Source organism: Paenibacillus sp. NMA1017 (assembly GCF_058895805.1).
This window is the reverse complement of sequence record NZ_JBZXYR010000005.1, coordinates 288,358-346,028: the sequence shown is the minus strand read 5'-3', so window position 1 is coordinate 346,028 and position 57,671 is coordinate 288,358. Positions and strand designations below refer to the sequence as shown.

Annotated in this window: 45 protein-coding genes, 1 tRNA gene and 2 riboswitches (1 of these 48 running past the window's edge); of the genes, 10 read left to right on the top strand and 36 right to left on the bottom strand. The window is 46.9% G+C overall.

Translation table 11 applies throughout. The annotated features are described in order from the left end of the window. The 20 genes from AC5ELV_RS15805 to AC5ELV_RS15710 form a co-directional block, all read right to left on the bottom strand. Positions 1-2,112: the 5' portion of a valine--tRNA ligase gene (locus AC5ELV_RS15805; RefSeq protein WP_342426933.1), read on the bottom strand. Its footprint begins 555 nt before the window's first position; 2,112 of the gene's 2,667 nt are visible here — the first part of the coding sequence; it begins with the start codon at positions 2,110-2,112; the stop codon falls past the left edge of the window. A 409-nt stretch (positions 2,113-2,521) separates the two neighbouring features. Then, entirely contained in the window at positions 2,522-3,853 is a 1,332-nt protein-coding gene (locus AC5ELV_RS15800; protein WP_493430928.1) for a LysM peptidoglycan-binding domain-containing protein, read from the bottom strand. Positions 3,854-3,979: 126 nt separating this feature from the next. Then, positions 3,980-4,894, bottom strand: a complete 915-nt coding sequence (locus tag AC5ELV_RS15795) for an RluA family pseudouridine synthase (protein ID WP_493430927.1) — start codon at positions 4,892-4,894, stop codon at positions 3,980-3,982. Further along, a complete protein-coding gene (gene hemL, locus AC5ELV_RS15790) occupies positions 4,891-6,195 on the bottom strand; it encodes a glutamate-1-semialdehyde 2,1-aminomutase (protein ID WP_028541575.1) in 1,305 nt (434 codons plus the stop codon). The genes AC5ELV_RS15795 and hemL overlap by 4 nt, the downstream gene beginning before the upstream one ends. A 30-nt stretch (positions 6,196-6,225) precedes the next feature. Then, positions 6,226-7,224 (bottom strand): porphobilinogen synthase, encoded by a 999-nt coding sequence (gene hemB / locus AC5ELV_RS15785; RefSeq protein ID WP_028541574.1) that lies wholly within the window; start codon positions 7,222-7,224, stop codon positions 6,226-6,228. A gap of 47 nt (positions 7,225-7,271) precedes the next feature. Next, positions 7,272-8,828, bottom strand: a complete 1,557-nt coding sequence (cobA, locus tag AC5ELV_RS15780) for a uroporphyrinogen-III C-methyltransferase (RefSeq protein ID WP_493430926.1) — start codon at positions 8,826-8,828, stop codon at positions 7,272-7,274. Positions 8,829-8,832: 4 nt separating this feature from the next. Beyond that, on the bottom strand, positions 8,833-9,759 hold the full coding sequence (gene hemC, locus AC5ELV_RS15775) for a hydroxymethylbilane synthase (RefSeq protein ID WP_250240107.1): 927 nt from the start codon (positions 9,757-9,759) through the stop codon (positions 8,833-8,835). Between the two features lies 1 nt (position 9,760). Next, entirely contained in the window at positions 9,761-10,408 is a 648-nt protein-coding gene (locus tag AC5ELV_RS15770; RefSeq protein ID WP_493430925.1) for a precorrin-2 dehydrogenase/sirohydrochlorin ferrochelatase family protein, read from the bottom strand. Positions 10,409-10,416: 8 nt separating this feature from the next. After that, the gene (gene ccsA, locus AC5ELV_RS15765) at positions 10,417-11,244 is read right to left on the bottom strand and encodes a cytochrome c biogenesis protein CcsA (RefSeq protein WP_061828817.1); all 828 of its coding nucleotides are present in this window, start codon (positions 11,242-11,244) and stop codon (positions 10,417-10,419) included. Between the two features lie 16 nt (positions 11,245-11,260). Continuing rightward, positions 11,261-12,655, bottom strand: a complete 1,395-nt coding sequence (gene hemA / locus AC5ELV_RS15760) for a glutamyl-tRNA reductase (RefSeq protein WP_493430924.1) — start codon at positions 12,653-12,655, stop codon at positions 11,261-11,263. A gap of 248 nt (positions 12,656-12,903) precedes the next feature. Further along, a complete protein-coding gene (gene speD, locus AC5ELV_RS15755) occupies positions 12,904-13,302 on the bottom strand; it encodes an adenosylmethionine decarboxylase (protein ID WP_025365654.1) in 399 nt (132 codons plus the stop codon). Positions 13,303-13,569: 267 nt separating this feature from the next. Further along, positions 13,570-14,157, bottom strand: a complete 588-nt coding sequence (locus tag AC5ELV_RS15750; RefSeq protein WP_307353445.1) for a non-ribosomal peptide synthetase module — start codon at positions 14,155-14,157, stop codon at positions 13,570-13,572. A 196-nt stretch (positions 14,158-14,353) separates the two neighbouring features. Beyond that, positions 14,354-14,965, bottom strand: coding sequence for a ribosome biogenesis GTP-binding protein YihA/YsxC (yihA, locus tag AC5ELV_RS15745; RefSeq protein WP_061828820.1), 612 nt, complete (start codon positions 14,963-14,965; stop codon positions 14,354-14,356). Between the two features lie 18 nt (positions 14,966-14,983). Further along, positions 14,984-17,320, bottom strand: a complete 2,337-nt coding sequence (lon, locus tag AC5ELV_RS15740) for an endopeptidase La (RefSeq protein ID WP_023989969.1) — start codon at positions 17,318-17,320, stop codon at positions 14,984-14,986. A 110-nt stretch (positions 17,321-17,430) separates the two neighbouring features. Next, complete coding sequence (lonB, locus tag AC5ELV_RS15735; RefSeq protein WP_493430923.1) at positions 17,431-19,158, bottom strand: ATP-dependent protease LonB; 1,728 nt, start codon at positions 19,156-19,158, stop codon at positions 17,431-17,433. A gap of 217 nt (positions 19,159-19,375) precedes the next feature. Continuing rightward, complete coding sequence (gene ispG / locus AC5ELV_RS15730; RefSeq protein WP_250240112.1) at positions 19,376-20,494, bottom strand: flavodoxin-dependent (E)-4-hydroxy-3-methylbut-2-enyl-diphosphate synthase; 1,119 nt, start codon at positions 20,492-20,494, stop codon at positions 19,376-19,378. Between the two features lie 110 nt (positions 20,495-20,604). Continuing rightward, positions 20,605-21,861 carry an ATP-dependent protease ATP-binding subunit ClpX gene (clpX, locus tag AC5ELV_RS15725; protein WP_013311623.1) on the bottom strand — a complete coding sequence of 419 codons (1,257 nt, stop codon included), beginning with the start codon at positions 21,859-21,861 and terminating at the stop codon, positions 20,605-20,607. 12 nt (positions 21,862-21,873) lie between these two features. Then, positions 21,874-22,464 carry an ATP-dependent Clp endopeptidase proteolytic subunit ClpP gene (gene clpP, locus AC5ELV_RS15720; protein ID WP_016324659.1) on the bottom strand — a complete coding sequence of 197 codons (591 nt, stop codon included), beginning with the start codon at positions 22,462-22,464 and terminating at the stop codon, positions 21,874-21,876. Between the two features lie 411 nt (positions 22,465-22,875). Further along, positions 22,876-24,189 (bottom strand): trigger factor, encoded by a 1,314-nt coding sequence (tig, locus tag AC5ELV_RS15715; protein ID WP_028541569.1) that lies wholly within the window; start codon positions 24,187-24,189, stop codon positions 22,876-22,878. A 143-nt stretch (positions 24,190-24,332) separates the two neighbouring features. Beyond that, positions 24,333-25,241 carry a hypothetical protein gene (locus tag AC5ELV_RS15710; protein ID WP_013311626.1) on the bottom strand — a complete coding sequence of 303 codons (909 nt, stop codon included), beginning with the start codon at positions 25,239-25,241 and terminating at the stop codon, positions 24,333-24,335. A 257-nt stretch (positions 25,242-25,498) separates the two neighbouring features. Here AC5ELV_RS15710 and AC5ELV_RS15705 point away from each other — a divergent pair. From AC5ELV_RS15705 to AC5ELV_RS15695, 3 genes are all read left to right on the top strand, one after another. After that, positions 25,499-25,572 (top strand) — tRNA-Arg (locus AC5ELV_RS15705). 322 nt (positions 25,573-25,894) lie between these two features. After that, positions 25,895-26,974 carry a hypothetical protein gene (locus AC5ELV_RS15700; RefSeq protein ID WP_493430922.1) on the top strand — a complete coding sequence of 360 codons (1,080 nt, stop codon included), beginning with the start codon at positions 25,895-25,897 and terminating at the stop codon, positions 26,972-26,974. Between the two features lie 16 nt (positions 26,975-26,990). Then, entirely contained in the window at positions 26,991-27,755 is a 765-nt protein-coding gene (locus AC5ELV_RS15695) for an exodeoxyribonuclease III (protein WP_493430921.1), read from the top strand. A gap of 85 nt (positions 27,756-27,840) precedes the next feature. Here the strand turns inward: AC5ELV_RS15695 and AC5ELV_RS15690 are convergent, their stop codons facing one another. From AC5ELV_RS15690 to AC5ELV_RS15670, 5 genes are all read right to left on the bottom strand, one after another. After that, entirely contained in the window at positions 27,841-31,074 is a 3,234-nt protein-coding gene (locus AC5ELV_RS15690) for a cellobiose phosphorylase (protein ID WP_493430920.1), read from the bottom strand. An 18-nt stretch (positions 31,075-31,092) separates the two neighbouring features. After that, positions 31,093-32,439: a GH1 family beta-glucosidase gene (locus tag AC5ELV_RS15685; protein WP_493430919.1), complete on the bottom strand. Its 1,347-nt coding sequence runs from the start codon at positions 32,437-32,439 to the stop codon at positions 31,093-31,095. A 23-nt stretch (positions 32,440-32,462) separates the two neighbouring features. After that, positions 32,463-33,281, bottom strand: coding sequence for a carbohydrate ABC transporter permease (locus AC5ELV_RS15680; RefSeq protein ID WP_493430918.1), 819 nt, complete (start codon positions 33,279-33,281; stop codon positions 32,463-32,465). After that, a complete protein-coding gene (locus AC5ELV_RS15675; protein WP_342426944.1) occupies positions 33,281-34,174 on the bottom strand; it encodes a carbohydrate ABC transporter permease in 894 nt (297 codons plus the stop codon). The genes AC5ELV_RS15680 and AC5ELV_RS15675 overlap by 1 nt, the downstream gene beginning before the upstream one ends. Before the next feature lie 73 nt (positions 34,175-34,247). Further along, on the bottom strand, positions 34,248-35,576 hold the full coding sequence (locus AC5ELV_RS15670; protein WP_493430917.1) for an ABC transporter substrate-binding protein: 1,329 nt from the start codon (positions 35,574-35,576) through the stop codon (positions 34,248-34,250). A 284-nt stretch (positions 35,577-35,860) separates the two neighbouring features. On the opposite strand from AC5ELV_RS15670, the gene AC5ELV_RS15665 reads away from it, so the two are divergent. Continuing rightward, positions 35,861-36,901, top strand: a complete 1,041-nt coding sequence (locus AC5ELV_RS15665) for a LacI family DNA-binding transcriptional regulator (protein WP_493430916.1) — start codon at positions 35,861-35,863, stop codon at positions 36,899-36,901. 85 nt (positions 36,902-36,986) lie between these two features. Here the strand turns inward: AC5ELV_RS15665 and glpK are convergent, their stop codons facing one another. Both glpK and AC5ELV_RS15655 read right to left on the bottom strand, forming a co-directional pair. Then, the gene (gene glpK, locus AC5ELV_RS15660) at positions 36,987-38,480 is read right to left on the bottom strand and encodes a glycerol kinase GlpK (protein ID WP_307353436.1); all 1,494 of its coding nucleotides are present in this window, start codon (positions 38,478-38,480) and stop codon (positions 36,987-36,989) included. A gap of 32 nt (positions 38,481-38,512) precedes the next feature. After that, a complete protein-coding gene (locus AC5ELV_RS15655) occupies positions 38,513-39,337 on the bottom strand; it encodes an MIP/aquaporin family protein (protein ID WP_493430915.1) in 825 nt (274 codons plus the stop codon). Between the two features lie 317 nt (positions 39,338-39,654). Here AC5ELV_RS15655 and AC5ELV_RS15650 point away from each other — a divergent pair, with 317 nt between their 5' ends. Next, positions 39,655-41,133 carry a PTS transporter subunit EIIC gene (locus tag AC5ELV_RS15650; RefSeq protein WP_493430914.1) on the top strand — a complete coding sequence of 493 codons (1,479 nt, stop codon included), beginning with the start codon at positions 39,655-39,657 and terminating at the stop codon, positions 41,131-41,133. Positions 41,134-41,275: 142 nt separating this feature from the next. On the opposite strand, the gene AC5ELV_RS15645 is transcribed toward AC5ELV_RS15650, so the two are convergent. The 7 genes from AC5ELV_RS15645 to AC5ELV_RS15615 form a co-directional block, all read right to left on the bottom strand. Continuing rightward, on the bottom strand, positions 41,276-42,406 hold the full coding sequence (locus AC5ELV_RS15645; RefSeq protein WP_493430913.1) for an acyltransferase family protein: 1,131 nt from the start codon (positions 42,404-42,406) through the stop codon (positions 41,276-41,278). A gap of 79 nt (positions 42,407-42,485) precedes the next feature. Continuing rightward, a complete protein-coding gene (locus tag AC5ELV_RS15640; RefSeq protein WP_493430912.1) occupies positions 42,486-43,106 on the bottom strand; it encodes a malonate decarboxylase holo-ACP synthase in 621 nt (206 codons plus the stop codon). Continuing rightward, positions 43,100-44,773, bottom strand: coding sequence for a biotin-independent malonate decarboxylase subunit beta (gene mdcD, locus AC5ELV_RS15635; protein WP_493430911.1), 1,674 nt, complete (start codon positions 44,771-44,773; stop codon positions 43,100-43,102). Before mdcD ends, AC5ELV_RS15640 begins: the two co-directional genes overlap by 7 nt. Next, a complete protein-coding gene (locus AC5ELV_RS15630; protein ID WP_342426952.1) occupies positions 44,763-45,062 on the bottom strand; it encodes a malonate decarboxylase subunit delta in 300 nt (99 codons plus the stop codon). Before AC5ELV_RS15630 ends, mdcD begins: the two co-directional genes overlap by 11 nt. A 28-nt stretch (positions 45,063-45,090) precedes the next feature. Further along, on the bottom strand, positions 45,091-45,915 hold the full coding sequence (locus AC5ELV_RS15625; RefSeq protein ID WP_493430950.1) for a triphosphoribosyl-dephospho-CoA synthase: 825 nt from the start codon (positions 45,913-45,915) through the stop codon (positions 45,091-45,093). Positions 45,916-45,919: 4 nt separating this feature from the next. Continuing rightward, positions 45,920-47,566 (bottom strand): malonate decarboxylase subunit alpha, encoded by a 1,647-nt coding sequence (mdcA, locus tag AC5ELV_RS15620; protein ID WP_493430910.1) that lies wholly within the window; start codon positions 47,564-47,566, stop codon positions 45,920-45,922. Continuing rightward, positions 47,563-48,402, bottom strand: a complete 840-nt coding sequence (locus tag AC5ELV_RS15615) for an ACP S-malonyltransferase (RefSeq protein ID WP_493430909.1) — start codon at positions 48,400-48,402, stop codon at positions 47,563-47,565. Before AC5ELV_RS15615 ends, mdcA begins: the two co-directional genes overlap by 4 nt. Before the next feature lie 198 nt (positions 48,403-48,600). Here AC5ELV_RS15615 and AC5ELV_RS15610 point away from each other — a divergent pair, with 198 nt between their 5' ends. From AC5ELV_RS15610 to AC5ELV_RS15590, 5 genes are all read left to right on the top strand, one after another. Then, a complete protein-coding gene (locus tag AC5ELV_RS15610) occupies positions 48,601-49,473 on the top strand; it encodes a LysR family transcriptional regulator (RefSeq protein WP_493430908.1) in 873 nt (290 codons plus the stop codon). Positions 49,474-49,702: 229 nt separating this feature from the next. Continuing rightward, complete coding sequence (locus AC5ELV_RS15605; protein ID WP_493430907.1) at positions 49,703-50,986, top strand: ABC transporter substrate-binding protein; 1,284 nt, start codon at positions 49,703-49,705, stop codon at positions 50,984-50,986. Between the two features lie 32 nt (positions 50,987-51,018). Next, the gene (locus AC5ELV_RS15600; RefSeq protein WP_029518392.1) at positions 51,019-51,894 is read left to right on the top strand and encodes a carbohydrate ABC transporter permease; all 876 of its coding nucleotides are present in this window, start codon (positions 51,019-51,021) and stop codon (positions 51,892-51,894) included. Between the two features lie 21 nt (positions 51,895-51,915). Further along, entirely contained in the window at positions 51,916-52,743 is an 828-nt protein-coding gene (locus tag AC5ELV_RS15595) for a carbohydrate ABC transporter permease (protein ID WP_493430906.1), read from the top strand. A gap of 148 nt (positions 52,744-52,891) precedes the next feature. Beyond that, positions 52,892-54,064 carry an iron-containing alcohol dehydrogenase gene (locus AC5ELV_RS15590; protein ID WP_493430905.1) on the top strand — a complete coding sequence of 391 codons (1,173 nt, stop codon included), beginning with the start codon at positions 52,892-52,894 and terminating at the stop codon, positions 54,062-54,064. 57 nt (positions 54,065-54,121) lie between these two features. Here AC5ELV_RS15590 and AC5ELV_RS15585 read toward each other — a convergent pair whose 3' ends face one another. Further along, entirely contained in the window at positions 54,122-55,540 is a 1,419-nt protein-coding gene (locus AC5ELV_RS15585) for an alanine/glycine:cation symporter family protein (RefSeq protein WP_493430904.1), read from the bottom strand. Positions 55,541-55,699: 159 nt separating this feature from the next. Beyond that, positions 55,700-55,794, bottom strand: a riboswitch (glycine riboswitch). An 18-nt stretch (positions 55,795-55,812) separates the two neighbouring features. Beyond that, positions 55,813-55,889, bottom strand: a riboswitch (glycine riboswitch). A 164-nt stretch (positions 55,890-56,053) separates the two neighbouring features. After that, positions 56,054-57,511 (bottom strand): glycoside hydrolase family 1 protein, encoded by a 1,458-nt coding sequence (locus AC5ELV_RS15580; RefSeq protein WP_493430903.1) that lies wholly within the window; start codon positions 57,509-57,511, stop codon positions 56,054-56,056. Positions 57,512-57,671: the final 160 nt, after the last annotated feature.

Genomic DNA, 57,671 nt, shown 5'->3' with positions numbered 1-57,671 from the left:
CCATATTTCCTCAGAGATAAATGGCATGAACGGATGAATCATGCGCAGCGTCCGATCCAATACATATGCAAGTACGGACTGCGTTTTCTTTTTCGCATCTGCGTTGTCGCCATATAGGGAAAGCTTCGCAAACTCAATGTACCAGTCGCACAAATCATCCCAAATAAAGTTATACAGAAGGCGGCCTGTCTCGCCAAATTCATAAGCATCTATTAGACGCGTGATGTCGCGTGAAGTTTCGTTTAGACGATGCAGGATCCAACGATCAGCGGTGCTCAAGTCACCAGTAATGTCTATATCTGCCGAAGTGACACCTTCCAGATTCATCAGCGCAAAGCGTGACGCATTCCAGATTTTATTGGCAAAGTTACGGGCCTGCTCCACCCGCTCCCAGCGGAAACGAAGGTCTTGCCCAGGCGTGCTACTGGTGGAAATCATATAACGCATAGCATCGGTCCCATATTGGTCAATCACGTCGAGCGGATCAACACCGTTGCCGAGGGATTTGGACATTTTTCTACCGTCCGCATCACGAACCAACCCGTGCATAAGTACGTCCTTGAACGGAATCTCTTCCGTAAACTCTAGCGCTGTAAAAATCATACGCGATACCCAGAAATAAATAATGTCATAGCCTGTAACCAAGACATTAGTCGGATAGTAGCGTTTGAGGTCCTCTGTCTGCTCAGGCCAGCCCAGTGTCGAAAACGGCCACAAAGCCGAACTGAACCAAGTATCCAGCACATCCTCATCCTGTTTTAGCTTTCTGCCAGCATACTCAGGCAAAGTTGTAGGGTCCTCCGCCGATACAATAACTTCTCCGGTTTCCTCATCGTACCAAGCCGGAATACGGTGTCCCCACCATAATTGACGGGAAATACACCAGTCACGCACATTTTCAATCCAATGCAGATAAGTACGCTCAAAGCGATCCGGCACAAAGTTTACCCCGTTGCCAGCCTTCTGCACTTCAATGGCTTTAGCTGCCAGAGGCTTCATTTCCACAAACCATTGTGTAGACAGATAAGGTTCTACAACTACACCAGTACGCTCACTGTGGCCTACTTGGTGTACATGCTCTTCAATACGAATCAGTACGCCCTGCTCTTTCAGATCAGCGACGATCTGCTTACGGCAATCGCTACGATCCAGGCCCTGATATTTGCCTGCTTCGGCATTCATCGTTCCCGTTTCGTCCATCACCGTAATTTGTGGTAGCTGGTGACGTTGTCCCATTTCAAAGTCATTCGGGTCGTGAGCCGGTGTAATTTTAACCGCGCCGCTACCGAAATCTTTATCAACGTAGTCATCCGCAATGACCGGAATTTCCCGTCCGATGATTGGAAGCACAAGCATTTTGCCGATCATTTGCTTGTAGCGTTCATCTTCCGGGTGTACAGCTACAGCTGTATCGCCCAGCATCGTTTCAGGACGTGTAGTGGCCACCGTAATAAATCCGCTACCATCTTTCAGTGGATATTGCAGGTGATACAGATTTCCGTTCACCTCTTTGTATTCCACCTCAATGTCCGACAATGCAGTACGTGCAGCAGGGTCCCAGTTAATGATGCGTTTACCGCGATAGATCAGACCCTTTTTGTACAGTTTAACGAATACCTCGCGTACCGCTTGGGACAGTCCCTCATCCAGCGTAAAACGCTCACGAGAATAGTCGAGAGAGAAACCCATCTTTTCCCATTGGTTATGGATATTATCTAGATAAAGATCCTTCCACTCCCATACTTTCTCTAAAAACTTCTCGCGGCCCAAATCATAACGTGTTAGACCTTCTTCACGCAGCTTCTGTTCTACCTTTGTTTGAGTAGCAATACCTGCATGGTCTGCCCCTGGCAGCCACAACGCATCATAACCCTGCATCCGCTTGGCGCGAATAATAATATCCTGCAAAGTAAAGTCAAGAGCATGTCCAATATGCAACATACCCGTAACATTCGGTGGTGGAATAACGATTGTAAAAGGCTCTGCCTCTGGATGTTGCCCCGCGCGGAAATAGCCCTTCTCCATCCACGTTTTGTACCATTTTTGTTCTGCTGATTTTGGATCGTACGTTGTTGGCATTTCCAAGGTTGTCTTGTTGTCTTGTTCTGACATATCAGGATACCTCCATGATTTTTCAATTGGCAAATAAAAAAAGCCCTTCATCCTCAAAGGACGAAAGGCTGTTCTCTCGCGGTACCACCTTTGTTTCACCCCTAGTGTATGTATCCACTGATCCATTACACATGGTGTGACACTTTATGCAGATAACGGTTGCGGACCGGCCTTATTCTACCGTGAACCTCTTATCTTCCGTAGGAATTAAATGAGGAACCGTTCAAACAGGCGACTCCCGGGTGACTTCGGCCAGTAGCTTCCTGCGGAACCTCACAGCGCTGCAATTCCACTCTCTGAAGGGCTTGCTGCCTACTCTTCCCGATCTCAGTCTTTCAATAACTATACCACATCATACATTTCCCATTGACTATAGTCAACACCCGCTGTGCATTTTTCAGCAACTGGATCAAGGGATGTACAATACCTGTCCTTCTTCCACATGATGCTCCGCCAATCTGTTATACAGTTGAAGCTCACGTGTGCTGAGCTGATAACGGTCAGCTATGGTTTCCAGTGTATCCTCGCGCTGTACAATGCATAACCTCACCTTGCGAAAAGGTGTTTCATCTTGTGTATGAAAAAAAAGGTTCTTCCACTTGGCATTCTCCCGCTCTTCTTCGGCTTTCTGATCCTGATCCTGCGGCTCCTGCTCCAACTGCTGCTGGTATTCCGCTTCTTTCACCGAACGGCTGGATTGGAGCAAAGATGAGTAGACAACCGGGTCTGGCTCGTCTGCCCCTTCATCCTTTTTACTGTTAAGCGCCACACGCATCTCTGGCTTATCCTCAGTAAAGGTGTCATGGGCCTCTTGGTTCACCTGTTCTGACGCTTCAGGCCTGAAGTCAAAGTTATCTACTTGACTCGCTTCCAGCTGTGGCTCCAGATAGACCTCGGCCTCCGTGACAGGATGTGGTTCATTCAACAAAGGATCATTCACTACATTAGGAGAGGCGGAAGATACTTTGGGCTCATTTCCCCCTGCCCATGCTTCCTCTTGCTGAAATCCCCACACTTCCGGAGCCCCATGCTCATGTTTGACCTCGGGAGAGTTGTCTTCAACTGCTTTGCCCGTCCAAGGCTCATAGAATCGGTTAGGATCTACTGCCGGCTCATAAGCTTGTTGTTCCGACGATGACTGCTGTTCCGCATGGTCCTCAGACAGCTGTTCCCAGGAAACGGACTCCTGTTGTGCTGGCACACTGTAAGAAGTCTCAGGGTCTGTAACGTAATCGAAGGTCGAGTCATTGGTAGAATAGGTCTCTGCATGACGATGCTCTCCATCGGCGGAAAAGGATTGAACCGGATGCTCAGGTGCATGCACTACGGTAAATTCCTCATCCAGCCAAACCGCCGTCTCCTCCGCGTGCGAGCTTTCCACGCCATGCAAAGAAAGAACGCCTGTAATGTTTAGACTACGTAAAGAGAGCAGGTCCACATCAAAGTTTTCAATCTCGACAGAGATATCTTCCAATCTCCCTACGCGGTTTAGCGGAATGGTAATTTCCACAGGGATCAAATGATGAAGCTCGCTCGTGATCTGTTCAGGTGTGCGGTACACGCCCTCCAGCAGCAAATGCCCTCGCAAAGCGGCATGGTCGCCGTGGGTTACAACCTGAATGCGTGGCAGAAGCTCAATTTCCTCCAACTCAGCAATCCCGGCAGCTTCCTCCGTCAAATGAATGCGTTCATAAATATCAAAACGCAAGCCTTGCGGCTGATCATTCTGTTGTTTGTTCAAGGATGGCATCCTCCTTTGGGCAGTCTCCGCACATCCTCTGACTTCTGGTCAGGCGCACGGAAACTCCATATTGCAAACCGTTTCTAGGTTCAAGTATATGCGCCAAAATAGAAGGCATGCCATCTTTTATAGCTGTTTGTGCAGCTTTTGAAAATCATCCGGCCAAGCATCCTCCACGGTAATCGTTTCGCCACTCAGCGGATGACAGAAGGTAAGACGCTCTCCGTGCAGCGCCTGCCTGCCAAAATCAGTAGCCCGCCCCCCGTATAATACATCCCCAAGCAACGGGTAGCCAGCATGACTAAGATGTACGCGAATCTGGTGCGTCCGTCCTGTCTCCAGCGTCAGATATACGAGACTCACTGCACTTGAACCACTTCCCCATACTTCCCCGAGTTCAATATGGGTAACTGCCTTCTGCCCAGTCGGAGATACACGACGTCGCTGCTTATGATGCCTGTCCTTGCCAATCGGCCAATCCAACGTTCGCAGCGATGAAGGTACTTTCCCTCGTACCAAAGCCACATACCGGCGACCGATATCCTTAGCTCTCATTTGCTCGTCCAGCTTGAGCAACGCAAATTCATTTTTGGCATATAGCACTGGGCCCGTCGTATCCACATCCAGACGATGTACATGCCGTACCGCCGCATGAATACCATTCATCTCATAGTAGGATGCGACAGCATGATCCAACGTCAGCGGACCATCCTGCACAGCGCCGTCCGGATGTACTGCCATACCTGCTGGTTTATGCACTACCAGGCAAAAATCATCTTCGTACAGTACCTTCAAATCATACCAACGAGGGGTGATGCCAAGGTTCATTACAGGAAAAAGGGCCAGCCGCAGCCGGTCCCCTGTAAGTTCAATCTCTTTTTCATGGCGCAGTCTGCGCCACAGCTTTTCCGGTAATTCCAAACGATTCAGCAACCACTGATCTACAGCATCAGCGCTGTTTTTTTCCCCGTCTGTGATTTCCCGTCCTGGCGTGACTTCCAGCCACGGCCCTCTTCTTTTCCAGCCACCTTGCCAGCTCATAGACGTTTGAGCGCGCGATAGTTCGCCTCAATGGTGGCATCAATATCCTCTACCGTATGCACGCCCGATACAAACATCCCCTCAAATTGAGAGGGTGCTACACTGACTCCCTCATTCACCATTTCAGTAAAGTAACGGCGGAAGTGGTCCTGATTACTCGTTTTAGCCGTATCAAAATTGACAACCTTTTCTTCTGTAAAAAATGGACAAACCATGGAACCCACGCGATTGATCGTGACAGGGATACCCAGCTCGCTCGCATTACGTTCGAATCCGGCTTGAAGCCGTGCTGCCCGCTCTTCCAGGCGATCGTACACTTCTGGCGTCAGCAATTTAAGTGTCGAATAACCTGCTGCCATAGCAAGCGGATTTCCGCTAAGCGTACCCGCTTGATAAATTGGCCCCGATGGAGCAATCTGCTCCAGAATATCGCGACGTCCGCCGTAAGCACCTACAGGGAGTCCACCACCAATCACTTTACCCAGACAGGTAAGATCCGGCGTCACACCAAAGCGACCTTGAGCTGAATGAAGTCCAACCCGGAATCCGGTCATCACTTCATCAAAAATCAGCAGACTTCCGTACTGCTGGGTTACCTCACGCAAACCTTCCAAAAATCCAGGTTGTGGCGGTACAACTCCCATATTGCCTGCTACTGGCTCGACAATAATTGCGGCAATCTCTTCGCCAAATTTCTCAAAAGCTAGCTTCACCGAAGCTAAATCATTATAAGGGACGGTGATTGTATGGGTGGCTACAACTTCAGGTACACCCGGACTATCGGGCAAGCCTAATGTGGCAACACCAGAGCCTGCTTTAATCAGCAAGCTGTCCGCATGACCGTGATATGATCCCTCAAATTTAAGGATTTTACTACGGCTCGTAAATCCGCGTGCGAGTCGAATCGCACTCATAGTCGCCTCAGTTCCAGAGTTAACCATACGTACAATATCCATGGAAGGAACACGTTCACAGACGAGCTTGGCCATTTCGGTTTCTGCCAACGTTGGTGCGCCGAAGCTGGTCCCTTTTACAACAGCAGCCTGTAAAGCTTTAACCACTTCTGGATGTGCATGGCCCATAATAAGCGGTCCCCATGAACATACATAGTCTAAATAGGATTGACCATCAATATCATATACGCGCGATCCTTCGCCATGGTCGATATACACAGGTGTAATCCCAACAGATTTAAAAGCCCGTACCGGGCTGTTTACGCCACCCGGAATGTATTGTTTTGCCTCATCAAAGGCTACTTTGGAGTTCGTATCCTTGCGCACTGTTCGTTGTTCGTCGATCATTCTGACCACTCCTATCTTCTGAAAATAGACTTATTGCTTCAACCATCTTGCCGCATCCTTGGCCGAATAGGTAATAATCATATCTGCACCCGCACGCTTCATACTTGTCAAAATCTCTAGCACCATTGCTTTTTCATCAATCCAGCCTTGAAGAGCTGCTGCCTTGACCATGGCATATTCACCACTAACGTTGTAAGCCACCATAGGCAGATCAAATTGATCCTTAATCGTGCGCATCACGTCCAGATAAGAGAGAGAAGGCTTCACCATCAGCATATCGGCCCCCTCCAGCACATCAGATTCCGCTTCTCGCAACGCTTCACGTGCATTGGCAGGATCCATCTGATAGGATTTGCGGTCACCAAACTGCGGCGCAGAATCTGCGGCCTCTCGGAAAGGACCGTAAAAAGCAGACGCATATTTGACGGAATACGACATAATCGGAATATGTGAAAATCCCTCCAGATCCAGCCCCTGCCGAATCGCCTGTACAAAACCGTCCATCATATTAGATGGCGCGATAATATCCGCACCAGCTCTGGCCTGAGATACGGCTGTACGTACCAGCACCTCCAGAGATTCATCATTCAATACTTCACCGCATACCTCACCATCATGCTCATGCATGTGCACCATACCGCAGTGTCCATGGTCCGTAAACTCACACAAACAAGTGTCAGCCACAACCAGCAGTTCGGGATAACGCGACTTGATCAAACGAGTAGCTTCCTGAACAATACCATCGTCCACAAAAGCCGAAGTCCCTACACTGTCTTTTGTTTCCGGTATGCCAAACAGGAGCACGGCGGGAATGCCAAGCTCACTAATCTCTTTCAGTTCTTCCTCCAGCCGATCCAGAGAAAAACGGTATACACCTGGCATAGAGCTAATTTCCTGTTTCACCCCAGTGCCAAATGTTACGTAGATCGGTTGGATAAAATCAGCGGGATTCAATACCGTTTCACGCACCATGCTGCGGATTGCAGCCGACTGGCGCAAACGACGATGTCTAGTAAAAGGAACACTCATGAATACAAACCTCCATTGTTTATACATTCATTTGTAAAATTTAAAATTTATAATGTCATAACAGTATTTGATTGTTTCCACTCACATAACGATTGGATTAGACTTTCAATGGTCGCCTTCTCTGACATCAAGCTGACAGTCAAGCCGGCTTGGGTTGCTGTCTCACCAGTCAAGGGGCCGATCACAGCGATCGTAACTCCCTCCAGCAGCGACACTGGATCAAGGATCCCCATTTGTCTGAGGGCTTCTAAGAAAAAGGTTACAGTTGAGGAACTGGTAAACGTAATCGCATGAATGGCACGTTCCTCAAGCAGCTTGAGGAGCTCGTCATCCTGCGTGTTGGCTGCCAGCACAGTTTGATACAAATCAGCCTCGGTCACATGAAGCCCCATCTCCCTCAGCTTTTCTGGCAGCCACGGCCGAGCTAGATCACCTCTTGGGAGAAATACATTCTGCCCTGCCTGCAAATCCTGCTCAAATCCTTCGAGCAAGCCTTCTGCCTGAAAAGGGCCTTCGATCTGTTCTGCCACAATTCCGTGCGTCCGAAGCGCGGCTGCTGTAGCCGGTCCGACTGCGGCAATACGCGCTTTGAACAACATGCGTACGTCCTTGCCCTGTTCTTTTAAGTGCGTGAAAAAGTATTCCACTCCATTAACGCTGGTAAAAAACACCCAATCATATTCAGGCAGTCGCTCAAATGCCTCTTTAATTTCCTGTTTGGTCGACTCGTCCGAAGGAGCGACAGTCTGGATAACTGGAAATTCATAAGGCTCACCGCCAAGCTCCTCAATCCGGTGAACCAGACTGCTGGCCTGCGCACGCGCGCGAGTAACCAAAATTCGCTTGCCAAACAAAGGCATGTCCTCAGCCCATTTCAACTGTTCACGTTGATTGACCACTTCTCCGACAACGATGACGGCGGGAGGCTGAAAATTCGCAGCCTTCACCTTAGCTTCAATATCCGCCAGCGTACCCACCAGCGTATCCTGTTCGGCGCGGGTTCCCCAGCGGATCAAAGCAACAGGAGTATTTGACGGCTTGCCGTGCTTCATCAGCTGTTCACTGATATAGCCAATCTTTGCTACACCCATCATAAAGATCAGTGTGCCCGTTGCGTTCGTCACTTTATCCCAATGAATACTTTTGTCGAGTTTATCCGCACTTTCATGACCTGTAATGATAGACAGCGACGAGGCCATATCCCGGTGTGTGACTGGAATGCCCGCATAAGCGGGCACACTGATGGCTGATGTGATACCGGGTATAATTTCATAGGAAATACCATGTTTACGCAGTAGCCCGGCTTCCTCGCCGACTCGTCCAAATATAGTGGGGTCTCCCCCTTTAAGACGAACAACTGTCTTTCCTTCCAAGGCCAAATCCACCAGCAGCTGATTAATTTCCTCTTGCTTCATGGTGTGACGATCTGGCAACTTGCCGACATAGATTTTTTGGGCACCTGGCTTCATCAATCCCAACAGGCGCGGGCTTGCCAGTCTGTCGTACACAATGACATCGCCCAATTGAATGCATTCCCAACCCTTGACCGTAATTAATCTTGCGTCTCCGGGTCCTGCACCTACCAAATATACTTTTCCTGCCATGCTATCATCCCCTCACCTGCGCCAGAATCTGTTCCGCTCCTTTGGCTATCAAACTGGCCGCCACCGCTTCTCCTAGCTTTTGCGGATCATTTCCTTGGAGCGTTTCCTTTAAAATAACCTCGCCATCTGGCGAACCTACCATGCCCGTGAGGCTGATTTCTTGACCAGCCCAGACCGCATGAGCCCCGATCGGCACTTGGCATCCCCCATTTAACACGCCCAGAAAGGTTCGTTCTGCTGCAACGGTAGCCGAGGTATTCCGGTCGTTGTAAAGACGCAGCAAGGCCAATAGCTCTTCATCGCTCGCACGACATTCAATACCTAGCGCTCCCTGCCCAACTGCCGGCAAACAGTCTTCCTCCGGTATATAGGACGTAATTCGCTCTTTCCAGCCCATCCGGTGCAAGCCTGCTGCCGCCAAAATGATAGCGTCAAAACCTTCCGTCTCCAGCTTTTTCAGACGGGAATCAATATTACCACGCACAGGCTCCAATTGTAGATCAGGTCGCATGGACTTGATTTGACTGGCTCTGCGCAGGCTGCTCGTGCCCACCTTTGCCCCTTGAGGCAAATCCTCCAGGCTCTTGGCGCCCAATGTGATCAGGCAATCACGTGGGTCCTCACGGCGCGGCACAGCGCCGTTGACAAGCCCTTCCGGCAATTCGGAAGGCATATCCTTCATACTATGTACTGCCATATCAATCTCACCAGCCAGCATAGCCTGTTCAATTTCTTTGACAAAAAGCCCTTTGCCACCCACTTTGGACAAGGTTACATCCAATATTCGATCACCCTTGGTCAGGATTTTCTTCACGACAAATTGCAAATCCATTCCATGCTTCGCGCACAGCGCGTTCAAATCTTCAATGACATGCCCGGTCTGAGTTAACGCCAGCGCACTCTGTCTGCTGCCTACCACAATTGTTCGCATGTTATTCCTCCTGATTTTGCGCAATCCATAGGTCTATTTCTTTTTCGGTCCAAGCCATAAATTCATGACGGCGTATTTGATTCAAAATTCCGCTACTCGCCAAGCGCCTCAGTAGTTTGGTCCTTTGCTGTGGGGAACTTATCTTACGTTTGATGATCTGTCGCATATCGTGCATGAAATCCAGATATGGCTCGTATTCGCTACCAAACAACGTATCCAAAGCTGATGTAATATCAGCGGTCACAGCAGGGCCAGCCCCTTCTGTGGAAATACTGATCGTCAGTCTTCCTCGTCGGATGATACCCGGCGTTATAAAGTCTCCCTCTTCCGATCGATCCGCCACATTTACCAGTATACCCCTTTGTCTGGCCTCATGCGCAACCTCATAATTCACTTCTCTCTGGTTCGTCGCCGCATATACAAGAAAGGCTCCCTGGAGGTCACCCTCGCGATATACGCGATTTACCCAGTGGAGCTGCTTGTGATCCGCCAGAACCTGTAAATCCGGCGTTATATTCGGGCTAATGACGGTAATGAATGCCCCACTTTCCATCATCCCCTTTACCTTTCGTTCTGCAATCCTACCGCCACCTACAACACAACAGATCTTATTCTTACAATTCAACGAAATCGGGACAAAATGCTGCAAAAGGCTTTTCACTCTCCCGTCCACTGATGAAATACAGACCAGGAATTCAGCAAAAAATTAAGAATCAATAGCGTGTAGCCCACCAATGCCCACTTTGCCATTACAAGCCCTGAACGCTGATTCAATCTTTTGCTCACTAAAAATATAATATACACGCACAAGGCAATCGCTGTCATCAGCACCTTGGTATCTAGCAAGAGACGCCAGCGTTCCTCGGCAATAATAGAAATAACGGCAACTACAATAGAGACCCCCAGCAAAGGAGTACCAATCAACAGCGCCATATGCGTATACCGGTCCATCATTTCCAGACTCGGCAGGCGTCTGATCGTGTCATTCCATTTCTTTACTTTCAATTTACGATGCAAAAACAGATATAACCCCGAAAATACAGCTGCTACCGTCATCGCTACAAAACCAAGATTAGCCAGCGCAATATGAATCAGGAGCAGCCCATGCACGGTATGCCAATTTCCAAGCGGGTTGTCGAGAGGCTCCATCCATATATTGTTGAGCACTAGCACTGCAAAACTAATAATATTAAGCAACAATACCGCAAATTCGGATCGCTGATAACGTGTCAGAATCAAAGAAATCAGTACCAAAATAACTGAGAACAGAAATAGAAAATCGTAGGTCACGAAAATAGGAAGATGCCCTTCATTCCAGGTTCTTATCCCCATATAAGCAAGCTGGAGCACCAGAACGACAACAAGAAGCCCTGTACCTGTCCGTTTAGCATTCGCATTGCGACGAATCCCATCCGAGAATACAAACAGAAGGCTCAGGGCAAAAACATAAATCATTGAATCATATATAAGCATGCCTGAAGCCACGTCTGTTCACCCACCTTTACAGGCTGGCCGGCGCAAACGACGCTGGCAAAGCCTGAGCCTGAACGGTTTTTTCATGAACGCCGGCTTCCGGTTTCATTAACGCAGATGCATCGCTTTTATCTACTTTCTGAGCGGCGTCATCCAAACGATCCTCCAGAGCAAAAATGTGGCTAAACATGTCTAGGGCCTCATTTCCCTGCTTTTGGACAGCCAGTTCCTTTACCCGATTGATCGGATCATGCATCATCTGATTCAGCATACTCTTCGTCAAGCGGCTAATCACTTTGCGTTGCCGTTCATCCAGCTCGGGAAGCTTATTGAACAAGCTTTCCAACGTATCCTGATGTACAGACTCCGCTTTTTCCTGTAATGCACGAATCACCGGACGCACTCCCATCGTTTTCAACCATTGATAAAACTCACTAAGCTCATCTTCGATCATATGCTCGATTTTTGTAGCTTCGGTACGGCGCATTTCCAAATTGCTCTCCACGATCCCTTCCAGATCATCAATATCGTACAGGAAAACATTCTGTAATTCACCAATAGCCGGGTCGAGATCACGCGGAACCGCAATATCAATCATAAACAAAGGACGGGACTGTCGACGTTTCATACTTGCTTCAACCCGAGTCCGATCCATAATATAACCCTGGGCACCTGTCGAGCTAATAACAATATCCACATCCGCCAACCGATTCATGCCTTCCTCCATCGTAACCGGCGTGCCATGGAACTTGGAGGCAAGGTCTTCCGCACGGGACAAGGTTCGGTTTGCTACAATAACCTCGGCTGCTCCACCGCTGTACAAATGCTTAACCGTAAGCTCGCTCATTTTACCAGCACCGAGAATCAATACCTTTTTATCGGTAAACATCCCGAAAATCCGTTTGCCCAGCTCAACTGCTGCATAGCTGACAGATACGGCACTTTCTCCAATAGACGTCTCCGAATGGGCACGCTTGCCCAATGTGACGGCCTGCTTAAACAACATATTAAACCACGTTGCCGTAATTTTCTGGGATTGAGCCTGAAGAAAAGCGTTCTTTACCTGTCCCAAAATTTGTGTTTCTCCGATTACCATAGAATCAAGACCACAAGTCACACGGAACAAATGCCGAATCGCCTGCTCGTCCTCATATATATATAAATGTTGTGTAAATTGATCACGCGGAATGCCAAACCATTGCTCCATAAAACTGCGTATAAAATAACCGCACATGTGAAGGCGGTCCACCACAACATATATTTCAGTCCGATTGCAGGTTGCGACAACTACGCCCTCCAACACACTTTTGGTAAGTTTGAGTTGCTCCAGCGCTTTTGGCAAATCTTGTTCTGCAAATGTAAAACGCTCTCTGACTTCCACAGGCGCCGTACGATAATTCAACCCAACAACGACGATGTGCATTGCAAATTCACCTGCCTAAACTGTAATAAGAATAACCACTGTTATCATAAACTATGTTAATTATATCACAGAAGTCCGAATCTCCTCCGGCTGTTTTATGAATTGTTTATGAAAATTGGATGGCTTTCATGAACATCTAGCACGTTCTGTATGATTTGATTTAGTGTAAACCACTTTTAAAACAAATAACCATGGAAATGTTCCATGGTTATAATATAGGACGCACAAATGGCTCCATTAAGAACGATTTACACTAACTCGGCCAGCTTGCACTCCGGTGATTCCACCTGAAGTTCTCCCAAGCCGCGAATCAGCTTTTTCGCATATGTTTTTTTCGGTTTTAGAACGGATACCAGGTAATCAATAGCCAGCTGCGGATCGACAGTCTCACCGCAAGTATAACAATCAATAGCGGCAAATCCTCTCTCAGGATACGTATGAATAGAGAGATGACTCTCCGACAACAGTACAAGCACGGTAGCTCCCTGTGGTTCGAATTGCTTGGATTGAACGGACATCACCGTTGCTCCGCAAGCTTCAGCTGCTTCAACTAATTGAGCCTCCAAAAACTGCGCATCATTCAGTAATTCAAACTCAACACCCCAAGTATCTACGGCAACGTGTCTTCCGAAAGTTGAGTACTCCAATTCCATCTTTCGGTTCCCCCTTCCTAGGAATAAAATGTTTGAAAAAATTTCATCCGCTAGGACCTACGTCATTCACTTCCCGAGGGAATAACCTCTCGCAACATTCAATGTCCTGAGTGAATCCTGGTTCCTATATTCATTTTCAACGAGATTAAAAATAACATCTATGTGCAGCAAATGCAATCATTTTTTCGGAATAAAAAAGCCTATTTCGATAAAGAAAGGGACTACACGGCATAACGATTCATTCCATATATTCATGCCTTATTAAGCTTCCAGTGCAAATAATTTTGAGCAACTCATTCGAAGCTTGTGGTCAATCTGTTCCAACTCCGAGAAAGTACGCGCCAAATTCCGCTGGTCAAGCAACGAATTAATGAGATGATATACGTCAGATATTTCATTTTCGACGTTCTGATGCTGAAAAAGCTGGTGCAGTTCCTGCACCGTATTTTTATATTCGAATACCAGCCTGGAGCCTACGGCATTCTTCTCCATAATTTTACGAACCGTACCTTCATTATAAAAATACACCATAGTGAATCCTTGATACATTCGGTAAACGATGCCTTCGCCCTTAAAACGAACAAAAAGTTTGCGTATAAACAGGGTGAGTTGCGGATGAATTAAGCGACAAGTCAATTCACACACAAACGCTCCCTCTTTGGCTTCAAAAAACAAATGAACTTCCTCACCCGCACTATGCTCCAGAACGATTTCCTGTCTTCCGTTATCTAGAACTTTAATATAGTAATGCACCTGGGGATCATCCACTGCCCGCAAAAATTCGTCCATTTGGGTTTCCGACAAGGTCAAAGTGGTTTTAACATACTCTGTGGCTAACCGCTGAGCCATACCCATCTCCTCAATTCTTTCCTGAACCTATAAGTTTAAGCTTTATGATTTATTATACATCAGACCTACACGCTTTTCTGCTTAAATTCCATGAGTTCCTCTAGTTATTATATATTATTCCCACCATTTTAGTGAGTTTAATATTTTTTGAAGCCCGAATCATGAAAAAAGGACGCCCTCAAGGACGCCCCTAACCTTACAATTCCGTCTGCTCTTCGTCGTCATTCTCTATATAGCTGGAGATGACAGACCACAGCTCTTCCTTGCCCATACCTTCTTCGGATGAAAAGGGGATAAACAATCCCCCGGGAAGTATTCCGAGTTCTTGCTTGATTACCTTATAATGCTTTTCTCGCCGCGTTTTAGGGATTTTATCTGCCTTCGTGCCTACAACGCATACAGGTAACCCGTGATGTCGCAGCCAGTCATGCATCATGATATCGTCCTTGGACGGCGGATGACGCAAATCTACCATTTGAAGCACCAGTTTGAGTGGCTCACGCTCCAGCAAATAAGACTCAATCATCTGCCCCCAAGCCTTGCGGGACGTTTTAGATACTTTGGCATAACCGTAACCGGGAAAATCGACAAAATAAAGATCATCATTAATCCGGTAATAATTGAGTTGCTGGGTTTTACCTGGCGTAGAACTGGTACGTGCCAAATTTTTACGGTTAATCAACCGATTAATCAGTGAAGACTTTCCTACATTGGAGCGCCCCGCCAGAGCAATCTCTGGCAAAGCGTCCACAGGAAATTGATCGGGGCCAACCGCACTTATTATAAATTCTGCTTTTGTTACTTTCATTGTGTCCTTAATTCCTCTCTAATGTACCCTTGCCTGCTCAACCAAAGCATGCTTTAGCACCTGATCCATATGGGCAACGGGAACAAATTCAACATCCTGCCGGATACTATCGGGAATATCCTTCAAATCCCGTTCATTATCTTTGGGAAGCAGAATTTTTTTGTAGCCTGCCCGGTGGGCAGCCAGCGACTTCTCTTTTAAACCACCAATCGGCAATACACGGCCGCGCAGAGTAATTTCGCCCGTCATAGCCACATCCTTGGATACATGACGGTTAGTCAAAGCTGAAATTAACGCGGTAGCAATAGTAATTCCCGCAGATGGGCCATCCTTCGGAATCGCACCCTCAGGAATATGAATGTGGATATCATTTTTCTCATAGAAGTCCAGTTCAATGCCCAGATCAACTGCTTTGGAACGGGTGTAGCTGAATGCCGCCTGTGCAGATTCCTTCATAACGTCTCCCAGTTTACCCGTAAGAATCAGTTTACCACTACCAGGTACGACCGTTACTTCAATCATCAGTGTTTCACCACCAACCTCTGTCCATGCCAAGCCTGTAACCGTACCGATCTGATCCTCCAGTTCTGCAACACCGTAACGGAATTTAGCGATACCCAGATAATCCTTCAGATTATCCGGTGTGATTTGAATCGGCCCTTCGCCACCGGATACAACTGACTTCGCCGCCTTGCGGCACAGAGAAGCCATTTGCTGCTCAAGATTCCGTACACCGGATTCACGGGTATATTCGCGAATGACACGCAGTAGCGTATCCTCCCCAATGACCAACTGTTCCTCGTCCAAGCCATGCTCTCTCTTCTGCTTGGGCAATAGGTACCGATTGGCAATTTCCAGCTTCTCCAGTTCGGTGTAGCCAGGAATATAGAGTGTCTCCATGCGGTCCATTAGCGGACGCGGGATGTTGTGTGCAGCATTGGCTGTCGTTACAAACATCACATTGGACAGGTCAAACGGCAGCTCGACAAAATGGTCACTGAACGTATTGTTCTGTTCAGGATCAAGCACTTCGAGCAATGCCGCCGATGGATCTCCTCGAAAATCAGAAGCCATTTTATCAATCTCATCCAGCAAAAATACCGGATTAGACGTTCCTGCGGTCTTCATCCCCTGAATGATCCGCCCCGGCATCGCACCAACATAAGTCCGGCGGTGACCACGGATTTCCGCTTCATCCCGCACACCTCCGAGAGAGATGCGGACAAATTCCCGACCCATGGATTTGGCAATCGAACGGGCCAACGAGGTCTTGCCGACCCCTGGCGGACCTACGAGACACAGAATCGGTCCCTTAATGGTCTTCACCAGCTTGCGTACAGCCAAATACTCCAATACACGCTCCTTGGGTTTATCCAATCCGTAGTGGTCGTTATTGAGTACCTCTTCAGCTTTGACGATATCCAGATCATCATCGGTAAACTTATTCCATGGTAAGCTTAACAACCAATCCACATAATTACGGATGACGCCACCCTCGGCAGAGCTTGCTGGCATTTTTTCCAGACGGTCGATTTCCTTTTCGACCTTCTCCTTCACCGGAACAGGCAACTCCAGTTCACTTAGCTGGTTGCGCAGTTCTTCAACTTCTCCCGCGCGACCTTCCTTCTCGCCAAGTTCCTTCTGAATTGCCTTCATTTGTTCACGCAGATAATACTCCTTCTGCGTCTTTTCCATCTGCTTCTTCACACGCTGGTTAATTTTACGTTCCAGCTCCAGTACTTCACGCTCATTGTTCAAAATATCCAGAAGCTTCTCCAGACGCTGAGTAACGTCGATCGTCTCCAGTATATCCTGCTTTTCCTTAATTTTGAGCGTCAGGTGACTTGTGATCACGTCTGCAAGCCTTCCCGGCTCCTCAATATCGGATACCGCAGCGAGAGTCTCCGGTGTTACCTTTTTGGACAAGTTGATATAATGCTCGAACTGAGTTAATACAGTGCGCATAAGCGCATCCGTCTCAGGCTGTACGTTTTCTGCCTCGTGCAGCTCCTTCGCCATTACCTCGTAATATTCTTCATTGTCCGTATATTGAATAATCTCGGCGCGTTCCAGCCCTTCCACCAATACTCGAATGGTTCCATTAGGAAGTTTGAGCATCTGGCGTACCTTGGCTACCGTGCCGACTCGAAAGATGTCCTCTTGTGTAGGTTCTTCAATATTTACTTCTGATTGAGAACACAGGAGAATCAAATTGTCTTCAACCATCGCTTTTTCCAAAGCCTTGACCGATTTTTCCCGGCCCACATCGAGATGCAGAACCATGCTCGGGTAGACCAGAAGCCCTCTTAAAGGCAGCAAAGGAAAACGACGACCTTTTGTCTTGGTGGGTCCCATCGCTTTCGCACCTCCAGTGATTCTCAGGTTCCGGATTTTACAATCCTCACGTTGCTATCTTTCATATTTTATCAAATGTTTTATGAAAAAACCAATGAAAGGGTGGTTTATCAGCAAGATCCTGTATCTGATATCGTCCCGTTATGCGTTCCATCAGCCTGTAACAAGGAAGATTGGGATGGGCGAAAATTCTCAATTGGCGCATGTACAGGCGAATCCGACGTTATCTCTTCCCCGAACACATGTCGGAACACTTCGGTAACCGACTGTACGGGAATGACTTTTAAACCCTCAATGCTGTCAAAAAGAGCTTGCCAGTTGTCCTGCGGAATAATCACCTTTTTGGCTCCAGCCTGAAAAGCGGCCTCAACCTTGGCTAATACACCCCCAATCGGTTTGACACGACCATGGATGCTAACTTCGCCAGTCATAGCAATTTCATGATCCACCGGAACTCCCCGCATCGCGGAAGCAATAGCTGTTGCCATCGCAATTCCTGCGGACGGGCCATCTACCGGCGTACCCCCGGGAAAATTGATATGCAGATCGTAATTCGACGGAGACAATCCGAGCGTACGCAAAACGGTCAGAACATTTTCCACAGAACCTTTAGCCATGCTCTTACGGCGTAGTGTACGGGACCCACCTCCGATTTCTTCCTCATCCACGACCCCCGTAATATTATAAATTCCCTTTCCCTCAGGAACCGGAACTGCTGTAACTTCAATTTCCAGCAGCATCCCCATGTTTGGGCCATATACAGCTAATCCGTTAACGAATCCGATTTGCGGCAAGCCTGGTATTTTTCGGTCAGGACGCGGTTGAATTTGACTGCTGCCCGCTACCCATTCCACGTCGGAAGCATTGAGACGCTCCCTTTTCTCGGTAAGTGCCAAACCAGCAGCCAGCTGGATCATATTGACCGCTTCCCGACCGTTCGTTGCGTAACGCTGTACAACTTCTACCGCCTCAGGACAAGGGCCAAAGCCTAGCTTGTGGACAGCATCCTCTGCAATACGAGCAATCTCCTGTGGCTGCAAGGCACGGAAATAAATCTCCATGCACCGGGAGCGAATCGCAGGTGGCAGTTCATGCGGCGAACGGGTCGTCGCACCTACCAAACGAAAATCGGCTGGCAAACCGTTTTGGAAAATATCGTGGATATAAGCAGGAGTGTTCGAATCTTCCGAGTTGTAATACGCACTCTCCAAAAATACCTTGCGATCCTCCAGTACTTTCAACAGTTTATTCATCTGCGTTGGATGGAGCTCACCAATCTCATCAATGAACAGCATACCCCCATGCGCCTTCGTCACAGCTCCGGGCTTAGGCTGCGGGATACCCGCCACCCCCATCGCTCCTGCCCCTTGATAGATTGGATCATGCACTGAACCTATCAGCGGGTCCGCAATACCGCGCTCGTCAAAGCGGGCCGTCGTAGCATCAATCTCCGTGAATTTGGCATCTCCCTTGAACGGGGAGGACAGATTCTTCTTAGCCTCTTCCAGCACCACGCGTGCAGCAGCCGTCTTCCCTACACCCGGCGGGCCATAAATAATGACATGCTGCGGATTCGCACTACATAACGCGGCCTTGAGCGCGCGCAATCCGTCCTTCTGACCCACGATATCCTGTAATGTGGCAGGACGTGTGCGTTCAGCCAACGGCTTGGTAAGTGAAATAGAGCGCAATTTGCGCAGCTTATCCAATTCCTTGCGGGATTCCCGATCCACCGCACTACGGTTCGTTTTCTGGCTCCGCAAGAGGTTCCAGAAATACAGACCAATAACAATCCCGAAAAACATTTGCACCAATAACAAAATCATAGTCAAGTCCATCGTATTTCCTCCGTTTCTCATCTCAGCAATTTGAAAAATGCCGCTCTATGAAAAACAGTATTTCCTTTTCCGCGATAGCTAAACGGCGGTCTTTCAAAAGATCAGAGAGAAATACAAAAACACCGCGAAGAACAGTTCTGTAGCAGAGCTGCTCTCCACGGCGTTTAAATGATGACAATAGATTATGACTATGCCTCTTTATAATAACTGCTTTTGCCTACACCTTCTCGGCGGTATGACGTTCTTCACGTCCAGGAATTTTCCCTGTTTCCTCATAAGCCTTGACGATGATATCAATTTCTTTTTTCAATTCGTCGACCATATCTGCCTCGGGTACTTTGCGAATCATTTTTCCATAACGGAACAAAAGGCCTTCACCGCGCGCTCCGGCAATTCCGATATCAGCTTCCTTCGCTTCACCCGGGCCATTTACTGCACAACCCAGTACTGATACTTTAATCGGTACCTTGAGTTTTGCAATGTAGTCTTCTACCTCGTTGGCAATAGAGAACAGATCAATATCCAGACGCCCGCAAGTCGGACAAGAAATCAGTGTAGCTGCGTTTGTGATCAATCCAAACGTCTTGAGCAACTCACGTGCTACCTTTACTTCTTCCACCGGATCGGCACTGAGCGAAATACGCATTGTAGAGCCGATTCCTGATGCCAGCAGAGCGCCCATACCTGCCGCGCTTTTAACCGTACCAGTAAAGAGCGTACCCGCTTCGGTAATACCCAGATGGAGCGGATACTTAATAATTTCAGCGGCCTTCGTATAAGCAGCAATCGCCATAGGAACATCAGACGCTTTCAGTGACACGATAATGTCATGGAAATCAAGTTCTTCCAGTATCCCGATATGATACAGTGCGCTTTCTACCATCGCTTCTGGCGTAGGGTAGCCATACTTATCAAGTAAATGCTGTTCCAATGATCCGGCGTTCACACCAATCCGAATCGGAATCCCTTTTTCCTTACATGCCTTAACGACAGCTTCCACTTTTTCACGTCGTCCAATGTTACCTGGATTAATGCGAACCTTATCAATTCCATTTTCAATTGCCAGTAGAGCCAGCTTGTGATTAAAGTGAATATCTGCAACCAGCGGAATATGAATCCGTTTTTTTATTTCCTTAATGGCTGCGGCAGCTTCCTCATTGTTGACGGTAACCCGCACCACTTGACATCCAGCTTCTTCCAAGCGAAGAATCTCGGCTACAGTTGCTTCCACATCTGCTGTTTTGGTTGTACACATGCTTTGGATGATGACTTCATTGCTGCCGCCAATCGTCAGATTCCCGACTTTAACGGGACGTGTGTCTTGTCTTAAGAACATGTACTTTTCTCTCCCATTAACGCCAAACCTCCACCCCTTAAAACCTCATACAGGTTTAGTGAAGTGGAGATCCGGCTTCTCATGTTTTAGAGATCGCGAAGTATCAATCCTTAGGCGCTCTCTTCTTGTTTTTTATCCTTATCTGTACCACCGAGTTCCGGTGCGATTTTGTCTTTTACAACCTGCTCATTGATGACGCAAGTAGTCACATCCTCACGGGAAGGAACCTCATACATGACGTCCAGCATAATACCTTCGATGATCGCGCGAAGACCACGGGCACCCGTGTTACGCTTGATCGCTTCACGAGCAATGGCTTCCAGAGCATCTTGCTTAAACTCCAGTTGTACATTATCCAGCTCAAGCAGCTTCTGGTATTGCTTGGTTAACGCATTTTTCGGTTCGGACAGAATACGAACCAATGTGTTCTCATCAAGCGGCTCCAACGTAGAAATTACCGGCAAACGTCCTACAAATTCTGGAATCAGACCGAATTTCAAAAGATCCTCAGGCAATACCATTGAAGTATACTCGCCCGGTTTCAAATCTTTTTGTTCGCTAGTAGCGTTAAAGCCGATGACCTTTTTACCAATACGGCGTTTGATCATTTGTTCCAGACCATCAAAGGCACCACCGCAAATAAACAGGATATTCGTGGTGTCAATTTGGATAAACTCTTGATGCGGATGCTTGCGACCGCCTTGCGGAGGTACAGAAGCAACCGTGCCTTCCAAAATTTTAAGCAACGCCTGCTGTACACCTTCACCCGATACGTCACGCGTAATGGACGGGTTTTCAGATTTGCGAGCTACTTTATCAATTTCGTCAATGTAGATAATGCCACGTTCGGCTTTTTCCACATCATAATCGGCCGCTTGAATCAGTTTCAGCAAAATATTTTCAACGTCTTCACCCACATAGCCTGCTTCCGTGAGGGAAGTGGCGTCTGCGATAGCAAAAGGTACGTTCAAAATTTTAGCCATGGTTTGCGCAAGCAACGTTTTACCCGAACCTGTAGGTCCAAGCATCAAAATGTTACTTTTTTGCAGTTCCACATCATCAATTTTGTTTTGAGTATTAATACGTTTGTAGTGATTATATACCGCTACAGACAACGATTTTTTCGCTTGATCCTGACCAATGACATATTGGTCCAGAATGTCACGGATTTGCATTGGTTTCGGAATGTCTTTCAGATCTACTTCTTCTTCATGACCCAATTCCTCTTCTACAATCTCCGTGCACAACTCAATACATTCGTCACATATATATACGCCCGGTCCAGCAACAAGCTTGCGAACCTGATCCTGAGATTTTCCGCAGAAAGAACATTTCAATTGTCCTTTTTCATCATTAAATTTAAACATAGAGCCACCCCTTTACAGATTAATCGGTTTAGACAGCACCTGGTCAATGATACCGTATGCTTTTGCCTCTTCCGCTTCCATGAAGAAATCCCGGTCAGTATCACGTTCGATTTTTTCGAGGGGCTGACCCGTACGCTCTACATAGATTTGATTCAGCTTAGCACGTGTTTTGATAATCCAGTCCGCATGAATCAGCATATCGGAAGCTTGCCCCTGTATGCCACCGAGCGGCTGATGGATCATGACTTCACTATTCGTAAGCGCGTATCTCTTGCCTGGGGCACCCGCTGTTAGCAGCAATGAACCCATACTTGCAGCCATGCCTACACAGATCGTCGATACGTCCGGCTTAATGAATTGCATTGTATCATATATACCCATGCCCGCAGTTACAGAACCGCCTGGCGAGTTAATGTACAAATTAATATCCTTCTCTGGATCTTCCGCAGAAAGGAACAATAACTGTGCAATGACGAGATTGGCGACATCGTCATCAATCGGGCCACTTAGGAAAATAATACGATCCTTAAGCAACCGCGAGTAAATATCGTAAGATCGTTCTCCTCGATTCGTTTGTTCCACAACCATAGGGACGAGACTCATCACGACCAACCTCTTTTCTTTATTAAAATGAACACCTGTATTCATCCGCTTCCTTATGTCCCATTAAAACGGAAGCAGCAAGCATGAAACGTGAACACCTCACAAAATATTTTAACATGTTCAGAGTCTCGTGTCATATTTGCATGCGCTCATATATGCAGTGCGGGCTGTTTAAAGTACACTCTGCCGAGACCTTCTCATATTTAACCATGTTTCGTATGTATGTGCAAATATACGGTAGTGACTTATGTAAAACAAGAAAACGCGACTCACAGCACTTTCCATAAACGACTAAAATTTGGGTTACCAAAGGTAAAAATAAGGCACGTAACTTTCACTACGTGCCTTATCCCTATCTAATTGCTACGTTGCAGCTTGTTACAGCATACTCCGTATATTTTATCGTCTGAATTACTCAGCAGCTTCAACTGGCGCTTCAACTTCTTTGCTGTTTTCCACCAACAAAGCAATGGTTTTGCGCAGTGAAATTTCTTCTTTCAGGTTAGCGAACGAGCCGTTACCTTCCAGAATGCTGCGGATTTCCTCAACTGAACGTTTGTAAGCTTCAGCCATATTTTTCAGTTCTTCATCAATTTCCGCTTCGGAAACTTCAATGTTTTCTGCTTTAGCCACTTGCTCCAGCACGAGGTTGTTACGTACGCGCTTCTCAGCATCAGCTTTCATTTGCTCTTCCAGGTCTTCCTTGCTTTGACCAGAGAATCCGAGGAACATTTCAAGGTTCATACCTTGGCTACGCAAACGGTTGTCGAAATCGCGAACCATGTTTTGCACTTCGCTCTTCACCATTGCTTCAGGAATGTCGATTGTTGCATTCTCAGCAACTTTCTCCACTACAGCACCCTCGCGGGCTGCTTTAGCTTCGTTTTCCTTACGATCCAACAATTGCTTTTTCAAGTCTTCCTTGAATTCAGCCAGTGTGTCAAATTCGCTTACATCTTTAGCAAATTCATCGTCCAGTTCAGGAAGAACCTTGCGTTTCAGTTCGTGAACTTTCACTTTGAATACCGCTTGTTTGCCAGCGAGGTCAGCAGAATGGTAGTTCTCAGGGAACGTTACTTCAACGTCCTTGGAATCGCCAGTGTGCAAACCAACCACTTGCTCTTCAAAACCAGGGATAAATGTGTTAGAGCCCAGTTCCAAAGAATACTTCTCAGCTTGTCCGCCTTCGAACGGTACACCGTCCACGGAACCGTCGAAGTCAATAATAGCTGTATCACCGGATTGAGCAGCATCTTCATCAACGACAACCAGTTCAGCATGACGTTGTTGCAGGCGCTCCAGTTCTTGAGCCAGTTCTTCGTCGCTTACTTCGAGTTTACTTACAGGCACTTCTACGCCTTTGTAATCGCCCAAAGTCACTTCAGGTTTAACAGTAACCTTCGCTTTGAACTTGAAAGATTCGCCTTTAGCGAATTGATCAATTTCAACGTCAGGGCTGTCAACCGGGAAGATATCCGTTTGCTCTACAGCTTGGCTGTAAGCTTCTGGCAACAGGATGTCAATCGCATCCTGGTACAGACTTTCAATGCCATAGCGTTTTTCAAAGATAGGACGTGGTACTTTACCTTTACGGAATCCTGGTACACTTACTTGTTTTGCCACTTTATTAAAAGCTTTGTCGAGTGCAGCGGCTACACGATCCGCGTCAACCTCAACTTCAAGAACCCCAAGGTTCTTCTCTATTTTCTCCCAAGTTGCTTTCATTTTATGCTTTCCCCTCCAACAAAATCTTCACTTAGTTTTCATTACAATCAACGCACACAAAATAACCACTATAGTATATCTAACATTACTGTCTTTTTCAAGAGCAGCCCTTTGAATGCTTCACAGGTAAACGTTTCCGGTCATTAAGGAGTGTTCATTCCCGCCGCTACGAATAGTCGCATCGACCGATACGCCTGCTCAAAACGGAAGCGCAACGCATCTGTAATACCATATATAGCACGGGTTTCTTCCTCATTATTATTTCCGTTCAAACTTTCCGAAACTGTCTGATGGAGTGCTGCAGCCCAAATATCCGGCATTCCGTCCTCTTCCACCAACATTGATCTATAATCTTTCGTACCGTATACTGCCATCACAAACTGTGACCACAGCTCTTGTGCAAAATAGAATAGTGTAGGCTCGTGCACCTCAGTCTGATCGGCCACACGTTCCAAAATACGCATAATCGACTCTGGGAAATCACCTGGCTGTAACGGAACCGTTTCAATGTCGATTTCCGCTTGTTCATCACCCCGTCTGATTTCTATCGTCCCTTCCATTCCGCGTCGTCGCATTGTCTGTAGAACACGGAATTGAAGTAAAGGATGGATTTCCCGTTCCGTAATCCAGCGAAGCAAGGCATCATCGATTTCTGGCAGTTCCAGATAGGACAACTGCTCCAACGCTAAAATCGTCTGTTCGGATAAGGGTTCATCCATAGCCATCCGCAGCAGCTTGTTGCCGTAGCCTGCATCCTGCTCCTGCTTAAAGCGTGCATGGCGGCGAGCCAGCTCTACTTCACTGACTTCTTCTTCCACAGCGTCCGTTACCGCCCCGCTGTCAGCGTACTGTGGAAATGCAGCTTCCAGCCATTGTAATAGAGCGTTCCATTCATCGTACTGCTTCTGCTCCTGTCCCTGACACTGCATTAAAAAACGCAGCATCGCCATCGCCTCTCCGTAACGTTCGTTTTCAAGCATCACAGTAAGTTGAATTTGATAATAGTCCAGTGTCTTCGGAAACAATACAATATTATTTTCTTTTGTCGTCACCTTGGAGTCCTTTATTCAAGGCACCCCCTCTCCTTCGCAAGCTCAAGTATTTGTAGATTATATGAGAAACAGTAGCCGAAGTCCAACCACTCGTCTTACACATATTCACCTGTATTCTAACATACCCTTTTATAAGGCAAAAAAAACCAAGTCCACTCAGAATTTATGCTGTTTAAAACCTAAATAAGCGATATATGCAAAATAAGACTTGAACTTCTTTTATCCATATGATATATTAATATTCGCTTGAATTTTATGTCCCAGTAGCTCAGCTGGATAGAGCAACGGCCTTCTAAGCCGTCGGTCGGGGGTTCGAATCCCTCCTGGGACGTCATAACAAAAAGCCTCCATTTCCATAATGGAGGCTTTTTTTGTTCTCATGGGTTGATAACCCACCGAGGAACATTGGACCATTGGCATCTTTAGCCCTATACTTCGCAGTCGACCATAGGGAGCGTTCTCTCCTGATGTATTACACCAAAAAAAGCTTCCGCAAGGGAGCTTTTTTTCATTATAAATAATGTAGAAAGAGTAGTCTGTCCAACGCTACTTTAGGCGCTAGTTCCAGGTCATTACTCTTTCAAAAAAACGCAGAAATTGCTATCATCTATCATGTTGCACCATTTTGAAGTAAAGGAGGTAGACTGTCTCCCTTGACTACCAATAAACTGCAAAAGTCGCGGGAAATACATCGTTTTGTTGCCACTTTGCTTTCCATATTAGGTACTGGATTGGGTATGTTTTATCTCGCCATTCCTTCCTATATGATTGGAGGAGCGGCTCTTATCATCACACAGGGAATTCTGATCTATTTTACATTATTTTCTCTCGGATACCTGCTTATTATTTCGGGACCGCTAGCCATTATTCTCCACATTCTAGGCATTGTTTTTACAGTACGATCTTTTCAAATTACAAGCAATGTGGATAGCGCGCCGACAGGTGCATCCTTGCCTTCCAAATGGCGCATGTTGCTCAGTCTCGCTGTGGGAGCTACACTTCTACTTCTTGCAGTCACAATGAAATACGTAGATATTATAGAGCCTTTTACACAAACAGGTGAAAATAAACGCAACGTAGCTGCAGAATCAGAGCAATATCTGGAGCAGAAATACGGAGAGGACTTTCAAATTCAAAATATTAGCTATCATAGTATTCCCTTCACTGAATATACCATGGAAGCGATCTCTAATCGTCATCCTTCCGTCCTTTTTAATATGACCAAGCGTCCTTATGAGGATGTCCCATTTAGAGAAAATTATCTTAGCGCACTTTGGGAGAGCCAACTGGACATGAAACTCAAACCCGTTATACAGAAGCTATACGATGATTCAGCCGCTGTTCATTCTAGGGTACAAGAAGGGAACACGGATAAAATGATCAAAGAATACGACGATTTTAAACTGAATCCCGAAGCGGTCGGCGATCAGTATATTCGTATAATTGTATTCGAGGATCTAACTGACTCAGGACTGCCATTGGAAAAAGAACGGGTATTACAAACCGCGAAAGTTCTCAAGACAGTGTTGGCCGGAAATAAAGCCTCATTAGATATCGAATTTTTCCCTTCGACTATGAATACCAAACGAAGCCGGAAGGCAATAGAACTAAACGATTATATGTTTGGTCAGGACCATTTTGATGAAATGATCTATGAAGTCCAGATAGAAGACATTTATAAGCTTATATCAACAGAGGATATACAAATCATGCCGCTTCACCGCGATGAGTAATAAGGAGATTAATCAAATGAAATTAATATCTTGGAATGTAAATGGCTTAAGGGCCTGTGTGACCAAAGGATTTTATACTTATCTAAAAGAAACGAATGCCGATATTTTTTGCGTACAGGAAACGAAGCTTCAAGAGGGACAAATCACCATGGAGAATATGGAGGAATACACACAGTACTGGAATTATGCTGAGAAAAAGGGATATTCCGGCACAGCTATTTTCACCAAAATCAAGCCGCTCTCTGTGCACTATGGCCTTGAGGAAAATGGAGAGCCGGAAGGCAGAACCATTACGCTGGAATTCGAAAAATTTTATCTCGTCAATGTGTATACACCGAATACCAAACGGGACTTGTCCCGACTGCCCTACAGACTTGAATGGGAAGATCGTTTCCGCAGCTACCTGCAACAACTGGATGCTTTGAAGCCTGTCATCGTTTGTGGAGACTTGAACGTAGCTCATCAGGAGATCGATCTCAAAAACGCCAAAGCCAACTACGGAAATGCCGGATTTACGCCCGAGGAACGGGAACGCATGTCACAGCTACTAGACGCCGGATTTATAGATACCTTTAGAACCTTTTATCCTGACCGGACGGATGTTTATTCCTGGTGGTCCTACATGCCAAAGGTGAGAGAAAGGAATATCGGTTGGCGGATTGATTACTTCCTCGTCTCGGAGAGACTTCGTCCGCTATTGATAGATGCGAACATTGATTGTCATATTACAGGCAGTGACCACTGCCCTGTGATATTGGAGTTGCAAGATATTTCAGCATAGGTCTCCCTGCCTGACACAAGGTTATTTAAACTCATAAAAAGCCGTCATGTCTGTTATTGCAGCATGACGGCTTTAATTAATGGAGCTATGTCCCCAAATATACCTCAATACGGGAAATCAACCGCTCTCTCACATCTTGTGCCTCTTTTTGATCTAATACAGTCTGACTTATCGTCTTCTTTTCGCCACTGGAGTAATGCAGTACATACTGGGTCACTATGCATTCCGGTGCATAAGTATCCTTGCGATCCGTATTAAAATAAGTCACCTGGCAGCTTCCGAGAAAACAGAAAGATAGCATACCTGTAGCTGTGAACAACCAGCCTGGCAGCTTGGGCTCCAGCTTCAAGGATAGGCCCCTATGATCATAGCCAAACGGCTGCCCGCCCGTCATCATCCATATCCACATATGAATAAATTCTGCCGTAGATCCGCTCAGCCTCGCAATATATCCTGTTCCACGCAAACTTGCATCAGGATTAGCACTACTAGCAATAAAGGAGCTGTTCTCCAGCGTACTTCTTCCGTAGACCTCTGGGTCCATAAAAGGCGGTAACGCTTTTTTAATGTCTGAAAAAAATTCAGTGTATAGACCCGCCCTTAAGCATTCAAGTAAATATTTAAATTCCATATGCATAAATATAGATTCATTTTCCAGCCAACCCGGCGTAAAAGCTCTAGAACGACCGAGTTCAAACGGCTGCCCCGCCAGACTTTCATTCACCTTATACATGCCCAGCTTCCTGTCGTAAAGCCCGCTTTGCCTGATTTGCCGATACAGCTTCTGCCCATTTACAATGTCGCCAACCACTTTCATCGCCCGGGTCGGTCCCTCCAGAAAATATGGTGTATCCTTACGTTCGAAGGAATGTATGTTTACGAGCTTGCCCCCGCAGTCATCCTCCTGTACCTCGAATTCTCTGGCTTCATAATAAAAGAAGGTTGGGTATATCCCCTCTCCTATGAGCAGAGCCCTATCCATTCCCTGTTGGAGTTTACGTTCAGCCTGGCGCAAAAACACCAGCACATCATCAAACGCTAGTGGCGTTTCTGTTCCTTCAAATCCAAAACGAATCGTTTCACGATACACTTCTCTAGCTTCCGAAATCTGTGACCAGAAGCTGTAATCCTTGCTTTCATTCCTGTAATCAGCCTCATCAGAATCGTAGTAATATTCCTCTATTGCAAGCCTCAGCTGTTGGATCAACTTAGCAACTTCTCGCGGCAACCGTAGCACAGAATCGCCCGAAAGCTTTACCTGTGCATGTATTAAAAATTTTACGAGTCGCTGTAATTCACACACTTCACTGAATCCAGAAGCAAACAGTCCCGGAAGTCCGTTCATAGAATCATTCCATCCCGGCTTGCCCGCCTCCATCTCAATTCCCAAGCCCTCCGGGTCCAGCGTGGACAGCTTGATGGCTGCCAATGACAGCAGCTTTTCATATAAATTGGACTTATAAATTTCTCCGCTTCCATGTTTGGTTCGAACCCAATGAACATCGCGATCCCGGGCGTGCAGCTGAGCTTCTTTCTCTTTGCTCTCTACGACCGCCCCGTACTGACGGATACGTCCGTCCTTCATCTGCACGTATTTGTTTCGACGTGGCTGTACCCATGCCGGACTGTCGTAATACATGTACTCTCGGGTCGCGAGCAAGAGTTCCTCTTGTTTGTCCGGATAGATACTTAGATAACTTTCGATTAGATCCATGTTATAAGTCCAATGGTCGATCCAGAAACCTTCACCAAAATCAGCCTCATAGCATTGTTCGGAATGCTTGAGAGCTTCGGTCACAAATGTCTCAACTGTTTGCTTTAGCGCGATGTCGCCATGGATGATATGTTGAATCAGCTCACCCGGGGTGAACGACGATTGAAAAAAAGCACGCAAAGACGAGTGATCTGCTACCTCCACCTGTCCTAGCAACGGTTCCAACTCCCGCAGTTGAAAGCTACACCCCTTTACGACAAGCGGATTATAGCCGTCTGGCTGAATCAGGCTCATAAACAAACGGATATTGAAATCTCCTATGCCGGGGTTAAACCACACATCATTTCTCCGGTTCTGGTTTGCATCGCGAAAATTACCATTTCCTTGAGAATAATATCCCGCCTGGAGCTTAAAGAAATTATAGTCCCGTTCCAGATCCCCATGCTTGCGCGAAAATACATGATATACAAATGGTTGCTCTGTGCCGTTGTCCAGCAGCAATGGATAACCACCGCGTAACAGGTTATCTAGATAATTCTGACGGCAGTATTCGTCAAATAACGGAATGGATGTCCGCGTTGCCATTTCATCCGTCAACTCTTCGATCAACGCTTTGGCTTCCTCCGCCTTCCGCTCGATATAAGGCATGGTTGCAATTTCCGTAATCCGTTCATTGATAGAGTGAATATCATTCACATGCCCGATGATCGTACAGTGATTGACGGCAGTACCTGCCGCCAGTCGTGCTGTGTAGCCGCTAAACCCACAGGGCACTTTATTTGTCGTCACAGGCTGCTGTACAACCAAGTCTTCGATCCGTGAATGGATAAAGCGATCAGGGAAGGTCAGTGCCGTATTTTCACCGAATATTAAGGACGGATCGACAATTGGACTCAATAGCCTGGTCTTCCCCTCCTCCTCCACAAAGCTGTACATAAAATGTCCCGCTTCAATTTGATGGATCTCACTTGTATCCGCTGTGCTTCCACGCACCTTATAGTAAGGAATGCTATTGTTGAGATTATACACATCCATCCAGCTCTTCAGTGTATGTCCAAGCTCCTTGTATGCCACATTATCAATACCGAAAGGCAGCACGGCAGGCATGCCATCCAGCACCTCCAGTTCAAGCTCTTGAGTGGAATGATTGACAATCTCAACCTTTCGCACCAAAGCAGCGTAACTTTCATGAGGAAGCGTGAAATATTGCACACGGACCTCAAGCCCTGTGTCTGGATTAGAGCTGTGTATTTCCAGCATATGGCGGGATATCAGCATTTTTTGCTGTTCACGCTCCACAGGATGCACAGCCGAAAATGGCTCCACATAGCTCCACTCACCCTGCATCTTCACCTTTAAAAACGTTCGAAAGCCATGTATCGGCACAAGACTATAGCTGCGATTGGCCGGAAAAAACTCCATGATGGCTCCATTCTTATCCTCTACACCAAAGCTTGCGATTCCTTGCCCACGATTAACATAATACGCCCACAGAGGAATCCCCTGAACACCAGCAATACCGGGTAGAAAACTGGAAAAGGGCTTGACCTGCGCATAATTCTCAATCACAAAACGTCCTTGATCGTCAAAATAATACTGCTGCATCGTATCCCCCTTTTCTATTTAAAACCCGTTATTCGCCATCACTTGTTTGAACCACAGCGCACTTTGTTTGGGTATCCGTTCCTGTGTGTCGTAATTAATGTGTATAATACCAAAACGTTTGCTGTATCCCCAGGCCCATTCAAAGTTATCGAGGAATGACCAGACAAAATAGCCCTTAAGCTGACCTCCCTCCCCAATAAAGCGATGGCATGCCTTTAAATGTTCCTCAATGTAATGCTGACGCCCAATGTCCTCAATCTTTCCATTCACCAGTTCGTCCTTCATCGCTGCTCCGTTTTCCGTAATCAGGATGGGTAACCCCTTGGTAAAATCCTTTTCAATCCGAGTTAGCAGCTTATAAAAGGATTCAGGGTGAATCTCCCATCCCATATCCGTTACCGGTTCCTCTATGGAAACCTGCTCGACCTGTAGCAACGAAGCGTCTGTAGTCGCGCGAATGATGCTGCGGGCGTAGTAGTTGATGCCCAAAAAATCCCCTGGCTGCTGAATCAGCTCCATATCACCAGGCTGTACAAAATCCAACCCGTTCAAGTGCGCCCCGTACCATTCCACCATATCCTCAGGGTATTTCCCGTTAAACAATGGCTCGGCAAACCAACGATTAATAAAGCCATCCCGCCGGACAGCAGCGGCTACATCCTCAGGGTGTTCAGAGGCTGCATCGACATGCTCCATGTTCAGCGTAATACCGATATTGCCTGTCAGGCCCTTTTCCTTGTGTAAGTTCATGGCTATCCCGTGACACATCAGAATATGATGAGCGGCAGTAAAGGCTTCCCTCCAGTTCTCATGGCCGGGGGCATGCTCGCCTGTGCCATAGCCCAAAATAGAGGCGCAATAGGGCTCATTTATCGTATTCCACCAGCTTATACGCTGTCCAAATCGATCCATGATTACAGAGGCATACGTTTTAAAATGTTGGATAATCTCTCGTTGCCTCCAACCGCCTTCGTCCTCAATCCACTGCGGTAGATCCCAATGATACAGCGTCAGCATTGGAATTAGCCCGGCCGACTCAATCTCATCCAGCAGACGCTCATAGAAGAGCAGCCCCTGTTCGTTAACCACGCCGGGTGCGGGAATAATGCGCGGCCAAGCCACGGAAAAACGGTAATGTAAAAAGCCAAGTTGCTTCATTAATTGCACGTCTTCCTTAAAGCGGTGAAAATGGTCACAAGCTACATCTCCGCAGTCCCCTTCGATCACCTTCCCGGGTACTCGACAGAAAGTATCCCAAATAGAAGGCGTTCTTCCTTCCTTATCCACGCCACCTTCAATTTGATAAGAAGAGGTCGAAGTTCCCCACATAAACGTGGTCGGGAATGTATAGGTATTCTCACTCATACTCGGTATCATCCTTTCAGAAATCAAGACTTCACAGCTCCGGCCATTGCACCGCCGACAATAAAGCGCTGGAGGAAAATATACAAAATAACGAGCGGTAGTGTAACAATCAGAATGCCGCAAGCGAGCAGCGGCCAGTTGTTCATGTATTGTCCGTAGAAGGAGAACAATCCCTTGGTCACTGGCTGATAAGCAGGATCAGACAAATAAATAGTAGGACCTATAATGTCATTCCACGCCCCAATAGCTGTCAAAATAATGCCTGTTGCCAACACCGGCTTCATCAGCGGGACAAGAATTGTAAACAAATATCGTGAATATCCGCACCCGTCCATGGCAGCCGCTTCATCCAGCTCTCGGGAGACAGACTTGATATATCCCACAAACATCAGGAAAGCGATGCCGGTACCTGTTGTTTTCAGCAAAATGAAGCCAAGCTGGGAATTGTAAAGTCCCAGGCTATTAATGAGAGCAAATTGCGGAATCAGCGGATTTGGGAGATACATGGATATTAGGAAAAACACATAAAAGAAAGTACTGAACTTAACATATCCCCGCGCCAGCGGAAAAGCCGCAAACACGGATATAATCAGCGTTAATACCGTAGATACGCCTGTATACAAAATACTGTTCCACATGTATTGAGAGAAGTTCCCTTTTTCCCAAGCATCCATAAAATTCTCCAAGCGTATACTCTTGGCTAGAGCTACAGGGTCCATCAGATACTCACTTTGAGTCTTCATCGATACATTAAAAAGGTAGAAAAGCGGGAGTACATATAACGAAAGCATGAGCAGTACAATGGTGTAGCTCACTATTTTGGTTCCTTTGCTACTGCTCATTACATTTCCACCTCTCTTCTACGCAAGTAATACAGAGCAATCATCGATACCGTAAACACGAACACAAACTGGATCATAGCAACTGCGGAAGCAAGACCGTAATCTGATGTCCCAGAGCCAAAGGCTGTGGCATACACATCAAACGCAAGTGTTGTCGTGTTGAATTTACCACCTGTCAGCACATAAATAATGTCAAAGGTCTGCAATGCGCCGATAATGGACAACAGCATATTGACGGTAAAGGACGGCGCAATCATCGGAAAGGTAATATTTATGAACGCTTTCCATCCAGAGGCACCGTCCATATACCCTGCTTCATATAAGTCACTGGGGATGGATTGGAGTCCAGCTAAGAAAATAGTCATCGAGTAACCCATGTACATCCAAATTTGCACAAAAATAATCAATTCAAATGCAATATCATAATCACCGAAGAAGTTGGAGCTGGTTCCAAAAAAGTTCATCAAGGCTTGCGCAGGACCCCCAAGCGGATTGGCAAGCAGCTGCCAGATCAGGCCGGATACCGTCACCCCGAGCACAACGGGCAGGAAAAATACAGAGCGATATAACACATCCCCTTTGAGCTTCTTATTAATAAGGATGGCCATGAACAGCCCCACTGCATTTTGAATCACAACCACCGCTACGGCAAAATATAGGGAACGGCCAATGGAAGCAATGCGATCTCCAGAGTCGGAGGAGGTGAAAAAGGTCGTGTAATTCTCGAATCCGATAAAATTCCACGTCTGTCCCGGAACCCCGGTAGCATCAGTAAAGGAAAAAAGCACGGTTACCATAGAGGGTCCAAAACCAAGAAGCAAATAGAGCAGCACCGGAATACTCAGCAAAAGATAGGGCATTATCCGGGCCGCACCCTTTCCGAAGGGATACATGGGTCTCACACCTTTTTACATTATTATGGGAGCTTTGCAGTTGCCCATTTGTTTTCTTGTAAAATCAATAGATTTATTTAGGGGCTGCCGCATCCCAGTCTGCCTGAGATTTCTGGGCAAGCTCCAAAGGCGTCTTTAACGGACCGGCAGGCGTCAAAAATTCTGCATGTACGCTGGCTTCCTTAATGTACTGTCCAACATTCTTACGATTGATAAACAGCTGATCCCAAGAGAGCTTGAAGTTTTCCAGTGAAGGCTGAATTTCATTCACAAAGTCGCTGCTTATCTTCACATCAGACTGTGTTGGCAAAAATCCAGCAGCGTTTACAAAATCCGTATAGTTCTGCTTCTCGGACAGCATTTCAAGCCATTTAATCGCATAATCCTTATTCGGTGATTTTTCTAATACCATCCAGGTCATATCGTACTTGCCTGCAAGGTTTTTATTTTTAGCCGGATCGTTACTGCCTGGAATCGGAAAATAACCAAATTTCAGCTCTGGATTGGCTGTCTGGATCGTGGTTGCATCCCACGTACCATCCGCAATCATAGCTACACGCCCTGAAGCAAACAGACTTGGCAAGGTTCCATAGTCAATTCCCATAAATCCACCAATGGCGTTATTCATCAAAACTTGTGTTTTTTCCAGCACTTCAAGTTGGACGGGGTCTGTCAGCTTCGTCTTACCTGTCCACAGCCCTTTGATATATTCCAGCTGATCATCATGGATAGAGGCTTGAAGCCCTTGGACAGCAAGGTTAATAGGCCATACATCCTTACCGCCAAAACCAAGCGGTTCTACGCCATTATCCTTGAGCACCTTCATCACATTCACCAGTTCGTCCCATGTCTTCGGCACAGCAAGATTATATTTTTCAAAAATCTCTTTGTTGTAAAACAGACCTGTCAGGGCCACCTTTCCCATGTTTACACCGTATACTTTGTCGTTATAGGTCATGGCATTTTTGACATCTGTAGGATTATAGTTTTTGATAAAAGCTTGATCCGACAGATCTGCAATGAGTCCTCCTTCAATCCATTGCTTCCACATCGGATCAGCTGCTCCCTTAGACCATTCCTGCGGTGCGCCTACGAAGCTGAATTTCAGAGGAATAATGTCTGCATCACCGGTTGAACCCGCATTCATACGCGTTTGCATCAGTTGATCATAAGTGGAATCAGCAGGAACCGTCGTATACTCCACCTGAACATCGGGATACTTCTCTTCAAACTTTTTATTAAATTCCTTTATATAGTTATTAATATTTTCCTGCTGCCAATGAATAATCTTTAACGTGACCTTTTTATTTCCGTTCTGTCCAGCCTCGCTACCTTTGCCGCAAGCGGCCACCACCACAATTAAAGCGGTTACAATAAGTAAAGAAAAACACTTTTTCAGCATTGCAAAATTCCCCCTGTAATCTTAGAATAAATGCTTTTACTTTTACGAAAGCGGTTTAGTTAATTACAGCTACTATTATGTATCGGATAGCCTGTATTTGTAAATAGAGATTTATAAATTATCAAAAAAAACATAAATCAACGTTATTACTCTTTAAAAGAGTAGGAAACCTCCTTTATTCGCACGGTTGACTCACTTCTATGAGGTAGCATAGAATACGAGTAATCATTAAGTTTGAAATGCAAAGTTAATTTAACTAAATCAGTTTAGTTACGGAGGATTCCATGAATATAAAAACAATAGCTAGCATGGCAGGCGTTTCAGTGGCAACGGTTTCGAAAATCATTAACAATTACACGGACATCAGTGAGGAAACCCGGCAGCGGGTACTTAAAATTATGGAGGAAACAGGCTATAGACCCTCCTCCTCAGCTAAAACGCTGGCTACCAAAAAATCTAATCTGGTAGGCGTTATATTTGCCGGCAAGCTGAATGTTGATTTTAGTCATCCTTTTTTTGTAGATATCATTAATGTTTTCAAAAAACAGATTGGCTTGCTCGGTTACGATCTGCTATTTTTTTCAAATGAGAAATTTCTGGATAATGGAGAGGACTATTTGGCTCGCTCGAAATATTTTTCAGTGGACGGGTGCATTATTATTGCTGGAGATGAAGTGGAGAAGAGTGTTTTTGATCTCGATGCTAGCCCTATCCCCTGTATCGGTGTCGATATTGAGCTAACCGGAGCCAGTTCCTGCTACATTATGTCCGACAATCAGAAGATTTCAATGAAGGTTGTTGAGCACTTTTACATGAATGGATACCGTGAAATGGGTTTTATAGGCATTGAACGCCCCTCCTTGGTTATTAAAGAGAGGGAGGAAGCCTTTATCGCTTCACTAAAACGGTTTAGTCTTGATGTCAGACCAGAATGGATCGTGTATGGTAAGGACTACGCGGCAGAAGATGGATACCAGATCGCGAAGGCGTGGATACAGCAAGGAAATTTACCAAAAGCTATTTTTGCGGCGACCGACCTGCTTGCTTTTGGTGCCATACGTGCTTTCAAGGAAAGCGGCTTGAGGGTACCCGAGGATATCGCTGTAGTGGGATGTGATGATATAGAAGCCTGTCGTTATACCGACCCTCCACTGACGACTGTGAAACAAGACAAGCAAAAAATAGGCCGTCTAGCCGCTATGGTGCTGTTTGACCTGATGAATAAACAAATGGATACCAAATGTATTAAAGTAGAGCCGGAACTAGTTATTCGTAGCTCCTGCGGAGCCCGGCAACATTGGAACCATACGAAGGCCAAGAGTTAGCACATGCCTTAAAAAAGATGACTCCTGATAAATTCAGAAGTCATCTTTTTGCAGTTTAATATTCAGAGATCCATCGCTTAATCTATTACTTGTAGGCCATCGTCGCATTCACAGCCTTTTTCCAGCCTTCATACAAGCTTTCACGTGTTGCTTCATCCATATTCGGGGCAAAAGAGGTTTCCACCCTCACCCGCTTGCGAAGTTCATCCGTACTCTTCCAATATCCAATAGCCAAACCTGCCAGACATGCAGCCCCCAGTGCCGTCGTCTCATGGATCACTGGCCGCTCCACTGTTGCATCCAGAATATCGCTCTGGAATTGCATCAGAAAATTGTTCAATACAGCTCCTCCATCCACCCGCAGCGTCTTCACCGCAATACCTGAATCGATCTCCATGGCAGTAAGCACATCCTTGGTCTGATAAGCGAGTGATTCTAATGTGGCGCGGATAAAATGCTCCTTCGTGGTCCCCCGTGTCAGGCCGAACATCGCTCCGCGCACCTCGCTATCCCAGTAGGGGCTGCCCAGTCCGACAAAAGCGGGTACAAGATACACTCCTTCTGTAGACGAAACACGGGCGGCATAAGGCTCACTATCCTTCGCTTCACGGAACATACGCAGCCCGTCTCGCAGCCACTGGATCGCCGACCCCGCTACAAACACACTCCCCTCGAGTGCATATTGCACTTTGCCTTCCTCCAACCCCCAAGCGATGGTCGTAATCAGACCGTGCTTGGATTCCACTGGTTGATCCCCCGTGTTCATCAGCATAAAGCAGCCTGTGCCGTAAGTGTTTTTGATCATCCCTTTTTCGTAACATGCCTGACCAAACAAGGCTGCCTGCTGGTCACCTGCTGCACCGGCGATCGGTACATTCTGACCAAAGAAATGATAATCCACGGTGTGCGCATATACCTCGGAAGAAGGTCTTACCTCAGGAAGCATGATTTTCGGAACACCCAGAATGTCCAGCAGCTCTTCGTCCCACTTTAGTTCATAAATGTTGTACATCAGCGTCCTAGCCGCATTCGAGTAGTCCGTCACATGTGCCGTTCCGCCGGATAGTTTCCAGATCAGCCACGAGTCAATCGTACCGAATAACAGGTCACCTCGTTCCGCCTTTTCCCGTGCGCCCTCCACATGGTCCAGTATCCACTTTACTTTAGTGCCTGAAAAATACGGGTCGATCAACAGCCCTGTTTTGCTGTGAAACAGTTCCTCGTGCCCTTGCCGCTTCAATTCTTCGCATATATCCGAGGTTTGGCGTGATTGCCATACGAGTACGTTATACACGGGCACTCCTGTATTTTTATCCCACACTGCTACCGATTCTCGCTGATTGGTAATACCGATGGCAGCCACTTGATTTGCTTTTACACCGGATTCGGAAAGACAGGAGGCAATGACCCCGAGAATAGAGCTCCAGATTTCATTCGCATTCTGCTCCACCCAGCCGGGATGAGGAAAATATTGCGGAAATTCTCGCTGAGCCGAGTACACTACATCTCCTTCGCTATTGAACAAAATCGCTCTTGAGCTTGTCGTTCCCTGATCTAGTGACAAAATATATTTTCCCATTGTTCATCTCTCCCCGTGTAAATCCATCGTTTTTACGCTGTAAGTTTGTGATCCGGTATATGATTTTTATAAGTACGACTCATACGGAAGGCAATCAAGAGTACAATCACGATGATCCCTAGTAAAATCCAGAAAGCCGGAGTCACACTGCCCTTAAAAACAGCCTGATAAAATAGCCCTGCGAAAGATCCGCCCAACAGTGGCCCTACAATGGGCACCCAAGCATATTTCCAGTTGGATGCTCCTTTACCGGGAATCGGTAGTAAATAATGCATCAGACGCGGCCCAAAATCTCTCGCTGGATTGATGGCATAGCCCGTTGTGCCTCCAAAGGATAAACCGATACTGACAACTAAAAAACCCACAATCAGCGGTTTCAGGCCCCCTGTAAATGAATTGGCACCAAATGACTGCAGAGCAAGCACAAAGATGAAAGTACCTATCATTTCACTAAGCACGTTGGCAAACGGATGATCAATCGCGGGTCCTGTCGCAAATACGCTGAGTTTGGTTGCTGTGTCCTCCGTCTCTTTCCAGTGAGCCCAATAATGCAAAACGACGATGATCGCACCCGCCATGGCCCCGAGAAGCTGAGCCACAATATAGCCGGGAACATCCTGCCATGGAAAAACACCCTGAAATGCCAACGCCAGTGTCACTGCCGGATTCAAATGCGCTCCGCTGATTTCACCTACTGCATACACCCCAACAGCAACCGCGAGCCCCCATCCCATTCCAATCACAATCCAGCCGGAAGCGTGAGCAAATGACTTTTTCAGGGACACCCCTGCGCACACTCCGCCACCTAGGGCAATAAGAATCATTGTCCCTATGAATTCGGCTGCGTATGGCGACATACAACCTACCTCCTCAATAGATCATCCGATTTCGATCGCTTTCATCGCGCAAAAAAAAGAAAAGCCCTCACAAACCAACCCTGTGCTGTACCATGGGATGTCTGCGTGGCTCTCTTGTCTCCGTCACGATTATTAACTTAAATTTGATACTATATAAGCATGTAAGCGATGTCAACTGCGGATTTACGTCTTTTCATAGCTTAAAATAATCGTTGACCATGTTAGATTCTCCGATTTATGATGTAAAAAAATGGTCGAACATAAGGATTTCAGGTGAATACGACACTCCCAAACTCGATGAAGAAGGGAAGAATGTTATGCTGAAATTTCTGCAAAAAATCGGCAAGTCGTTAATGCTTCCAGTAGCCACTCTACCCGCCGCAGGGATTTTGCAAGGATTAGCTCTGATTAATTATGAAACGGATATACCGCTTGGTCCCGGAGTTGGCGGATTTCTGAATCATTATGTCACTCCTTTTTTGAACGAGGGGGCGGGGGCCATCTTCGGTAACCTTGCGCTCATTTTCTCCATCGGTGTTGCCATTGGTCTGGCAGGCGACGCAGTAGCCGCATTATCGGCAGTCATTGCCTATATGGTGCTGACCCGTATTTTGGCGGCAGTGCCGGGTATATTTGCATATATTCCAGACGACGTCAAGCTGGACATGGGCGTATTGGGTGGTATTTTTATCGGTGGATGGTCTGCTTTTCTGTTCAGAAAATATCATAATATTCAGCTCCCAGATTGGCTTGGCTTTTTCTCTGGCAAACGGTTTGTCCCTATGATTACAGCCTTCACGACCATGATTCTGGCCATTCTGCTCGGAATGATCTGGAGTCCGATACAAGACGGGATTGCAGCCTTCGGCAACTGGATTGTCGGCTTTGGCGGAATTGGATCAATGGTATTCATGATTGCCAATCGGCTGCTGATCCCGCTCGGTTTGCATCATGTGTTGAACTCCATCGCATGGTTTCAAATTGGTGATTACACCAATGCTGCCGGTGAGGTCGTTCATGGTGACCTGACGCGTTTTTTCGCAGGCGATACATCGGCGGGTATGTTCATGTCCGGCTTCTTTCCCATTATGATGTTCGCTCTGCCGGCAGCAGCCCTCGCATTCATCCATACGGCTAAACCGGAAAAACGTAAAGCCGTCGCTTCCATCTTCATCGGTTCTGCGCTGGCATCGTTCCTGACCGGGATCACCGAGCCTCTCGAATTTTCGTTTATGTTCATTGCACCATTGCTTTACGGCGTTCATGCTCTGCTGACAGGCCTGAGTGGCCTGGTCGTATACCTACTGGATGTCAAACTTGGCTTTTCTTTTTCGGCAGGACTCATTGACTATTTGGTCAATATGAAACTCTCCACCCACCCATTGCGAATGATCCCGGTCGGGCTTGTCTTCGCCCTCATCTATTACTTTCTGTTCCGATTTATCATTCTCAAATTCAATCTAAAAACTCCTGGGCGTGAAGACGATGTAGAAGACGGTCTCCTGTCTGAGACTAATGAATCTGTACCCAATGGAAAAGCAAGCGCTACATCCGACACTCCGTCCAGTCAGGCAGGCAGGGTACTAACCTATCTCGGCGGTTCGGACAATATCCTAAGCATTGATGCCTGCATCACACGGCTGCGTCTTGTCGTTAAAGACGACAAAGCAGTTAACGATCAAGCTCTCAGGCAGCTCGGAGCTTCGGGAATCATCAGGCTTGGTAACGGTACCCTGCAGGTTATTTTCGGGACTCGGTCCGAAATTCTGAAAGATGAAATACAGCGGTTGATGTAAGTAAGTTCAGGTTCACAAAAAAGGGTATCTCTTCAACATCGAGATACCCTTTATGATTGCCGTCAATACGCCAATAACTTAGTTACACTTAAATTATAGTGTCATATATACCCTGTTAAATGCATTATTTTCTTTTAGGCACTTATCTTAGATTGGTACTGTGCGCTTTTTTTTGTTTCAACAATAACCATTCACGACATACCTTTACCTTTATCTGCGCTAAGGCATAGACGATGCCGAAGGAGCAGGCCACAGTCGTCAGATAAACCAAAAGCAGCGCCATAAATAAAGGAAGCTGACTTATCAAGTCACTGAACAAGCGCAGCACGATGACCAGAATGAATACGTTCGCTGTAAAGGCCCGGTACGCATAAGTAGATAACCATTTGTAATAGGGAAGTGAACGGGAATTTACGCTGATCAAATGTCTTGCCAGCATGTAAATCAGGAAAATCACTACCAAACTGTACAAGGTCATGGACGGCTTCAGATAAATCAGATTGCCAAATGACATATGCTCGAATCCAAAGCTGAAAAATTCGCGATTTGTCCAAATGAGAATAAGCAGCATTACCGGGATGAGTATGAACTGAATCCGGCGAAGCACTCCGTCGAACTGTTTCTTATATACCCAAGCGATTCCACCTAGTAAAGCATAAATAAAATAACTGACGAAAAAGCGGTCAAGGTAACGTAGACTAATCGCATATGCTCCTTGAAATACGAAGGTATCGTACATCCATAGCCATGCTCCGAAAATCACGAAGCTCACAACAAGCAGCGGAATGACCCGCTTAGGCTTAGCCAAGTATTTATAGCAAATGAAGATAAGGACTGGCATCAGCACTTGAAATTGCAGCATCATCACCGTGTACCAAAACTGTGATGATGCATTACCGAGCACAAATGACTCGATGAGCGTCCGGAATGATGTAACGTGCTGATTAACCTGAATTTCCGGGAAGAAAATTAAGCCAGCCGCTGCCCACAGTAAATAAGGGATCACGAGCTCCCCGAATTTTTCCTTGTAAAAATGGGATACCTTCGTATGCTGATTATTTTTCACCATCCCATATACAATGGCAAAAATAAAGACTGGCGCAGTATACTTTACTATATTGAAAATGACGCCTAATAAGGCTAGGTTATCGTTAGTGTGTGCATACTTCAGAAACATCCCCAGAACGCTTTGCAAGATCGCTCCGCTGACGGCAAACACCTTTAAGATGTCGCTCTCATTAATATTAATATTCCGCTCTTCAGTGTTTTCCATAATACGCACTTCCCCTTTGACAGCTTGCCTGAAGCCAAATGGTCGTGCATTCCTCCCTTTTGCCGTTGATTATAGCTCCTTATTGCCAAGGATTACGAACGAGCTTGGGACCCGAAGAAGTTCGCAGCACCACAGTGCTGGCCCGTCTCTCAAGAATTTCGCGCAGGACGTAGGCACCGTCTCTTGTCTCCAATTGAATGTCAATTCGAACACCAAGATGCTCCAACTTGTGCACAAGTCTTTCAGCTGCTGTATAATCAATAACCTCTGAACCATCTATAACAAGGTCAAGATCACTCGTTTCCTTCACAGTCGGGTATTGCGTTACTATTTCGAATCCTGCGCTCCCCGCTGGCCCCCAGCGCCAATCCGCCATCATTTCTGCTAACAAGTCCATCAACTGGAGAACAGGCTGCTGCCGTCTCTCTGTAGACAAGGAGTTCCACATCTGACGTTTCACTATCGCATAGGGAGACACGATCTGGCACAACCCTTTCGGGTCCAGAAATGCAGCTTCCCGTTGATTCCGTTCCTGTCCCCGTACTCCGACGGGAATACAACCATCCGCCGACGGATCGGCTCGGCGAACGACCACAAAGGGGGTCCGCCTCAGCGAGGCGGTTACCCACTCCTTGTCTTCATATAAGGAGAGATATTTCAAATTGGACACTTCAATCAGATCATGTGGACTGATTACCATTGCTCCACAAGCGCATCTCGAACGCTACGGGTTGCAGTCCGCCCGCCCGCCATAGCTTCCTTGGTCTGCAATCGGAAGCTGAGGTCACGGGGCGCTCCTTTCGTACTCTCGATAGCCTCGGAAACGGTCTTTTCCACGATGGCTACATCGCTGCTCTGTGGATCGTCTGCATGGATACCGCTCAGCATCTGATATAATGCCCCCAGAGTACTGTAGCTACGAACATCGTAGGCCATAGCTGGAACCTTCTTGGTAGCTTCTTCAAGCTCGGCAATCGTCCGCTTGGTAATCCGAGCAGCAGAAGCCTTGGACATGGCCTGAATATTGACCTTGCTGTCATCCAGTGCGATCAAACGATTCGATTGCAGCCCATGCGCGAGGAAGCCCCCGGAAATCGCGTTACCGACAATTACACCGATGACCGGATGACCTTCTAGTCTAGCTGTTGCGTAAGCATCTGCACTTGCAGCAAGGGCAAGACTGATGCCGACCATTTCTTCCTTATAGCCATAGGCTTGACTCGGTACATCAATGATGGCAATGATCGGACGTTTGGTTTCTTTTTTCTCATCTTGACGGATTGCGTCCCTGATGATTTGAGCCACCGTCCAGCCTTCAAGCATACCAACCTCACCGTTTCTGACACGCGGGAATCGGTTGGAGGCATTCGGAACAATGGCGATATATCTGCACAGTTGTCCGTTCTTATCCACGTCTGCCGCAAGCACTGAAGGAACATCGCTGATTGGGTGAGCAATGCCCGTCAAGCGGGAGAACCAGCGATAACCTCTACTATCCGACATGTCGGCCGCACCCTCTTTTGCCAGCGGGACAGGCTGCTGCACAGGCTGTATCTGCGTGTAAAATTCGCGATAGCGCTCAGGTGTCCAAGCTTCTGTTGGATCAAGAGTGTTTAACAGGGTCAGATAGAAATCGATTTGCTCCGTTTTAGCAGGCTTCGCCGGTGCCTTGAGCGCGGCATCAATCGCTTCGATAACTGCATCCGTCGTATCTTCCACCATTTCGTCAATCATTCCGGTTTGGAAGCGCTGGTTGGCTCCGATTGTGTTCCAAATCAAGGCTTTGTCGCTTGCATCGAACTCCATGACCCCTGCTTCCTGCTCAATGACCTCCGGCCCGTTCAGACCGAGACGCGCTTTCTTCGTAGCAATCAGAGTGGTAAACAATTCTGCAGTAATGGACATTCCCCCAAATGCCCCTACACGGCCCGGGATCAGTCCGATAACAGGAACGTATTTACGCAGAGCAACGATCTGGGTAGCAATCTCCGAAATCGACAACAACCCGTAGTTCGCTTCCTGTAGCCGAACACCCCCTGTATCGAAGATCATGATGGGATGTAGTTTGTTCCCTCTCTTATTCTCTTCCAGTGCCAGTTCGAGCGCTCCGGAAATTTTGGCCCCGCTGACTTCTCCAATACCTCCTCCTTGAAAAGCGCCTTCCATCGAAATGATCAAGACCTTCAGTTTGTGTATTTCGCCAAGAGCCAGAATGATCCCGTCATCGCTCTGAGGAACAATGCCTTGCGGCTCTAAGTGGGGGGATTGGATTTTGTCCAACGGCCCAAGCATCTCCCGGAAAATCCCTTCGTCCAGCAACGCTTTAGCTCTCTCGCGTCCATTCAGTTCCACAAAACTATTCTGCATAATCTAGCACCTCCAACACTTGCGTAAATCTAAGCGTTACTACACCCGGAGTAGCTCCGAAGTCATGAACTGTAATATTGGCAGTAATCGGATAACGGTTAAAAAAACGGATCAGAACATTCTCCCATACTTGTCCAAATCCTTCACTGCCTGTTAAAATGCTGACGTGGGTGGTCTGGCCTTCCACAGGCTCTACAATAATCTCCAAATCCCCCGAACCGACAACACCGATATGTGCCGGCTTACGGATGGGCTTCGTAGTCTGGTATTGAAACTGTAATTTTTCCATCCTTCAGAAACACCTCCAATTAAAAGTATCAATCGATAAGAAATAATGTCGCAGCTAGCAGGTCGGCACTGCCTCCGGGTGAAAGTTGTCTAACATTGCAATACTCGGACAAGCGGTAGAGCAACTTTCTGCCCGACTGGGTTCTTAATCCGTCTGCTGCAAGGAACGCTGCGGACATTCTCTGAATCGCCATCAGATCCGACACCTGACCGCGGTGCAGGATACAAGTATCATCCACACTTGCCATCAAGGCCAATAAAGCTTCTATGCGTGCTTCCACCTCTGTCTTCCCACAAGCCCTGGCACGCAGCAAAGCAGGCAAAGCTTCGTCCCGGATGTGCGGAAAGCCTAGCTTCGCTTCTTCCTCTGCCCCCACTACCGCGTATTTCTTTTTAACCGATTGTCCATTCGTCTGCTGCATCGGGCGGTACCGGTCATGGAACGATGCGATTCTTCCTGCAATACTCATTATCTGATGAGGGTCCCGCTCCCTTGGAAAGGCTGCCCGTGCACTCGTTAAAAGCCCCAGGGCCCAAATGGCACCCTTATGTGTATTGACACCGTTCGTTGCACTGAACATCACCTTCTCGCCTTCCCGCCCAATTAGAGCGATCTGCTCACGCAAGGTCTGGTCCACCGGGTGAAGGTATGACACAATGGCTATTTCCCGAAATGTATCCTCCAATACTCTTGCGGATGCAAGCATTAGATCGATGGACATATCTGTATGAGAGCCATTGTCTCTGGCATCGACAAGTCCAGGCTTGGGCGTAAGAAGGGCCTCTTCCATCAGGGCCTTTACAGCTTTGGCAGCCAGAGAAGCCGCGAAAGCTGAATGCTTCATCGTGAGCATGGCTTTAAGACCAGCTCCGGAATTTAGCCGGCGGATCATACAATCCGTCTGACCAATCTACCAGGTCGTTAACCGTCTGTGCTGCCAGCAGCGAGCGCTTGGCTTGTCTGCGCATGATCCCAAGATCCTCCGGATAGGCCACAATCCCTCTGTCACGCAACAGGCTTACATCGCTCTCATTACTTTCCATTCCTAAAGGCGTTACGCCTCCAATTGCCGCGAGAGCCTTCTTTCTCTCCTCTATGCTGTCCGTCTTGTAGAGGTATGCAATGCCTTCCTCGGTAAGGACGTGGGTGACATCATCCCCGTAAATCATGACCGGCGTAATGGCGAGGCTAGATTCATCCTTCACCTTGATGGCATCTAGCGAATCCACGAATACTGGCTTTTTGTTGGCACCGTATGTTTCAACCATCTGCACGACCAATTTCCGGCCTTTGGAGAGTTCCGTCGGGCGCTCGCTCATGTCAAGCCAGGCAGGAGTCGCATGTCGCCGTCCCCGAGGATCATGCCCCATATTCGGTGCTCCTCCAAAACCGGACAGTCTGCCGGAAGTAACGGTAGACGAATTGCCCGCGCTGTCCATTTGTAACGTTGATCCGATAAACATATCTACTGCGAATTGGCCTGCAACCTGACACATCGCGCGGTTGGAGCGCATAGATCCGTCCTTGCCGACGAAGAACACATCTGAACGAGCCGCAATGTATTTCTCCATACCGACCTCGCCTCCAAAGCTGTGAATGCTTTCGACCCAGCCGGATTCAATCGCCGGAATCAAAGTCGGATGCGGATTCAGGGCCCAGTGCTTGGCAATCTTCCCTTTCAGGCCAAGCTGTTCACCATAGGTCGGCAGCAAAAGCTCAATCGCTGCAGTATTAAAGCCAATGCCGTGATTAAGCGACTGCACCTGATGTTTTCCATAAATGCCCTTGATCGCCATCATGCCCATCAGAATTTGCAGTTCAGTAATATTCTGTGGATCACGGGTAAACAGTGCTTCTAGTGTGTACGGTTTGTCGGCTTGTACAATGATGTCGACCCAGGACGCTGGAATATCGGTTCGCGGCAGCTCGTCCACGATTTCGTTAACCTGTACAATCACGATCCCATCCTTGAAAGCGGCCGCTTCCACGATCGTCGGAGTTTCTTCCGTATTGTTTCCGGTATACAGATTGCCCTCGCGATCTGATTTGTCTGCCGCTACCAGCACCACATCTGGAATAAGGTCAATGAAGAGACGTCCGAACAATTCCAAATACGTATGGATGTCACCGAGCTTAAGCGTCCCGTCAGTAATCATTTGTGCAACACGCAGGCTTTGGGAGCCACTGTAGGAGAAATCCAGCCTCCCCGCGATGCCCTTCTCGAAAATATCCAAGTGTTCGGGTCTTGAAATGCTGGACATAATCATATGCAGATCATGCACCTTGCCAGGATCGACTTCCAGCAACTTCTGGGAAAGGAAGGACGCTTGCTTCTGGTTGTCTCCTTCCAGGACGACCTTCGCGCCTGGCTCAATTAGCGACTCCATCAGGTCGACGATTCGGGAGGAGTCGATATATTTTCCGTCCAGCCACTTTTTCACCTTTTCTAACTTTTCCTGCTTTTTATCACGTTTTTGTGACCAGGATCGCTGTACTTTATTCATTCTTCTTGCTCCTTCCATTTTCTAATCAGATACTGAGTCGCTTCCAGACCGACTTCGTCCACGGCTATTTGCCGGGTACTCTTGTGGGCTTGCTTGACAAGTCTGGAAAGAGTATGGCCCGGCGGCATTTCGATGAAACAATCAGCTCCCGATTCGACGCAGACAGCCGCCATATCCATCCACTGGACGGGATATGCTACGTTTAGGGCAAGGTCCTCCGCAATTTTTTCCTTGGCTTTCGTCTTTCTGCCCGTATGATTTACCAAATATGGTATTTGAGCGTCCCGCAAAGAAAAAGTGTGTATTTTCAGCAATAGCTTATTGGCTACCTCTGACATCAGCGGGGAGTGTGAAGGAATCGGAACCTTCAGAAGCGCCGTTTTAGCGCTCCCAAGCTCTTTCACATGCATAAATGCTTTATTTAACCCTACCAATGATCCGGATACGACGATTTGCTGCTCTGCGTTTACATTCGAGAGGTAGACTGGCGTCGCCTCGCTATGGGAGAGAGTCACGACTTGTTGAACCTCTGCCTTCGTAAGTCCAATAATCACACCCATTCCATAGCCTTCAGGGAAGGATTCTTCCATCAACCGGGCACGTAGCCATACGATCCGAAGCGCATCCTCGAACGAGAGAACTCCCGCGATGACCGCCGCAGGAAATGCACCAATGGAATGCCCTGCCACGAATTGGGGCCGAATCCCCTGCTCGATCAACCGGTAGGCTATTGCCGTCTCCTTAACGAAGAGTGCCGTCTGAATCCAGACCGTTGAGTCCATAGCCTTCTCATCATCACGCAGTTCAGTTCCAATGATACTTGTTGCCTTTTTCACATACTCGGGCACATCTTGGAGCATTCCGGCAACCTGTGACCCCTGGCCGGGAAATGTAAAAACGATGTTCAGAATCTCACCACCTTTAGCGGATTGATTATCTTACATTGTCAATTGTAATAAGTGAGCAAATACCTGTAAAATATATATATTCACATATAATTGATAACCTAATGGTTATAAAGGGGATTTTTCACTATGGATTATTTGCAGCTTAAGTATTTTCAAATGACCTCAAAGTATGAGCATGTCACACGTGCCGCGAACGAGTTGTTTATCTCACAGCCTGCCTTAAGTAAAATGATTAGAAACCTGGAGACGGAATTGGGTGTGCAGCTATTTGACCGCGAAGGAAAACATATCGTGCTGAATGAATATGGCAAGAAGTTCCTGAAAAGAGTGAATCAGTCGCTCTCAGCGCTAGAGCAAGGCATATCCGAAGTCAAAGAAATGAAGAACGAAATGGTAGAGGTCATCACGTTATACGTTGCCGTCGGCTCTATGCTTTTGCCCAACCTTGTCGGCAAGTTTCGCGATCTCTATCCTCAAATTAGATTCAACCTGACCCAGCACCCTTCGAAGATGAAGAAAGGACCGGCGTACGATTTTGCGATTACGTCCGAAGAGTTGGCGGACAACGAGCATGCGATCCTGCTGGAGGAGGAAATTTTGCTTGGCGTACCAAAATCTCACCCTCTGAGTGTTCAGGACACCGTATTCCTGAAAGATCTAGAGCATGAGAAGTTTATCAGCCTTACACCTGGTAATTCGCTTAGGAAAACAACGGACCACTTTTTTACTCATATCCCTTTTGAACCGAACATCGTCTTTGAAAGTGATGATCCGGCTACGGTAAGAGGGTTGATTCAAACAGGACTTGGCATCTCCTTTATTCCTTCTATCCTGTGGAGGAACGTCGTAACCGAAGACATCAAGCTGCTTCAAATCAGGGAGCCTCGATGTATGCGAACAATCTATCTGTCCTATCCTACTGGGGAACTGCACACCGATATAGAGAAATCGTTCTTCGAATTCATCATTAGATTTTTCCAAGATATTGCTCAGCATTGACGATTTAGATACCTTTTGACATAATATCTGCCTTATTGTTTTATCATTCTTCGGATTAGTAGGATTAATATCTTTAGAGTATTTAATTTCTATAAATGCTTTGTTTCAATTTTTTTGTTTTTGGTTAAGTCAATGCACATAAATGGGTAACAGCTTCATATGATGGAGCTAAACCATTTACAACTTATTTAGCAGGCAGATTATCTCAGACAGCAAGGAGGGAAATGATGTGAAGACAGTACAATGGCTGGTATTATGTCTTGCTTTTCTCACTATGTTTAGTGCTTGTAGTGGACCCTCATCCTCTCAAAGTCAATCATCTGAAACTAATTTGTCGAACGGAAAAAAGATAACGCTTACATTGTGGTACTGGAATCGTTCTATTGACGATGAACTCCTCGCCCAGGCGGAAAAACAATTTCCCAACATTGAATTAAAAACTCAAAAAATAGGCGGTGACTTCAAAGCCAAACTGAAGACAACACTCGCAGCTCGTTCCGGTGAACCAGACATCGTGGCTCTGAACGATTGGATGGTGGAGCTGTTCCCCAGTGCGGATCGTTTTTATGACTTAAGGGAACTCGGAGCAGACCGCTTGAAGGATCAATATTTGGAATGGAAATGGAATCAGGGGATCACTCCTGATGGTAAAATGATTGCATTTCCCATGGATACAGGACCTACCGCCCTCTTCTACCGAAGTGATCTGTTTGAACAAGCTGGCTTGCCTAGTGACCCTGAAAAGGTTAGTGCCTCCATCCGCACATGGGATGATTACATGGCAGCTGGAGAACAACTTCAGCAGAAATTCGGAAGCCGTTCGTTTTTGGCCGACAATATTGTAAACGTTTACAATCAGGTGCTCGCCCAACATTCTAACCTTTACTTCAAACCGGACGGAAGCTATATCGGCAATCAATCTCCTGACATCCGTCTGGGCTGGAAAACCGCTGTTGATTTCCACAAGAAGCATCTGCTCGCCAATGCAGATGGCTGGACTCCTGAATGGAACGCTTCGGTCAATAACGGCAAAATTGCCTCTTTTGTAGGGGCTGTTTGGATGAAGCAAGTTCTCACAGAGGCCGCGCCGGATACAGCTGGCAAATGGAGAGTCGCCCGTGCTCCTGGAGGAGACGGTAACCTGGGTGGTTCTTTCATTTCTATCCTCAAATCCAGCAAACATCCCAAAGAAGCCTTTGAAGTCCTGACCTGGCTGCAAAACCCGGAACACCAGTTGGAAGCCTACCACAAAATCGGACTGTTCCCGTCCACTCCCGGTGTCTTTGACGATCCTATCATGGGAACACCCGAGCCTTTTTTTGGGGGTCAGGCCACCGGACTCATCTTCGCTGCTTCCGCACGTCATGTGAAAAGCAGCTATTTCGGCGAGCGCTATCCTGTCATCCACGGCATTGTGACCCGTCGCCTTGCTAATGTCGCCAAGCAGGATGCTAATCCTGATGCATTATGGACGGAAACAATGGAACGAATCGAACGGGAATTACAGCGATAAAAAACAAAATTTAAAAAAGGCGTGTGGACAATATGCTGAGAGAAATCTGGAAGCACCGTGCCGTTTATGCTGCGATCTCGCCGTTTTATCTGCTGTTTGGCATCTTTGGACTGTTTCCGATTGGTTTTTCATTATACCTGGCGTTTCACAAATGGGACGGAATCGGAGACATGACCTACAACGGCTGGGGCAACTTTCGCTACCTTGTAACAGATCATGAATTTTGGCAGGCTGTAGGCAACACCTTTGTGATCTGGGTGTATGCAACGATTCCAATGCTATTCTTCGCACTGATTATTGCCTTTCTGCTTTATGCCCCTTTTGTGAAAATGCGCACCTTATGGCGTGTTGGATTCTTCCTGCCAAATGTGACGTCTATTGTGGCTGTTGCCATCATATTTGGTGCCTTATTTGCCAACAATTTCGGATTTCTCAACTATCTTCTGCAACTCTTGGGACTGCCCATGGTTCAATGGCTGAATGTGCCATGGGGTATCCAAATTGCCATTTCCTCAATGGTCGTATGGAGATGGATGGGCTATAACGCAATCATCTATCTGGCCGGACTCCAGAGTATTCCACATGTGCTGTATGAGGCCGCCAAAATAGACGGAGCAACCGGAGCACAAGCTTTTTTCCGCATCACTATCCCCATGCTGCGCCCAGTCATTCTGTTTACGGTCATTACGTCCACCATCGGCGGTATGCAGCTCTTCACCGAGCCACAGGTCCTGGTCGGTAATGACGGCGGTTCCGGGGCAAGTGGCATGACCATCGTTTTATACCTGTACCGCGAGTCGTTCATTAACAACTATTTTGGATATGGTGCAGCCGTCGGATGGGGCATGTTCCTCATCATTGCTCTATTCTCCATCATCAACTGGAAACTCGTCCAAGGTAAAAAATAACGATGGGAAGGAGCTAACAGCATGATGCAGACACGCGCAAAATCCTTGGTTTTATATGCCGGATTGTTGGTGGGAATCATTCTGTCGATGTTTCCATTTTACTGGCTGATCGTCATGGCAACCCGTACAACTTCAGACATCTACCGTTTTCCACCGCAATTGTGGTTTGGCAGCCACTTTTTGGATAACATAACGAGAGTATTACAGCAGATTAATTTTGCCGGAGCCTTTTTTAATACCCTTTTTGTAGCCGGTTCTGTTACCCTATTGGTTCTGTTTTTCGATTCACTGGCAGGTTTTGCATTCGCCAAGTTTGATTTTCCGGGCAAAAAAGTGCTATTTATCATTCTGCTAGCTACAATGATGGTCCCTTCACAACTTTCGCTTGTCCCCTCCTTTGTCATGATGGCCTCCTTTGGATGGGTAGGTACGTTCAAAGCGCTTATTATCCCGGGGATGGTAAATGCCTTCGGCATTTTCTGGATTCGTCAATATGCGGAAGAATCCATTCCCAAGGAGCTGCTGGATGCTGGACGGATGGACGGATGCAGCTTTTTTCGACTGTACTTGAATGTAGCACTGCCAATTCTACGTCCAGCGTTCGCTTTTCTCGGCGCGTTTACCTTTATAGGAGCCTGGAATGATTATTTATGGCCGCTAATCGTCTTAACGGATGAGCGTAAATTCACGCTCCAGATTGCACTGTCACAATTGAACGGGATTTACAATACGGATTATGCGATGGTCATTGCGGGCACCCTGCTTGCTGTACTGCCACTTATTATTTTGTTTCTTTTCATTAGCCGCCAGTTTATTTCCGATCTTGCCGCTGGAGCGGTCAAAGATTAGATTTACTTGAATTCCCTTATTCATTTCATGTATAATGGTCAATCGTCATTTCAAATAGCTTACATGATGAAGTCAGGTATCCAACAGGCAATCAGGATAAGCGGTTTACGATTTGAACATGAACTATGAACTGAGGGGTACTTTCCAGATGAACAAATTCACATATTATAACCCTACCAAATTAATTTTTGGAGACAATCAAATTGAAGAACTGCAGCAGGAGCTGTTGAATTACGGCAAAAATATTTTGCTGATATATGGAGGCGGAAGTGTCAAACGAAATGGTCTGTATGACCAGGTATTAAACGCGCTAGAGCCGCTACATCTCAACATTCATGAATTGTCGGGCGTAGAACCGAATCCGCGCTTGTCCACCGTTAAGAAGGGCATCGACATTTGCCGAAACGAAAAAATCGACTTCTTACTTGCAGTAGGCGGCGGAAGCGTTATTGATTGTACCAAAGCCATCGCAGCAGGGGCTGAATATGACGGCGATGTGTGGGATATTATCAACAAAAAGCACATGCCAACCCAGGCTCTGCCATTCGGTACCATCCTCACACTCGCCGCCACCGGTTCAGAAATGGATCCAGATTCTGTTATCACCAACTGGGAAACAAACGAAAAATACGTATGGGGCAGCGCGGTGACGCATCCGAAATTCTCCATTCTGGATCCAAAAAACACCTTCTCTGTGCCACGTGATCAGACGGTATATGGTATGGTGGATATGATGAGCCATGTGTTTGAACAGTATTTTCACAATGTTAAAAATACACCGTTGCAAGATCGCATGTGCTTTTCTGTGTTGCAAACCGTGATCGAAACTGCACCTAAGCTGCTGGGGGATTTGCACAACTACGAGCATCGTGAAACGATTTTATATGCCGGAACGATTGCTCTTAACGGAACACTGCAAATGGGCTACTTCGGGGACTGGGCTTCGCATACGATTGAACATGCATTATCTGCTGTATATGATATTCCTCATGCTGGTGGTCTGGCGATCCTGTTCCCCAACTGGATGAGACATACAGTGGATCAGGATGCTGCACGTATGAAGCGGCTGATGCTCAGCATGTTTGACTTAGACACCGTAGGTAAAACAGATAGAGAAATCGCCTTGGAAGGTATTGACCGTCTTAGTGCATTCTGGACAAGTCTCGGTGCCCCTTCCACCCTGGCCGATTACAATATTAATGATGAGCAACTGGAAAAAATCGCAAACATTGCAGCCCGTGAAATGGAATACGGAGGCTTCGGTAATTATAAAAAGCTGAATCAAGAAGATATTTTAGCAATTTTGCGCGCATCGTTATAACATTCAAAAGGGAGTGTCCTCAAGCCTATGATGGCTGAAGACACTCCCTTTTAGAATTTATAAATTAACCGTTTGCCCCTTTTCTTCTACTTGAATAGCTGCCCCTACACCGGCACCTGCAAGAATGCCCTTTTTCTTACTAGAATTCAGAGAATCCATATAGGTTCGGGTTTCTGCAACTACGATTCCCGATAAGCCAAGCAGTGCAATCAGGTTCGGGAAAGCCATCATTGCGTTAAAGATATCTGCCAGCAGCCAAATCGCATCCAGTTTAATGAACGCGCCCCCGGCAACCAGTAAGATGAATAGATAACGGTAAGGTTTAATCCACTTGACCCCAAGCAAATATTCAACACAACGTTCCCCGTAATAGTTCCAGCCGAGCATGGTGGTGAACGCGAACATAATCAGAATGATGGTGAGCAGCTCCGCCCCCAGCGGGAATGCACTGGAAAATGCTTGCTGAGTCATCAGGCCTGCATCGGTAGGCCCGCTCCACACACCGCTAACCAGCAGCGTCAACCCAGTCATCACACAAATAACCATCGTATCAATAAACACGCCTGTCATGGAAATTAGCCCTTGCTCCGCAGGCCATTTGGTTTTGGCAGCTGCGGCTGCAATCGGTGCGCTTCCCAATCCGGCCTCATTGGCAAAAATACCTCTGGCTACCCCACTTCGCATCGCCAGCATAATCGTAGCTCCGGCAAATCCGCCCGTTGCAGATGTAGTTGAAAATGCCGAATGAAGCACCAGCGCGATTGCGGCAGGAAGCTGGTCAGCAAACCGAATCAGTACGATGAGACAGATCAGTACGTACAAGCCTGTTTTAAAAGGAACGACCTTCGTCGATACCTTGGCAATGCTTTTAAGTCCTCCAATAGTAACAAGTCCTGTAAGGATCGCAATAATCAGTGCCGTTACAATGGGCGGAACGCCAAAGCTGTTTTCGGTCGAAGATACAATCGCTTTGACCTGCGGAAACGTTCCAATCCCGAACAACGCTACCAGCATGCCCGAAAAAGCAAACAGCATCGCCAGTGGTTTAAAACGGCGTCCAAGACCTTTCTCAATATAATACATCGGGCCGCCGGAAAATTGTCCATTCCGATCTTTCACCCGGTATTTTACCGCAAGTACACCTTCCGCATATTTCGTCGCCATCCCAAAAAAGGCTGCAACGACCATCCAGAACAAGGCACCCGGCCCGCCCAGCTTAATAGCTGTCGCTACGCCGACAATACTTCCTGTGCCAACTGTAGCCGCAAGCGCCGTACTTAAAGCCGCAAAACTACTTACATCCCCGCTGCCTTCATTCGGGGCCTTACCGATCAGCTTGATCGCCAGGGGCAGGCGGAATACCTGCAGCATCTTCAAACGTATGGTCAGCCACAACCCCGTTCCCATGACAAGAATGATGAGAGGCGCCCCCCATATCCAGCTACTAATCGCTTCTAACACATGTACCAAATTCATTTCAACCCGCTCCTCCAGCATATTAGAAAACAAAAAAGAGTCAAATCCGCTGATTCGACTCCTGGAGAGGTTAAAGGCACGAAAAAATACAACCATCTTGTGCAGATTTCCGCCTCTAATAGCTCATAAAAAAGCCTAGGGCATTCCCTGTCACAGGTTATTCGCGTCTCTGTCCTTTTGCCTGAGAGTTTAAGCAGATGTTCTCTGCGGTGCACCTTCGGCGCCCAATTAAGGGTCTCTCCAGAGTTCTGTCCGTTTACGGTCCCCGCTTGTTGCTGTAATCAGCCTAAGCACCTGAGAGTTTTGCCCCTTCGGTCGGAACTTTCGTTCCATCTCCCGCAAACATCAACCAGACATATGAAATTTTTATTCATTATACAGAAAACTTTCAGCTTATTACAAGTGAAAAGTTTGTGAAGCCCTTTGAAATATTATTGTGTCTATCAAAAAAGCGGGTACAGCAGATTGCATCTTAGGATGTCCTCTGCTATACCCGCCCGAGATGATATGGAATTACAATTCTTCACCATTGGTTGCTATCACATTTTTATACCAGTTAAAAGAGTCCTTTTTGGAGCGTTTGAGCGTTCCGTTACCGTCATCATCCAGATCAACGTAAATAAATCCGTAGCGCTTGGACATTTCGGAAGTAGACATGCTCACAAGGTCGATAGGGCCCCAACTGGTGTAACCAATCAGATCAACACCGTCGGCAATCGCTTCCTTCATTTGGGCAATATGCTGACGCAAGTAATCAATACGATATGTGTCATGCACCGAGCCGTCTTCTTCTACCTTATCATAAGCACCTAGGCCATTTTCCACGATGAACAGCGGCTTTTGATAGCGGTCATAAAACGTATTCAGCGTAACACGCAGGCCGATCGGATCGATCTGCCATCCCCAGTCGGAGGACTGCAGATACGGATTTTTCACGCCGCCAATCAGGTTTCCTGCTGCTTTCTCGCCTTCTGGACCTGCAGATACGGTCAAGGTCATATAGTAGCTGAATGAGATAAAATCGACCGTGTTATTTTTCAAAATTTCGGCATCGCCGGGCTCTGTGTGTATCACAATATTATTTTCTTCAAAATAACGGTTCATGTAGTTGGAATATTCCCCACGAGCATGCACATCCGTAAAGAACAGGTTCATTTGATTTTCATGCTGGGCTTTCAGTATATCCTCTGGGTTACACGTATGTGGATAGCTTTCAATACGTGCCAGCATACAGCCGATCTGAGCGCCCGGGATGATCTCATGTCCTCGTTTGGTCGCCAGTGCACTAGCTACAAATTGATGATGCAATGCTTGATATATCGCTTGTTGTTTGTTTTCTACACGGTCAATAACCACACCGCCACCGGTAAATGGGCTCATGGTCATTACATTGATTTCATTAAAGGTCAGCCAGTATTTCACTTTATCTTTATAGCGTGTAAACACCGTTTCGGCATAATTGACGTAATGCTGTATGACTTCGCGTCCCAGCCAGCCATTATACTTCTGAGTCAGACCTAGCGGTGTTTCATAATGTGACAATGTTACCAAGGGCTCAATATTATACTTGCGCAACTCATCAAATACATTGTCGTAGAATTGCAATCCTGCTTCATTCGGCTCGGCATCATACCCATTCGGGAAAATCCGCGCCCAGTGAATGGACATACGAAATACCTTAAAGCCCATTTCAGCGAACAATGCAATATCTTCTTTGTAGTGGTGGTAAAAGTCCACACCTTCACGTTTTGGAAAACGGGCATTGACTTTGCCTGCCAAAATGTCTTCGAGTCGCTCGGACGAAATCTCTATAGCGTGATCGTTCTTACGTTCCGCTTTGGGTACATAGGCAATCATGTCCGCACTGGACAATCCTTTTCCATCTACGTCAAAAGCACCTTCCAATTGGTTGGCTGCAGTTGCCCCGCCCCACAAGAAGTTTTTCGGAAATCCTTTTAGCGCCTTCGTCATGGTATAAGAACCTCTTTCCATATTTAAGATTTTTACTTTGGCCAAGTAATCCCATCAAGTGCTGCAAATGTGAATCAATACCTAACGGTAACCGTTCTCCTTTGAAATGCATTGACGGATGCTTTAAAATAAACGTAATGCCTTCATAAGCATCCTAATC

What these genes read in the sequence shown, in the direction of transcription:
- AC5ELV_RS15650 (WP_493430914.1), top strand. Translation starts at nt 39,655, where the DNA reads ATGCTGAAATTTCTGCAAAAAATCGGCAAGTCGTTAATGCTTCCAGTA.
- AC5ELV_RS15610 (WP_493430908.1), top strand. Translation starts at nt 48,601, where the DNA reads ATGGATTATTTGCAGCTTAAGTATTTTCAAATGACCTCAAAGTATGAG.
- AC5ELV_RS15680 (WP_493430918.1), bottom strand. Translation starts at nt 33,281, where the DNA reads ATGAGCAGTAGCAAAGGAACCAAAATAGTGAGCTACACCATTGTACTG.
- hemB (WP_028541574.1), bottom strand. Translation starts at nt 7,224, where the DNA reads ATGAGTGTTCCTTTTACTAGACATCGTCGTTTGCGCCAGTCGGCTGCA.
- hemC (WP_250240107.1), bottom strand. Translation starts at nt 9,759, where the DNA reads ATGCGAACAATTGTGGTAGGCAGCAGACAGAGTGCGCTGGCGTTAACT.
- AC5ELV_RS15690 (WP_493430920.1), bottom strand. Translation starts at nt 31,074, where the DNA reads ATGCAGCAGTATTATTTTGACGATCAAGGACGTTTTGTGATTGAGAAT.
- hemA (WP_493430924.1), bottom strand. Translation starts at nt 12,655, where the DNA reads ATGCACATCGTCGTTGTTGGGTTGAATTATCGTACGGCGCCTGTGGAA.
- clpP (WP_016324659.1), bottom strand. Translation starts at nt 22,464, where the DNA reads ATGAGTCTCGTCCCTATGGTTGTGGAACAAACGAATCGAGGAGAACGA.
- AC5ELV_RS15595 (WP_493430906.1), top strand. Translation starts at nt 51,916, where the DNA reads ATGATGCAGACACGCGCAAAATCCTTGGTTTTATATGCCGGATTGTTG.
- lon (WP_023989969.1), bottom strand. Translation starts at nt 17,320, where the DNA reads ATGGGACCCACCAAGACAAAAGGTCGTCGTTTTCCTTTGCTGCCTTTA.
- AC5ELV_RS15600 (WP_029518392.1), top strand. Translation starts at nt 51,019, where the DNA reads ATGCTGAGAGAAATCTGGAAGCACCGTGCCGTTTATGCTGCGATCTCG.
- AC5ELV_RS15795 (WP_493430927.1), bottom strand. Translation starts at nt 4,894, where the DNA reads ATGAGCTGGCAAGGTGGCTGGAAAAGAAGAGGGCCGTGGCTGGAAGTC.
- cobA (WP_493430926.1), bottom strand. Translation starts at nt 8,828, where the DNA reads ATGGCAGGAAAAGTATATTTGGTAGGTGCAGGACCCGGAGACGCAAGA.
- AC5ELV_RS15645 (WP_493430913.1), bottom strand. Translation starts at nt 42,406, where the DNA reads ATGGAAAACACTGAAGAGCGGAATATTAATATTAATGAGAGCGACATC.
- AC5ELV_RS15640 (WP_493430912.1), bottom strand. Translation starts at nt 43,106, where the DNA reads ATGGTAATCAGTCCACATGATCTGATTGAAGTGTCCAATTTGAAATAT.
- yihA (WP_061828820.1), bottom strand. Translation starts at nt 14,965, where the DNA reads ATGAAAGTAACAAAAGCAGAATTTATAATAAGTGCGGTTGGCCCCGAT.
- clpX (WP_013311623.1), bottom strand. Translation starts at nt 21,861, where the DNA reads ATGTTTAAATTTAATGATGAAAAAGGACAATTGAAATGTTCTTTCTGC.
- AC5ELV_RS15630 (WP_342426952.1), bottom strand. Translation starts at nt 45,062, where the DNA reads ATGGAAAAATTACAGTTTCAATACCAGACTACGAAGCCCATCCGTAAG.
- AC5ELV_RS15675 (WP_342426944.1), bottom strand. Translation starts at nt 34,174, where the DNA reads ATGTATCCCTTCGGAAAGGGTGCGGCCCGGATAATGCCCTATCTTTTG.
- mdcD (WP_493430911.1), bottom strand. Translation starts at nt 44,773, where the DNA reads ATGCAGAATAGTTTTGTGGAACTGAATGGACGCGAGAGAGCTAAAGCG.
- AC5ELV_RS15670 (WP_493430917.1), bottom strand. Translation starts at nt 35,576, where the DNA reads ATGCTGAAAAAGTGTTTTTCTTTACTTATTGTAACCGCTTTAATTGTG.
- AC5ELV_RS15655 (WP_493430915.1), bottom strand. Translation starts at nt 39,337, where the DNA reads ATGTCGCCATACGCAGCCGAATTCATAGGGACAATGATTCTTATTGCC.
- AC5ELV_RS15665 (WP_493430916.1), top strand. Translation starts at nt 35,861, where the DNA reads ATGAATATAAAAACAATAGCTAGCATGGCAGGCGTTTCAGTGGCAACG.
- lonB (WP_493430923.1), bottom strand. Translation starts at nt 19,158, where the DNA reads ATGGACTTGACTATGATTTTGTTATTGGTGCAAATGTTTTTCGGGATT.
- AC5ELV_RS15695 (WP_493430921.1), top strand. Translation starts at nt 26,991, where the DNA reads ATGAAATTAATATCTTGGAATGTAAATGGCTTAAGGGCCTGTGTGACC.
- AC5ELV_RS15580 (WP_493430903.1), bottom strand. Translation starts at nt 57,511, where the DNA reads ATGACGAAGGCGCTAAAAGGATTTCCGAAAAACTTCTTGTGGGGCGGG.
- AC5ELV_RS15685 (WP_493430919.1), bottom strand. Translation starts at nt 32,439, where the DNA reads ATGAGTGAGAATACCTATACATTCCCGACCACGTTTATGTGGGGAACT.
- ispG (WP_250240112.1), bottom strand. Translation starts at nt 20,494, where the DNA reads ATGTTCTTAAGACAAGACACACGTCCCGTTAAAGTCGGGAATCTGACG.
- tig (WP_028541569.1), bottom strand. Translation starts at nt 24,189, where the DNA reads ATGAAAGCAACTTGGGAGAAAATAGAGAAGAACCTTGGGGTTCTTGAA.
- AC5ELV_RS15625 (WP_493430950.1), bottom strand. Translation starts at nt 45,915, where the DNA reads ATGCTCACGATGAAGCATTCAGCTTTCGCGGCTTCTCTGGCTGCCAAA.
- AC5ELV_RS15585 (WP_493430904.1), bottom strand. Translation starts at nt 55,540, where the DNA reads ATGAATTTGGTACATGTGTTAGAAGCGATTAGTAGCTGGATATGGGGG.
- AC5ELV_RS15590 (WP_493430905.1), top strand. Translation starts at nt 52,892, where the DNA reads ATGAACAAATTCACATATTATAACCCTACCAAATTAATTTTTGGAGAC.
- glpK (WP_307353436.1), bottom strand. Translation starts at nt 38,480, where the DNA reads ATGGGAAAATATATTTTGTCACTAGATCAGGGAACGACAAGCTCAAGA.
- mdcA (WP_493430910.1), bottom strand. Translation starts at nt 47,566, where the DNA reads ATGAATAAAGTACAGCGATCCTGGTCACAAAAACGTGATAAAAAGCAG.
- AC5ELV_RS15750 (WP_307353445.1), bottom strand. Translation starts at nt 14,157, where the DNA reads ATGGCTCAGCGGTTAGCCACAGAGTATGTTAAAACCACTTTGACCTTG.
- hemL (WP_028541575.1), bottom strand. Translation starts at nt 6,195, where the DNA reads ATGATCGACGAACAACGAACAGTGCGCAAGGATACGAACTCCAAAGTA.